Raw genomic sequence first — 55,137 nt, 5'->3', positions numbered from 1 at the left:
GGCTCTACGCGGTCGGCGACGTCAACCACCGCGCCCTGCTCACCCACCAGGGCAAGTACCAGGCCCGTATCGCGGGCGCCGCCATCGCCGCCCGCGCCTCCAGAGTGCCGATCCTGGAGACGGACCCCTGGGGCGCCCACGCCGCCACCGCCGACCACCACGCCGTACCGCAGGTCGTCTTCACCGACCCCGAGGCCGCCGCCGTAGGCCTCTCCCTGGCGGAGGCGGAACAGGCCGGACACCGCGTCCGCGCCGTCGACGTGGAGTTCTCCTCGGTGGCCGGAGCGGGCCTGTACGCCGACGGCTACCGCGGCCGCGCCCGCATGATCGTCGACCTGGACGAAGAGATCCTGCGCGGCGTCACCTTCGTCGGCCCGGGCGTCGGCGAGCTGATCCACTCGGCGACGATCGCGGTCGCCGGCCGGGTGCCGGTCAACCGCCTGTGGCATGCGGTGCCGTCGTATCCGACGATCAGCGAGGTGTGGCTGCGGCTGCTGGAGGCGTACCGCGGTTAGCCCTGCCGGATCACGGCAGTAGGAAGCCCAGCTCCTCGGCCGCCCTTTGCGGTGTCGGCTGCGTCCAGCGCTCCGCCATCGCCTCGTTCGAGGACAGCGAGCGGAGTTCCGCGCGGTCGAGGTAGAGCATGCCGTCGAGGTGGTCCGTCTCGTGCTGGACGATCCGGGCGGGCCAGCCGGTGAAGAGCTCGTCGAGTGTGCGGCCGTGCTCGTCCTGGGCGCGGAGCCGCACCTCGGCGTGCCGGGCCACCACAGCCTGCCAGCCCGGGACGCTCAGGCAGCCCTCGAAGAACGCCGCCGTGGCGGTGCCGACCGGCTGATACGACGGGTTGACCAGGACGCGGTACGGCTGCGGCACCCGGCCCCGGGCCAGCCGTACCTCTTCCGGTACCGGCGCCGGATCCTCGATGACCGCGATCCGCAGTTCCACCCCGACCTGCGGCGCGGCGAGGCCGACGCCCGGGGCCGCGCGCATGGTGGCGCGCAGGGCTTCGACGAAGCGCGTCAGCAGGGCGGGCTCCAGCTGCCCGTCGAACGGCTCGGTGCCGCGCCGCAGCACCGGGTCGCCGGCCGCGACGATGGGCAACGGGCCGTCGGCGGCGAGGAGTTGCTCGACCCGCTCGGCGAGGGGCGCACGAGGGGCACGGTCATGGGGAGTCGGCATCGCGTCAGCATGACACGACACTGCGCCCTCTCCGGTGACTCAGGCCACTTCATCGGCCGAGATCGCCCACCGCCGGGCCGCCGCACGACAACGGGCGGGGGCCCGGTTCCTGGTCGGTGAACCGGGCCCCCGTGTGCCGGGTGCCGTTCTCAGCCGCGGTCGAAGTCGCCCGCGAGCGCCGAGGCGATCCGCAGGTGCTGCTCCGCCTCCTCGTGCCGCGCCTGCCGCTGGAGCGTGCGGCCCAGCATCAGCCGGGCGTAGTGCTCCACCGGGTCGCGCTCGACGATGACGCGCAACTCGGCCTCGGCGCGCCGCAGTTGGGCCGAGTGGTAGTAGGCGCGGGCCAGCAGCAGCCGGGGTCCGGTCTGCTCCGGCGCCTCCTCGACCAGCCCGGTCAGGACGCGTGCCGCTCCCGCGTAGTCCTTGGCGTCGAAGAACTGCCGCGCGCGCTCCCAGCGCTCCGCCGCGGTTCCGTGGTCGTAGTACGTCGTGTCCACCTGGGTCTCCACTCGTGACCTCCTTCGAGGACGACAACGGAACCAAGTGGTTCAATATTCCACTACTTATGCGGGGTGGCCAGCTCCGCGTTGGCCCGCTCCGTGACCAGCGTCAGCACCCGGCCGGCGACGGACAGGTCCTCCTCCGGGATGCCGTCGTAGATCCGGGCGGCGGCCGCCGCGGTCTCGGCGGAGCCCTTGGCGTACAACTCCCGCCCGGCGTCCGTGATCCGCATACGGGACGGCTCCTCCTCGGTCAGCAACCCCGCGGTGATCAGCTCGTCGAGCGTGACGTGCACATCGGACGCCTCGACCTTCACGGCGCCGGTGACGCCGTCGATGAGTGCGTCGCGCTCGACCGGGCCGTCCGCCACGGCAGCCAGGCGCAGGGTGATGAACTGCTGGAACGTGACGTCGTAGGCGGAAAGGATGCGTTCCAGGACGGCGCGCGATGCGTAGTGGGCCAGGGCGACGACGCGGCCGCCGACGACGGGTGTGCTGATGGTCATGACTGCTCCGTCTCGTTGTCGGACGTGCTGAACGGGTCGAGTGGTGCGTCGAGCAGGGTTGCCAGGTCCCGGGTGAACTCGCGGGTCCGCGGGCTGTCGAGCCCGCCGAGCGGTTCCAGCAGTTGCTTCAGGAGTCCGTGGACGACATCGATCGCCCGCCGGGTGGTCTCGCGGCCCTCCTCGGTGAGCGCCAGCTGTACGGCACGGGGGTCGTGCGGATCCCTGGTGCGTTCCACGAGGCCGGCCGACTCCAGGCTGCGGGCCAGCTTGGACACGTACAGGGCCTCCAGGCCGGTGTGGTCGGCGAGGCGGCGCTGGCTGGGCCGCAGTCCGGAGCGCTGCATGCCGTACAGGGACGCGACGAGCGAGTACTGCGCGTGGGTGAGTCCGAGCGGAGCCACCGCGCGGTCGACCGCGACCCGCCACTTCATCGACAGTCGCCACACCAGGAAGCCGGGCGTGGCTCCTGCGGAACCGTTGCTCATGGCAGATACGATACATGGCTACTATGTCCATGGCTACTATTTGCGACGTCTGAACGGTTCAGGGCGACCGCACCACGGTCCCGGAGGCTTGCTAGCGCGTGCGGCCTCGCGGCTTCAAGGGCGTCGGCGGCAGGCTGGGCGCCGCCAGCGGAGCGCCGTCGTACCCCTTGACCTCACCGAAGCGAGAGCCCGTCGTCCAATCCGCGCGGGCCTGCTCGATCTCCGCCTGGGTACGCCCGACGAAGTTCCACCACATGACCAGCTCTTCCTCGAACGGCTCGCCGCCGAGCAGCATCAGTCCCGCGTCCGACTCGGCACGCAGGGGCAGTTCGGTGCGTCCGCAGCCGAGGTAGAGCATCGAGCCCGGCAGTACGGGCACCCCGTCGACGCGTACCTCGCCGGACATCGCCAGGACGCCGTACTCGAAGTCGGGGTCGAGGGGCAGCCGGACGTCGGCGCCGTGGCCGAGCGCGAGGTCGGCGCCGACGATCGGTGTGTACGCCGTACCGGGCGAGGCCGCGCCGTCGAGGGCGCCCAGGACGACCGTTGCCGTGAGGCCGGGGGCGGTGACCGTGGGCAGGTCGGGGTGGTGCTCGAAGCGGGGGTCGGTGTCGCGGTGCGCGTCGGGCAGCGCGACCCACAGCTGTGCGCCGTGCAGGAAGCGGGCGTGCGGCCGCGGGCTCTCCTCGGAGTGGCTGATGGCCCGGCCCGAGGTCATCAGCCCGAGCTCCTTCGGCCTGATCGTCTGCAGGCTGCCGGTCGAGTCGCGGTGCAGCACCTCGCCCTCGTGCAGCCAGCTCACCGTCTGCAGCCCCATGTGCGGATGCGGCGGGACCTGCATGCCCGGCTCGTCGGCGATGTCGTCCGGGCCGTAGTGGTCGACGAAGCACCAGGCGCCGATCATGCGGCGTCCCAGATTGGGCAGCAGCCGCCGTACCTCGGTCGACTCGCCCAGCCGGACCTGACGAGGGCTCAGCAGCTCCCGGACGGGTTCCGCGACGACGAACCCCCGGCCGCCGCACACAGTGGGCACCGCATGACGGTCAAGATTGCTCATGCCGCACAACCTAGCCCCGGCGTGGCCTCACCGGCAGACCAACGCCTCGGTACGGCCGCCCGTTCGGCCGGTCGCGGAGCCGCCGAGGCCGCCCCGGCGGCCCGTGGCCATGCCGTCGTGGTCCTCGCCCGGCACGCGTGTCTCACTTGGGCGGCAGGCCCGCCGCGAAGCCGTGTCCCTCGTCGATCCACTCGCCCAGTACCGCGTCGTCGGTCAGGGCCGGGCCGGCGACCAGGATCCAGCCGCGCATCGGGCGGCCGGACCGGTCGAAGAGGCGGGCACCCGGGCGGGCCAGGGCCGCATCCGTGGCGTCGGGGTCGATGCGCACGATCAGGTCGTCACCGCTCACGCCCACGGCCATGTTGCCGCGGCACAGGAAGCCGGTCCCGCCGAACATCCGCTTCTCCACGATGTCCGGATCCCCGCCCAGCCGCTCCCGGATGCACTGGGCCAGTCCTTCGTCGTACGCCATGAGGAGCCTCGCTTCCGGCCGGGCCCCCGTGGATGCCGTCACACCGGCCTGTCGTGACTCCAGGATCCGCGATCGGCGGCGCCGAGGCGGCGAGCCATAGGCAATCGCCGAGGCAGTCGCTGTCCGGCATTGGAAGATCTATGGGGCGCGGACCATACTCGGACGGGTGGACAGCTCCTCCCTCGACCTGAACCTGCTGCGCACCTTCCTGGCCGTGTACCGGTCGGGGTCCTTCACCGGTGCCGGGCAGTTGCTGGGGCTGTCGCAGCCCACGGTGACCACCCAGATGCGCACCCTGGAGCGGCAGGCCGGGCGGGAGCTGTTCGAACGGCTGCCCAGGGGCGTCGCGCCCACGGCCATCGCCGACGAACTGGCGGCGCGGATCGCCGCACCGCTCGACGAACTCGCCGCCGTGGCCGGCCCGCACCCCGTGCCGGGCGGCCGCACCGACCCCGTCCATCTGGCCGGGCCCGCGGAGTTCCTGTGCATCAGTGTGCTGCCCGCCCTGGCACCGCTGGTGGCGGAGGGCGTACGGCTGCGCGTGGCGACGGGGCTCACGGATCCGCTGCTGGACGAACTGCGCGCGGGCCGCCACGACCTGGTGATCTCCACGACCCGTCCGCGCGGCCGCACCCTGAGCGCGGTCCCGCTCGCGGACGAGGAGTTCGTGCTGGTCGCCGCCCCCGTGTGGGCCGAGCGGCTGAAGCGGCAACTGGCCGTCGAGGGCCCCGCCGTGCTGCACCCGGTGCCCCTGATCACCTACGCCGAGGACCTTCCGATCGCCCGCCGCTACTGGCGCCATGTCTTCGGCCGGCGGCTCTCCTGCCCCGCCGCCGTGACCGTGCCCGATCTGCGCGGTGTCCTGGCCGCGGTGACCGCGGGCGCGGGCTTCACCGTGCTGCCCCGCTACCTCTGCCTCGACCAGCTGGCCTCCGGCGCCCTCGTACCGCTCCACGAGCCCGACGATCCGCCGATCAACACGGCCTTCCTGGTCCAGCGCCCCGGCCGGTCCGAGAACGCCGACGTGGCCCGCGTCCGAGACCACCTGCTGCACATCGCGCGGTCCTGGTAGCGGCGGCCGTCAGCGGAGCCACTCCGACGCCAGGACCGACCAGATCTCCTCGTCGTGCCGCTTCCCCCGATAGAGGTAACTCTCCCGCAGGACACCGTCCTTGCTCATCCCGAGCCGACGGGCCACGGCGATGCTCGGCTCGTTCTCCGGGGACACCCACCACTCGATACGGTGGATTCCGCGTTCCCTGACCGCCCAGTCGATGAGCACGCGCGCGGCACGGGTCACCAGCCCCCTGCCCACCGCCGACGGCTCCAGCCAGCAGCCCGCCTCGGCGATTCCCTGCCCGACGTCCAGCCTGCGCAGCACGACCGCGCCGACCAGTCCGCCGTCCACCCGGATCCCGGCGATCCGCCCGGTGTCCGACGCGGCCTTGTCCGCGTACGCGCGCAGGAACGCCCGGCTCGACTCCAGGTCCGTGACGACGTCCGGCAGCCCGTTGAACCGGCCGATGAACTCGCGCCCCCGGTCCACATGGGCCAGGAACTCCCCGGCCCGACCCGGTTCGAGGGGGCAGAGTTCGGCGCCGTCGTCGCCCAGGGATGTCGCGTACATCGTCACCTTCGTGCCACGGGACGGGACATCTGGTACGCCAGCCTACGGTCGGCGTCCTCCCCGATGGCGGTGAGGATCTCGTCCAGCCGCAGGAACTCCTCCCAGTGCGGCCGCCCGCAGGCCCGGGAGAGCCGTGCCACGACCAGGTCCTCCAGGGCGGGGACGCGCTTGTTCTTCCAGACCTTGTCGGCCAGGCTCACCAGCAGGTCCTCCACGCCGACCCCCGGGGCGTCCCAGGACGCGTGCGTACCGGCGAACCGGGCCAGTGCCGCGTCGACGCCGTGCGCCAGCAGGAGTTCACGTCCGGCCTCCTCGTGCCGCGCGCCGGGGCCGGTGAGTTCGCCGGGATGCAGGGTCTTGCCGATGTCATGGGTGGCGGCCCCGAAGAGCACCGCGTCCCGGTCGAACTCCAGGGCCGGGCAGTGTTCTTGGGCCCAGTCGGCCAGCCGGGCCGCGACATCGTGCACCGCCCGGAGGTGGGCGACCAGCCGGGGCGGGGCATCAAGTCGGTGCAGCAGTTCGGCGGCGCTCTGTGGAAGCGGTCTCAGTGGCGGGTCCCAGGTTTCGTCCACGGCGATCGAGAGCACGTTCGTGAGGGTCACCGTGCCAGAGTAGTCACCGGCGCGAGCCGGACCGGGGCGGCTTACGGAGGGCATCCATGCATACAGTGCACACGGCGTTTCTCCTGGGGACGGGAGTCTTCTGGACCATCGCCTACGTGCTGCTGATCCGGACCGGAGTGCGGGAGCGGACGTTCGGCATGCCGGTCGTGGCGTTCGCCACCAACATCAGCTGGGAGTTCATGTTCGCCTTAGTGCGGCCGCCGTCCGGTCTCGGGCATGTCATCAACATCGTGTGGTTCTGCTTCGACGTGGCCGTCGGCTACACCGTCGTCCGCTTCGGCCGGGCCGAATTCCCCTATCTGCCCGACCGGTTGTTCCTGCCCGCGCTGGGCGCGCTGCTGCTCCTCGCCTATCCGGGCATGAACTACGTCTCGGAGGAGTTCGACGCGGGCGACGGCGTTCTCACCGCGTTCGGCAGCAACCTGGCGATGTCCGGGATGTTCCTGGCGATGCTGGCCGCGCGCCGTGGGACGCGCGGCCAGTCCATGGGCATCGCGCTGGCCAAACTCCTGGGAACCGCCTGTGCCTCCCTGACGATGCTCACCGACCCCGACGGGGACCCGCGCTACGACAACGCCCTGATGTACTACCTCTACCTCGGCTGCCTCGTCGTCGACCTCGCCTATGTCTACGCCGTGTTCGCCGTACGCCGTGCCGAAGGCGCCGCCGTTGCGGGTGAGTTGGCCGCGCCGGGTGCCGTCCCGCGCTGACGCGCCCTCATGTCCGCTCCAGCCGCCACTGCTGCGAGGCCGCATCACCGGCCGTCCGCTGCACCACCGCCGCGCCGTTGGCGGTGCCGTCGACGTCCAGGGCCTTGCCGCTGTTGCGGTTGACGAGACGCTGGTAGCCGCCGCCCATCGCCTGGAGCGTCCACTGCTGGGCGGCGGTGCCGTTGTGCGCCCGCTGGTTCAGGGCCGTGCCGTCCGCGGTGGAGGAGCGCGGCACCTCCAGCACCTTGCCGCTGTTGAGGCCGGTCAGCTTGGTGAGTCCGCCCGAAGTGGTAGCGATCCAGCGCTGGTTGGCGCCGGAGTGCGGGGTCCACGTGATCACCGCGCCACCGTCCGCCGTCGATGCGCCGCTCACGTCCATCGCCCGCCCGGTCGCCCGGTTGACCAGCCGGAAGGTGCCGGTCGGCGCGGGTGCGGCGACCCGGTTGGCGCCGCGCAGCACATTGCCCTCGGTGGTCAGGTAGTTGGTGGTGTAGTCGAAGCGCGGCGCACCGGACCACAGCAGATAGAAGTACTTCATGTTCTCCGAGAACCAGTACCCCGGTGTCAGATCCCCCTTGGTCGTCGGGGTCGTCGTCATGTCCGACACGATCGTGTAGCCGTTCGCGACCTTGCAGTGGCTCTTCTGCGCGTTCCAGAGCCACTTGGCGCGGTCCCGGTAGACCTCCTTGCCGGTCAACAGCCACAGGAACAGCGCGGAGTCCACGTACTCCGGGCGCAGCTGGTACTGCGGCCTGGTCGCCGAGAGCGTCGAGTAGTCGATCTGCTCCGGCGGCAGCCGGAACGACCCCAGCGCCGCCGCCCACGAGGAGTGGTAGGACTCGCCCTCGCTCAGGTTGCCGCCCTGGGCGAGCAACCCGGCGTAGAACGCGCTGAGTTCGGACTGTCTCCGGTTGGTCAGCGCCCCGCTGTTCATGTTCACGGACCTGAACCAGAGCCGCCCCTCGTAGGGCTCCCCGAGCCGTTGCAGGACGGCCGAGGTCAGGGTCTGGTACCAGCCGCGGATCTCGGTGTCGCCGAGGAACTGGTAGGCGTCCCACAGATACTCGAAGTAGGAGTCCACGGGCGGGTCCACCCGGGCGGTGGCGTCGGTCCAGGCGCCGGTGTCGACGTTGAGCGTCGTCCCGACCAGGTTCAGCGAGGAGCGCCGGTCGTACGGTGCCTTCAGCGCCTTCTTGGCCGCGTCGAAGTACTTCTGGTCGCCGGTCAGCCTGGACAGCCACCCCAGTTCGGTGATGTTGCTGCCGATCTCGGCGAGCGGCACCTGGTTGCCGCTGACCGCGCCCGTGCGCAGATTGACGTACCGGTACGGCGCCCCGGTCGGCGACGACGTGAACGCCGGCAGCAGCCGGTCGGCCAGATCGCGGGCCTTGGTCAGCAGGATTGTGTCGCCGGTGCAGTGGTAGCCGGAGAGGAGGCCGCCGACCAGTCGGATGATCGTCTCGAATACCTGCACGCTGGCGTTGCGGTCGAAGTCCAGGTTCCCGCTGATCCAGGAGACGGCCGTGGCGAGTTCGCCGTCCAGTTCCATCAGATACAGCGTGTCCAGCGACTCCACGACGGTCAGCCCCAGAGGCACCCCGCTGATGAAGAACTCGGAGCCGGTGCCGGACACCGGGCGCAGCTCGTCGCGGCCCCAGGTCAGCCGCCGGTAGGCGGTCCAGGAGGTGAGGAACTCCTGGCGCACGTCCTCGGCGAGAGCGGGGTCGGCCGGTCCGGGCGCGGCCGCCGCGGCGGCTGTTCCGGGTCCGCCGAGCGCGGCAAGGGCGGCCGCGGCCCCGGCTGCCGTGCGCAGCAGGGAGCGGCGCGTGAGCCGGGCGCCCGGCGGTCCGACCGGGAAGCTGCTGGTGGGGGGTGTTGTCATGAGAGGCCTCCGTCCGGGGCGTTGACAACGTTGTCTCGGTAGGGTTCCTGGCTCAGCATGCGGGGATGACACGGGATTTTTGGTGAACGGACCGCGCGTCGCGGGGAGTCGGGCGTACGTGCGCGGGTCGGCCGAGCGGTGGGGCGGCGCGCGGACAGCCGGATCTGGGGTGAATCAGATATGAATTGCATGGCCATGTCAATGCGCGCACGAAATGAAATTCGACGCCCCGGGAGCCCCGTCGCACTCCGCCGTTCCCCGAATGGCGGTGCCGAGTTGACGGGCAGACGATGGAGTGGTGGGGCACGGCCGCCGTCCGAGCGCCCGGTGCCGCCCGGGGCCGCCGGGAGACGGAGACCTGCCCCGGCCGTGGTGAGCGGCCGGAAGGGAGGACACCGTCATGTTGGAAGTGAAGACGGTCGACAAGCCTGACGAGCGGCGCGACTTCCCCCGCGGCCATCTCGAAGCGGTCCATCTGACCGGACTCGACTTCGCCGTGGCCACGTTCGAGCCGGGCTGGCGCTGGTCGGAGTCCGTGGGCCCGATCGTGGCCACCGAGACCTGCCAGATCCACCACAACGGCTATGTGGTCCAAGGGCGGATGCATCTGCGCATGGACGACGGCGGCGAGGGCGAGGTCGGCCCCGGCGACGTCTTCGTGTGCCCGCCCGGCCACGACGCCTGGGTCGTGGGCGACGAACAGTGCGTGGTGTACGACTTCGCGGGCGCCATGGCACAGGACTACGCGAAGGCTCCGGGGACCTGAGCGGATCCCGATGTGCCCCGCGGTGCAAGCCGCGCCGCGGGGCACCGGCATGGACGGGCCGGCCCGTCACACCGTGACGACGACCTTCCCCCGGGCGTGCACGTCCTCCAGGTACCGGATGGCCTCGGGCGCCTCGGCGAGCGCGTACGTCCGGTCGATCACCGGGGCCAGCTTCCCGGAGTCGGCCAGCTCCCGCAGCTCCGCCAGCGCCGCCTTGCTGGGCGCCGGGCCGATGAGCGGGCGCAGCCGCTGGCGTACGAAGGGGGAGAGCACGAGCCCCTTGAGAATGAGGACGGGGGCCCCGAGGAACTGCCCCGGGCCGCCCCCGCTGCCGAGGACCAGCGTCCCGGTGGGCGTCAGGGCGCGCCGGAGGCCAAAGATGCCGTGGCTCGCCGCGAGGTCGAGGACGACGTCGTACCGTCGCCCGCCGCGTGTGAAGTCCTCGCGCGTGTAGTCGACGACGTGGTCCGCGCCCAGCGAGCGGACCAGCTCGGCGTTGCGCGCGCTGCACACGCCGGTCACCTCTGTGCCGAGCGCCTTGGCGAGCTGCACGGCGAACGTGCCGACCCCGCCGGAGGCGCCGTTGACCAGCACATGCTGGCCCGGCCGCACCCCTGCCACGTCACGCAGTCCGCGCAGGGCGGTGTTCCCGGCCAGCGGCAGGGTCGCGGCCTGCTCGAAGGTGAGGGCGGCGGGCTTGCGCTCCACCCAGGCGTCCGGGACGCACACATACTCCGCGAAGGTGCCGTCGACCTCGCCGAACACCTCGTCGCCCGGCCGGAGATCCGCTACGTTCCGGCCGACCGCCGCCACCTCGCCCGCGAAGTCCCGGCCCCGGATCCGGGCACGGGGCGCGCGTGGCCCCAGTGCCAGCCGGGCCACGTACGGGTCACCGCGCATCAGGTGCCAGTCGTACGCGTTCAGCCCGGCGGCCCGCACCCGCACCAGCACCTCGTCGTCGCCGGGCACGGGCCTGTCCACGTCCCTGAGCTCCAGCACGTCCGGTGAGCCGTACCGGTCCTGGACGACCGCCTTCATGTCATCGCCCCCTTGCCGCGTACCAGCAGGTTAGGGGCAGGCCCGCCGGCTGGGCATCGGGGAAGTGCCGTAGTCCCGGGGGAGGAGGAGCGCGGGTGCGTGTAAGGGGCCGGGTGCCCTCAGGCCTCGTGGGCGACGATCCCCTCCTCGGCGTACGCGATTGCCTGCGCGTGTCCGAACAGGCCGGGCAGGCCGCCGGTGTGCACGAACACGGTCCGCTTGCCGGGCCGGATGCCGTCAGGCCTCGTAGGTGACGATTCCTTCCTCGGCGTAGGCGATTGCCTGCGCGTGTCCGAACAGGCCGGGCAGGCCGCCGGTGTGCACGAACACGGTCCGCTTGCCGGGCCGGATGTCGCCGTCCCGGACGGCGGCGGTCAGCCCGGCCAGGGCCCGGCTCGTGTAGACGGGGTCGAGGACGAGTCCCTCGGTGCGGGCGGCGAGCCGGAGTGCCTCGGCCGCGGGGGCGGTGAGCGTTGCGTACCCGTCGCCCACCTGGTCGCGTCGTACCCGCAGCCGGTCCGGGGTGACCGCCTCCGTGGTGAGCGGCGCCGCGAACTCCGTGACGGCGGCGGCCGGGTCGGGCAGCGCGCCCACGTCGACCCCCAGCACCGTCTCCGTCCCGAGTGAGGCGACGAGTCCCGCCATGGTGCCGCCGGATCCGAGCGCGACGACCACGGTCCGCGGGTCCGGGACCTGTCGGCGCAGTTCCTCGCCGCACCGCACATAGCCGCGCGCCCCCAGCGCGCTCGACCCGCCGAACGGGACGAGCGCGGGCCGGGAGCCGTTCTTCCGCAGCCGTTCGCACACCTCCGCGGCCCTCGCGTCCAGGCCCGCCCGGTCGACGTCACCCGCCCAGACCAGCCGCGCCCCGAACAACCCGTCGAGCGCGAGGTTCCCGGAGCGCGACACACCCGGTGTGCCGCGCAGCACCAGGACGACGTCCAGGCCCAGCCGGGCGCCCGCGGCCGCCGTCAGCCGGGCATGGTTGCTCTGCGGCGCGCCGGTGGTCACCAGTGTGTCGGCCCCTTCCGCGAGCGCCGCGCCCAGCGTCCACTCCAGCTTGCGGATCTTGTTGCCGCCACCGCCGAGACCGGTCAGGTCGTCACGCTTGATCCACAGGTCGTCCGGGCCGAGCCCGAGCGCGGCGGCCAGCCGGGGCGCCGGTTCCACGGGAGTGGGGAAGGTGCCGAGTTCCACGGGCGGGTGGGTCATGTCGTACGTCCTCGTGTGCGGGCGGATGTGCCGCAAGTCGACCACACATCGGGCCCGGCCGCCTCACACCGGCAGCAGCCTCGTGACCAGCCCGCCGAGCTGCCGCGCCGTACGGCACTCGTGCATCTCCACCAGCTCCGCGTAGGCGGGCGCGGCGGAGTCGCCGGTGCCCCACTGGGAGCGCTGCTCGGGGTTCAACCAGTAGACGCGGCGGGCCCGTTCGGCGATACGGCGGACCGCGGGCAGATTCGGGTCGCTCATGTTCGTACGGGCGTCACCGAGGACGAACACCGTCGTGCGCGGGCCGACCGCGTCGCCGTAGCGCTCCGCGAACTCGCCCAGGGCCACGCCGTAGTCGCTGCTGCCGTGCCAGCCGGTGAGCGTCGCCTCCGCCCGGATGCGGGCGCTCAGGCCCTCGGGGTCGGCCCTGCCGTGGTCGAGCAGGTCGGTCACCTCGTCGATCCGGTTGACGAACGCGAACACCCGCACCTTGCTGAACTGGTCGTGCAGCGCCTGCACCAGCAGCATCGTGAAGGCGGATCTTGTTGCCGCCACCGCCGAGACCGGTCAGGTCGTCACGCTTGATCCACAGGTCGTCCGGGCCGAGCCCGAGCGCGGCGGCCAGCCGGGGCGCCGGTTCCACGGGAGTGGGGAAGGTGCCGAGTTCCACGGGCGGGTGGGTCATGTCGTACGTCCTCGTGTGCGGGCGGATGTGCCGCAAGTCGACCACACATCGGGCCCGGCCGCCTCACACCGGCAGCAGCCTCGTGACCAGCCCGCCGAGCTGCCGCGCCGTACGGCACTCGTGCATCTCCACCAGCTCCGCGTAGGCGGGCGCGGCGGAGTCGCCGGTGCCCCACTGGGAGCGCTGCTCGGGGTTCAACCAGTAGACGCGGCGGGCCCGTTCGGCGATACGGCGGACCGCGGGCAGATTCGGGTCGCTCATGTTCGTACGGGCGTCACCGAGGACGAACACCGTCGTGCGCGGGCCGACCGCGTCGCCGTAGCGCTCCGCGAACTCGCCCAGGGCCACGCCGTAGTCGCTGCTGCCGTGCCAGCCGGTGAGCGTCGCCTCCGCCCGGATGCGGGCGCTCAGGCCCTCGGGGTCGGCCCTGCCGTGGTCGAGCAGGTCGGTCACCTCGTCGATCCGGTTGACGAACGCGAACACCCGCACCTTGCTGAACTGGTCGTGCAGCGCCTGCACCAGCAGCATCGTGAAGTCGGAGAAGCCCGACACCGAGCCCGACACATCGCACAGCAGGACCAGTTCGGGCCGGACCGGACGGCGCCTGCGCAGCACCGGCCGCATCGGCACGCCGCCCGTCGACAGCGACCCGCGCAGCGTGCGGCGCAGATCGATCGTGCCGCGCGCGGCCCGGCGGCGCCGGGCGGCCAGCCGGGTGGCCAGTTTACGGGCGATCGGCTGAACGGTCCTGCGCAGTTCGGCCAGTTGGTCCCGCCCGGCGAACAGGAAGTCCACCCGGTCGGCGGTCGGGCGCACCGCCCGCCGGGCGATCATGTCCCGGTCCCGCCGCTCGGCGACCCGCCGCCGCGCCTCGGCCGCGACCATCGCGCGGAACGTCTCGATACGGCGCCGGATCTCGTCGTCGAGCAGCCGGTCGGCGAAGCCCGTGCCCCCGTCCCGCCGCCGGACGTCCGTCCGCACCCGGGCCAGCAGCGTCTGCGGGCGGAGCCGGTCGAGGGTCTGGTACGACGACCAGCCGTCCGACTCCGGTGAACTCCCGTATCCGCCCAGCCCGTCGACGGCCTCCGCCGCCAGCCGCGCCATCATGTCCCGGTCGTCGGCCGCCAGCGCCGCCGCGAGCCGGTCGCGCAACTCCTCCCGGTCCGTGGTCCGCGTGCCGGGCGCGCCGACGCGCCGCGGGAAGTAGAGGTCGAAGACCGGGTCGAACACGGCCCGCTGTCCCGTCCCGTGCAACAGCGTCGCCGCCAGGCCCTCCCGCAGCAGCTCCCGGTCGGCGAACCCGAGCGCCTCCACCGCGCGGGCCGCGTCCACGGTCTCACCGGTGCCGACCCGCACGCCGTGCGCGCGCAACGCCCCGACCAGGCCCGTCAGCCGCTCGGTGACACCGACGGGGGTGCTCACAGGTTGTCCAGGTCCAGCTTGGCCGCCGCCTTGAGGACGTCGTCCTGGTGCTTGAGGATCACGCCCAGGCTGTCCCGTACGACGGTCTCGTCGAGCGTGTCGGCGCCCAGCGCCAGCAGGGTGCGCGCCCAGTCGATCGTCTCGGCGACCGACGGCACCTTCCGCAGGTCCATCGCGCGCAGCGCGCCGATCACCCGCACCACGGACTCGGCCAGCGCCTCGCCGAGGCCGGGCACCTTCAGCCGTACGATCCGCCGCTCCAGCTCCTCGTCCGGGAAGCCGATGTGCAGGAACAGACAGCGCCGGCGCAGGGCCTCGGACAGCTCACGGCTGGCGTTGGAGGTGAGCACGACGAAGGGGCGGCGGGTGGCCGCTATGGTGCCCAGCTCGGGGACGGTCACCTGGAAGTCGCTGAGCACCTCCAGGAGCAGCCCCTCCACCTCGACGTCGGCCTTGTCGGTCTCGTCGATCAGCAGCACCTTGGGGTCGTCGCCGCGGATGGCGGTCAGCAGCGGACGCGCGAGCAGGAACTCCTCGCTGAAGATGTCCGTGCGCGTCTCGTCCCAGGTCTCGTCGCGGCCGGCGGTGATCCGCAGCAGCTGCTTGGCGTGGTTCCACTCGTACAGCGCGCGGGACTCGTCGACGCCCTCGTAGCACTGCAGCCGTACCAGCCGGGCGTCCGCGACCTGGGCGACGGCCTTGGCCAGCTCCGTCTTGCCGACCCCGGCGGGGCCCTCCACCAGCAGCGGCTTGCCCAGCCGGTCGGCCAGGAAGACGGTCGTGGCGACCGCGGGCGACGCCAGATAGCCGGTCTCGGCGAGGCGTGCGGAGACGTCGTCTACGGAAGTGAACAACGGGGCCTCCGGCTGGTTCGGGTTCGGTGTCCAGGTCTCTATCTAAGCGCTTGTTCAGCGCGCCTGTCACGTGGGTACCGCGGTGGTGACCGCTCCGTGACGACGGTGACCGTACTGGTGCCGTGGCCGCCTTCCCGCCGGGCGGCGGTGCGGGTACAGGTTGTCCATGACGAGCAACGGGGGCTGCCGCCGAACGTGGTGGCGGAGATTACGCGACGCGGTGCTGGGCGCCCGCACCGACACGAAGGCCGACGGACTGGCCAACCTGGTGGAACCGGGCCGCGAGGCGGCGTACGAGCGGTTCATCGCCGCCTATCCCGGCCAGCACATGAACCTCCAGCTGATCCACGGCGAGGCACAGCGGTCGTTCGAGTACGAGACCCGGCAGTCGCTGCGGATCACGGTCGGCTGTGTCCTGGGCAATGTGCTGCACGACCCGCGACTGGCATCCGGGGAGTGCGACAGGCATCTGAAGGAGTATCTGGGCAAGGAGATCGCGGGCCTGCGGGCCCGGATCGACCAGGACTGCGCGCTCGCCGTGAGCCGTGGCATCAACGTCGGACTCAGCCTCGGCGCGCTGATCAGCGTGGTACTGCTGAGCGCGCCGCTCGTGGTGGGGGCCGTGGGGCTGCTCGACGTCCTGCGCGTGGACATCGGGTGCAGCGACCGGTGGAGCCTGATGGGCGCCTTCGTGTGCGGCGGGGTGGGCGCGTTCGGCGCGGTGCTCAGCGTGCTGGTGCGGCTGCGCAGGAACGGGGAGGCGCTCGTCCGCCGCCGCACCAACGGCGACCGGGGCACCGTGGCCCCGGGACAGCTGGCGCGCGGCATGCGCCACGAGGGCGTGTACCGGGTCTTCGTCGGCTGGATCCTGGCCCTGGCGGTGTACTTCCTGCTCAACGCGGACATCGTGCAGGTGATCGACACGCCCGCGAGCACCGGCGAGATCTGCGCCGCCCACGCGGACGGGGCGGGCACCGCGTTCTGGGGCTTCTGGTGTGCGGTCGGCTTCCTGGCCGGATTCAACGAGCGCTGGGCCTTCGGCCTGCTGGACCGCTCCCGGACCGACCGCAGTGACCAGCCCCCGCGCCAGGCGCCGACCACCGACACCAGCGGCAGCTGACCCCGCGCCGGAACCGGGGCCGACGGCCGGGGCTCCGGCGTCAGTTCACCAGCACGACCTCCAGGGTCCGCGGCCCGTGCACTCCCTCCACCCGGTCCAGCTCGATGTCGCTGGTCGCCGACGGGCCGGAGATCCAGGTCAACGGGCGGGCCGGAGCCAGGCGTTCGAGGGCCTGCGGGACGGCGGAGACGACCTGCCCGGGGACGCGGACCACGCAGATGTGGTGGTCGGGGACCAGGGTGATCCGGCGGCGCCCCTGGTCGGGGCCGCCGTCCAGCACGAGGGTGCCCGTCTCGGCGATCGCCACCGCGCACGCTGTGACCACGCTGTCGACCCGGTCGAGTTCCTGTGGGGTGCTGTCCGGGCGGTCGGCGACCCGCGCGACCTCCGTGGCCGCCAGCCAGCTCTCGTCCAGCCCGGCCGGCACGAGCACCGAGGCCGACTCCCGCGCCGCCAGCAACCCGGCGATCACCGACGGGAGTTCGGCGGCCGTACAGCGGTGCACGATCGCCCGGTAGTCCGCCAGGTTCTCCGCGAGCAGGTCCACCGTCTGAGCGACGGTGCGCTCGCCGTGCTCGCGCAGATAGTCCCGGGGGACGGCCTGCTCGTACGGCGTGTCGTCGCGCGGGACGTCCGCGAGCGCGCGCTCCACCCGGCCCAGGATGCGTTCCCTGCTGCTCACTTGGCGGCCCCCTTGTCGCCGTTCTCGCCGTTCTCGCCGCTCGTGCGCTTCCACCAGTCACGGAAGGGCTCGGGAGGCACGGCCGGCAGGTCGCGGGTGCCGGTCCACGCCCGGCCGGGGCCCGGGAGCGTACGGGGATGGAGGCGCCGGGTGCGGGAGGCGAGCCGCTGGCCGGTGCGCAGGGCGCCCGGGTGGGTGAAGGCCCAGCGCGCCGCGCGCATGGCGGCCCGCTCGGCGGCATGCCCCTTCGCGGGTTGCAGCACCACCTTGTTGCCCTCCCGGATCACCTGCCCGCCCTCCACGACCCGCTCGCGCAGATGCACCAGCACCTCAGGGATGTCGATGGCCACCGGGCACACCTCGTAGCAGGCCCCGCAGAGCGAGGAGGCATAGGGGAGGGAGGCGTCGATCTCGCTTGCCGTGCCCCGGAGCTGGGGGCTGAGGATGGCGCCGATCGGGCCGGGATAGACCGAGCCGTACGCATGCCCGCCCGCCCGCTCGTACACCGGGCACACATTGAGACACGCCGAGCAGCGGATGCAGCGCAGCGCCTGGCGGCCGACCTGGTCGGCGAGCGTGTCGGTGCGGCCGTTGTCGAGCAGGACCAGATGGAAGGTGCTGGGGCCGTCCTCGTCCGTGGTGCCGGTCCACATGCTCGTGTACGGGTTCATGCGCTCGGCCGTGGAGGAGCGGGGGAGGGTCTGCAGGAACACCTCCAGGTCCCGCCAGGACGGCACAATCTTCTCGATGCCCACGACGGAGATCAGGGTCTCGGGCAGGGTCAGGCACATCCGGCCGTTGCCCTCCGACTCGACCACGACCAGTGTGCCGGTCTCGGCGACCATGAAGTTGGCGCCGGAGATGCCGACCTTGGCGCGCAGGAACTTCTCCCGCAGATGGAGGCGGGCGGCCTCGGCCAGTTCGGCGGGCGTGTCGGTCAGGCCCTCGGGGGCCGGGCGGCCCCACTTGCCCATCTCGGCGCGGAAGATGTCCCGGATCTCGCCCCGGTTGCGATGGATCGCCGGGACCAGAATGTGCGAGGGCCGGTCCTTGCCCAACTGCACGATCAGCTCGGCGAGGTCGGTCTCGTAGGCGCGGATGCCCTCCGCCTCCAGCGCCTCGTTGAGCCCGATCTCCTGTGTCGCCATCGACTTGACCTTGACGACCTCCGACTCGCCGGTCTCCTTGACCAGTCGAGCCACGATCCGGTTGGCCTCGTCGGCGTCCACGGCCCAGTGGACGGTGCCGCCGGCCGCCGTCACCGACTCCTCCAACTGCTCCAGGTAGCGGTCGAGGTGACGGAGCGTATGGTCCTTGATCCGCCTGCCGGCCTCCCGCAGCGCCGACCAGTCGGACACCTCCGCCACCGCCTTCGACCGCTTGGCGCGGATGGTGTGGGTGGCGTGCCGCAGATTGCCGCGCAGGGTCTGATTGTGCACGGCCTCTCGCGCGGCCTCGGGAAAGGCCGGATAGTTGGGTGGGGGAAACGCAGGGTGGGTGGGTGGGGGAAGTGCAGGGTGGGTGGGTGGGGGAAACGCAGGCATCCCTACGAACGTTCCGCTCATCCGGCCGGCTCCTCCTCCGTGCTCGCCAGGATCTCCGCGATGTGCACCGGCCGCAGATCGGCCCCGAGCCGGGTCATGGTGCCGCCGATGTGCATCAGACAGGAGTTGTCGGCCGCGCACAGCACCTCCGCGCCCGTCGACACGGCGTTGCGCACCTTGTCGGCGCCCATCGCCGCCGAGACGTCGGAGTTCTTCACCGCGAAGGTCCCGCCGAATCCGCAGCACTCCTCGGCCCCGGGCAACTCGACCAACTCCAGCCCTTTCACGGCCCGCAGCAGTCGCCGCGGCCGGTCACCGAGCCCCAGACTCCGCAGCCCGTGGCAGGTCGGGTGGTATGTCACCCGGTGCGGGTAGTACGCCCCGACCTCCGTCACCCCCAGCACGTCCACCAGGAACTCCGTGAGCTCGTACGTCTTGGGGACCACCGGCGCCAGGGTGGCCGCGAGCGAGTCCCCGCGCCCCTCCGCCCGCGCCCGTACACCCATCCGCGGATACAGCTCCCGCACCATTGCCCCGCACGAGCCGGACGGCGTGACGATCGCCTCGTACTCCCCGAAGACATCGGAGAAATGCCGGGCGAGCGGCTCCGCCTGATGCCGGTAACCGGTGTTGTAGTGCGCCTGCCCGCAACAGGTCTGCGCCATCGGGAAGTCGATGTCGACGCCCAGTCTGGTCAGCAGTTTCACCACCGCGCGGCCGGTGTCCGGATAGAGCGTGTCGTTGACGCAGGTCAGGAACAGGGCGACACGCATCGCGGCTCCTTGGGGTCGATCATCGGATGAGTGCAGGGTAATGGGCGGGGGCGGGCGGGGGGAGACCCCGGCTCACCGCGCGGCGAGTCGGGCCTCGGCCTCCCGCCAGCGCGCCGCCGTGCCCAGCGGCTCGTACCGGGTGAGCGGCTGGGTGCGGGCGACCAGCCGGCGCAGGTCGGTGTGATCGCCGGACAGACCGTGGGCGCGCGCCTGGACCAGGACGTTGCCGAAAGCCGCGGCCTCCGCCGGGCCCGCCACGACCGGCAGCCCGCAGGCGTCGGCGGTGAGTTGGCACAGCAGCGCGTTGCGGGTGCCGCCGCCGACCACGTGCACGACGTCCACCGGATGGCCGGCCAGCCGCTGGGCGTCCTGGACGGCCCGGCGATGGGCCAGGGCGAGGGAGTCGAGGATGCACCGTGTGACCTCGCCGGGGGTGAGCGGCACCGGCTGCCCGGTCGTCCGGCAGGCCTCGGCGATCCGCTCCGGCATCCGACCGGGCGCCAGGAACGCCGGGTCCCCCGCGTCCACGACCGACCGCAGCGCCGGAACCTCGGCCGCCGCGCGCAGCAGCCCGCCGAGATCCGGATCGTCCCAGGCCCGTACGCACTCCTGCAGCAGCCACAGCCCCATGATGTTGCGCAGATACCGGACCGTGCCGTCCAGCCCCAGCTCGTTGGTGAAGTTGGCGACGCGACTCTCCTCGGTGAGCACCGGCGCGTCCAGCTCGAGGCCCGCCAGGGACCAGGTGCCGGTGCAGATGTAGGCGAAGCGCTCACCGACGGCCGGGACCGCGGCCACCGCCGACGCGGTGTCGTGCGAGCCGACCGCCGTCACCGGCACGGGACCGGCGAGCCCCGTCTCCTCCAGCACCTCGGCCCGCAGCACACCCGCCGGGTCGCCCGGCTGCCGCAGCGGCGCGAAGAGGCCGAGGTCGATGCCCAGGCGGGCGGCGACGTCGTACGACCACTGGCGCGTGCGGGGATCGATGAGCTGGGTGGTGGAGGCGTTGGTGAGCTCCGTGCCCTGCTCGCCCGTCAGCCAGTAGGCGACGAGGTCGGGGATGAGCAACAGGCGCTCGGCATGGGCGAGTTGCCGGGTCCGGCGGGCCGCCGTCAGCTGGTACAGAGTGTTGATGGGCGCGTACTGCAGTCCGGTCGCCGCGTACAGCTCGGGGGCGGGCACGGTCGCCCACACCTTCTCCGCGGCGCCCTCGGTGCGGGCGTCCCGGTAGTGCACGGGGTTGCCGAGCAGGGCTCCGTCGGCGTCGAGCAGCCCGTAGTCCACACCCCACCCGTCGATACCGACGGAATCCACCTGCCCGGCCGCCCCCAGCCCCTCCAACACCCCGGCGTACAGCGCGAGGACGTCCCAGCGCAGCCCCTCCGGCACCCGGACGGGCCGGTTGGGGAAGCGATGTGCCTCGGCCAGCTCCAGGCTGTCGGGGCCGACACGGCCGACCATCACACGCCCGCTCGAGGCACCGAGGTCGACCGCCGCGTACGACTTCACGGCGGCGCTCACCGCAGGAACGCGGCCGCCACACCCGCGTCGACCGGGACGTGCAGCCCTGTGGTGTGCGTCAGGTCCCCGCCCGTGAGCGCGAACACGGCGTTCGCGACATGCTCCGGCAGCACCTCCCGCTTGAGGATGGTCCGCTGCGCGTAGAACTCGCCCAGCTTCTCCTCCTCGACCCCGTACACCGCCGCCCGCTGTGCGCCCCAGCCACCGGCGAAGATCCCGGAGCCGCGCACCACACCGTCCGGGTTGACGCCGTTGACCCGGATCCCATGATCACCCAACTCGGCTGCCAGCAAACGGACTTGATGGGCCTGGTCGGCCTTGGTGGCGGAGTAGGCGATGTTGTTCGGCCCGGCGAAGACGGCGTTCTTCGAGGCGATGTAGACGATGTCACCGCCCAGCCCCTGCGCGATCATCACCCGGGCCGCCTCCCGCGACACCAGGAACGAACCGCGGGCCATGATGTCGTGCTGGAGGTCCCAGTCCTCGGCCGAGGTCTCCAGCAGCGGCTTGGAGATGGAGATCCCCGCGTTGTTGACCACGAGGTCGACCCCGCCGAAGGCGAGCAGCGCCGCCTTGAAGGCCGCGGCGATCTGCGCCTCGTCCGTCACGTCCACGGTCACCGCCACGGCCTTGTCCGGCCCGCCCAGCTCCTCGGCGACCTTCCCGGCGTTGTCCGCGTCGAGGTCGGCGACGACGACACAGGCCCCCTCGGCGACCAGCCGGTGCGCGATCGCCCTCCCGATCCCGCTGCCCGCGCCCGTCACCAGCGCCACCCGGGTCGCCAGGGCCTTCGGCCTCGGCATCCGCCGGAGCTTGGCCTCCTCCAGTGCCCAGTACTCGATGCGGAACTTCTCCGACTCCTCGATCGGCGCGTACGTCGACACCGCCTCGGCACCGCGCATCACATGGAGCGCGTTGACGTAGAACTCGCCGGCCACGCGTGCCGTCTGCCTGTCCTTGCCGAAGCTGAACATCCCCACGCCGGGGACCAGCACGATCGCCGGGTCGGCGCCGCGCATGGCGGGGGAGCCGGGAAGGGCGTGCCGCCGGTAGTAGGCCGCGTATTCCTCGCGGTACTCGGCGTGCAGTTCCGTCAGCCGCGCGACGGCTTCCTGCACCGGCACGGTCGGCGGCAGGTCCAGGACGAGGGGCCGTACCTTCGTCCGCAGGAAGTGGTCGGGGCACGACGTACCCAGCGCGGCGAGCCGTGGGTGCTCGCTCCGGGCCAGGAAGTCGAGGACGGCGTCGGAGTCGTCGAAGTGCCCGACCTGCGCCCGGTCCTGGGAGGCGACGGCACGCACATACGGCGCGAGCTCGGCCGCCCGCTCCCGCCGCTCACCCTCGGACAGCGCCTCGTACCCGTCGATCACGGGCCCGAACGGCTCCGCCTTCCCGCGCTCGGCGAGGAAGGCCTCGGCGGTACGGATGATGTGCAGCGAGTTCCGCTCGCACTCCTCGGAGCTGTCGCCCCACGCGGTGATCCCGTGCCCGCCGAGGACGCACCCGACGGCCTGCGGGTTGGCCTCCTTGATCGCGGCGATGTCCAGCCCGAGCTGGAACCCGGGCCGCCGCCACGGCACCCACACCACGGTGTCGCCGAAGCACTCGACGGTCAGCTTCTCCCCGTCCGCGGCACAAGCGAGCGCGATGCCGGAGTCGGGGTGCAGATGGTCCACGTGCGGGGCGTCCACCAGCCCGTGCATGGCGGTGTCGATGGACGGAGCCGCTCCGCCCTTCCCGTGCAGGCAGTAGTCGAACGCGGCGACCATCTCGTCCTCGCGCTCGACGCCCGGGTAGACGTCCGCAAGCGCCCGAAGCCGATCGAGCCGCAACACGGCGAGCCCGCCCTCGGTGAGTGTTCCGAGATCGCCCCCGGACCCCTTCACCCACATCAGCTCGACGTCCCCGCCGGTCACGGGATCGATGTCGGTGCCTTTGGCGGACGCGTTGCCGCCGGCGTAGTTGGTATTGCGCGGATCGGCGCCGAGCCGATGGGAACGGGCGAGAAGAGCGGCGGCTTCGGGGTGGGGTGCCATGAACCTTCAGTCCTTTGCAGAAGAGAGTGGTGAAGTGCCCCTCAGGGGCGCGGGGCTGTATCAATGTGCGGCTCCGCCGCGTGGGCGCGATCAACCACATACGACCCGCAGTCCGCAGACAACGGAACCCGGCAGACGCTCATGCCCCCCAACCGGCCTGCCGACCACCAACCCGCTCAGCAACAATCCGCTCGGCCCACCCGGACAGGGCATACGCACCGACGGGATCGCGATCCAGCCCCATCTCTTCCCGTACGTCACCCAACAACGGCCGCACATCCGTGTTGTACGCGTCCATCAACACCGCGTTGGCCCCCAGCACATCACCGGAGGCCTGCGCCTCGGCCAACGCCAACCGGTCGACCAGCAAAGCCTTGGCGGTAGCCTCTTGCACATTCATCACGGAACGGATGAGCGCCGGAATCTTCGCCTCGACGTTGTGACACTGATCGAGCATGAACGCGACCTCCGGCCCGAACCCACCCCCACGCACCACCTCGTACATGATCCGGAACAGCTGGAACGGATCCGCCGCCCCCACCATCAGGTCGTCGTCCGCGTAGAACCGCGAATTGAAGTCGAACCCCCCGAGCTTCCCCTCCCGCAGCAGCGTGGCGACGATGAACTCGATGTTGGTCCCCGGCGCATGGTGCCCCGTGTCCACCACGACCTGCGCCTTGGGCCCGAGCTTCAGACAGTGGGCGTACGCCGTACCCCAGTCCGGGACGTCCGTCGTATAGAACGCGGGCTCGAAGAGCTTGTACTCCAGCAGCATCCGCTGCCCCTCGCCGAGCCGCTCGTACACCTCGGCCAGCCCCTCGGCCAGCCGATCCTGCCGTGCCCGTACGTCGTCCTGCCCCGGATAGTTCGTACCGTCCGCGAACCACAGCTTCAGGTCCTTCGACCCGGTCGCGTCCATGATGTCGACGCATTCCAGCAGATGATCGACGGCTTTGCGCCGCACGGCGGCATCCGGATGGCAGATGCTGCCGAGCCGGTAGTCGTCGTCCTGGAAGGTGTTGGAGTTGATCGCGCCGAGCTTCAGGCCGCGCTCCTCCGCGAACTTCGCCAGCGCGGCGTAGTCCTCCACTGTGTCCCACGGAATGTGCAGGGCGACGGTCGGCGCAATGCCGGTGAGCGCATGCACCCGCGCCGCGTCCTCCAGCTTCTCCCATGGATTGCGTGGCACGCCCTGCTGGGCGAACACCTTGAAGCGGGTCCCCGAGTTCCCGTACGCCCACGAGGGCGTCTCGATGGCCTGGGTCTTCAGCGCGGCCTTCACGGCGGCGAGGTCGGTCACTTCAGGGCTCCTGTGGTGTCGGTCGGAACGACTGAGCGTGTGAAACGATTCAGAACCGCAAGCTATGAGCCCTCCCGAGGGGTGTCAAGCCATCCGGCCGTCCGTGTTTTCCGTGGCTCGTCCGCGACCTTCGGCTATCGAAATATTTTCGACAGGACCCATTGACGCGACCTGGCTGCCGTGCCTAACGTCCCGGCCATCCAGTTGAAACCTTTCACGGCGTGGTGGGGGCCGTCCCGCCGCCCGCATCGTCGAGGAGCTCCCATGACCCACGCGTCCGACACGGGACTGCCCCCGGTGCTGGCGCTGAAGGACGTCTCCAAGTCCTTCGGTGCCGTACGCGCCCTGCGGGACGTTTCCCTGGAGCTGTTTCCCGGTGAGGTGCACGCCCTCGCCGGTGAGAACGGTGCGGGCAAGTCGACCCTGATCAAGACCCTCGCGGGGGTGCACCGACCGGACGCCGGTCACGTGCTGCTCGACGGCCGGCCCGTTGTCCTGCACGGCCCCGGCGACGCCCGCGACGCCGGAATCGCCGTCATCTACCAGGAGCCCACGCTCTTCCCCGACCTGTCGATCGCCGAGAACATCTTCATGGGCCGTCAGCCCCGGCGAGCCCTCGGCCGCATCGACCACAAGGCCACCCACGCGGCGACCGCCGCCCTGATGAAGCGGCTCGGCGTCGAACTCGACCCCGAACGGCCCGCCCGTGGTCTGTCCATCGCCGACCAGCAGATCGTCGAGATCGCCAAGGCGCTCTCCTTCGACGCCCGGGTCCTGATCATGGACGAGCCCACGGCCGCCCTGACCGGCAGCGAGGTCTCCCGGCTCTTCGGCGTCGTACGCACCCTGCGCGAACAGGGTGCCGCGGTGCTGTTCATCTCGCACCGGCTGGAGGAGATCTTCCGGATCTGCCGGCGTGTCACCACGCTCCGGGACGGCGCCCTGATCGCCAGCGAGCTCCTCGCCGGCATGACCGAGGAGGACCTGGTCCGCCGTATGGTCGGCCGCGACCTCGACGAGCTCTACCCGAAGCAGCACGTCGTGCCGGGTGAAGTCGCGCTGAGCGTACGGCGGCTGACTCGCGAGGGTGTCTTCACCGACGTCTCCTTCGAGGTGCGGCACGGCGAGATCGTAGGCCTCGCCGGGCTGGTCGGCGCGGGGCGCACCGAGGTGGCCCGGGCCGTGTTCGGCGTCGACCGGTGGGACGCGGGGGAGGTCGAGGTCCGGGGCAGGAAGCTGACCAACGGCGCCCCCTCCACCGCGATGGCCGCCGGGCTCGCCCTCGTCCCCGAGGACCGGCGCGCCCAGGGCCTGGTGATGGACATGTCCATCGAGCGGAACATCGGTCTGACCGGACTCCGTACCACCGTGAAGGCCGGGCTGATGGACCGGGGCGCCGAGCGCAGCCGTTCCCTCGACTGGGCGGTCAGGCTCCGGGTGAAGTACGCCCGGATCGCCGACGCCGTCTCCACGCTCTCCGGCGGCAACCAGCAGAAGGTCGTCCTCGCCAAGTGGCTTGCCACCGGCCCGAAGGTGCTGATCGTCGACGAGCCGACCCGCGGTATCGACGTCGGCACGAAGGCCGAGGTGCACCGGCTGCTCAGCGAGCTGGCCGCCGACGGGGTGGCCGTCCTGATGATCTCCTCCGACCTGCCCGAGATCCTCGGCATGGCCGACCGCGTGCTCGTGATGCACGAGGGCCGGATCACCGCCGAGATCCCGCGCGCCGAAGCCACCGAGGAAACAGTGATGGCCGCAGCCACCGGGAGGGCCGCCGCATGACGGTGACCGCCCCGAACGAGACACCGCTCGCCGAGGTGCCCGAATCCAGCGGCACCCGGCTGGTCGACCGGGTCTTCAAGATGCGCGAACTCGCCATCCTGGTCGTCTTCCTGGTGATGATCGCCGTCACCCAGGCGGGCAACAGCGAGTTCCTGTCCGAACAGGGCATCAAGGACCTGCTGCTCAACGCGACCATCCTGGTGCTGGTCGCCACCGGCCAGTCCCTGGTGGTGATCTCGCGGAACGTCGACCTGTCCGTCGGCTCCACCCTCGGCATCGGCGCCTTCGCCGCCGGCACCTGTCTGCAAGGCGGCGGGAACGCGGTCGTCGCCGTCGCCCTGGCCGTCCTGCTCGGCATCGGCTTCGGGCTCCTCAACGGCCTGCTGGTCAGCCTCGGCCAGGTGCCCGCGCTGGTCGTCACGCTCGGCACTCTGTACATCGTCCGCGGCATCGACTCCATCTGGGTCGGCTCCCGGCAGATCACCGCGGCCGATCTCCCGTCCGGATTCGTCGACTTCGGCTCCGGCGGCATCTCGGCGGTGCCCTGGCTCGCGCTCATCGCCCTGGTGGTGCTGGTCGCCACCGCCTACTACCTCAAGCACCTCGGCAGCGGACGCGAGCTGTACGCGCTCGGCTCCAACCCCGAGGCCGCCCGGCTCGCCGGCATCCCCGTGCGCAAGCGGATCCTGACCGCGTACACCTTCTGCGGCGGCCTGGCCGGGCTCGCGGGAGCCATGTACCTCGCCCGCTTCGGCAACGTCGACTCCGGCACCGGCAACGGCTACGAACTCACCGTGGTCAGCGCGGTCGTGGTCGGCGGCATCGCCTTCACCGGCGGCTCCGGCAGCGTGTACGGGGCGGCTCTCGGCGCGCTGCTGCTCACCTCGGTCAACAGTGTGCTGCCCGCCCTCGGTGTCAGCTCCGTCTGGGTGCTCGCCATCAACGGCAGCCTGCTCCTCCTCGCCATCGCGGTCGACCGTGTCGTCGCGCTGCGGGTGGCCCGGGCCCTGAAGAAGAGGAACGCCCGCCATGCCTGACTCCCTGACGCGCGCGATCCGCTGGGACACCGTCGTCGGCGCGCTCCTCCTCGCCCTCCTGCTGCTGTCGTTCTCCTTCGTGGACGGCTTCGGCAACGCCCTCAACCTGTCCTTCCTGATCGGCAACACGCTCCCGATCGCACTGATCGCCCTGCCGATGACCCTGCTCGTGGTCGCGGGCGAGATCGACCTCTCCGTCGCGTCCACGGCCGGTCTGTCCGGGGCCGTGCTGGGCAAGCTCTGGAACGAGGGCATGGCCATCGAGACGATCATCCCGCTGTGCCTGCTCCTCGGCGTGGCCTGCGGCCTGGTCAACGGTCTGCTCGTGACCCGCCTCGGGCTGCCGTCCCTCGCCGTCACCATCGGCACCCTCGCCGCCTACCGGGGCATCGCACAGATCGTGCTCGGCTCGGACGCGGTGACCGACTTCCCCACGCAGTACCTGGACTTCGCGGCCGGACGCATCGGGAACAGCTTCGTGCCCCAGGCCTTCCCGCCCTTCCTCATGCTGCTCGCGATCGCCGTGGTCGTGCTGCACGCCACCCCCTTCGGCCGGTCGCTGTTCGCGGTCGGCGCGAGCGAGGAGGCGGCCCGGTTCGCGGGCATCCGCGTCAAGCGCCACAAGCTGATCCTGTTCACCGCCACCGGTTTCATGGCCTCCCTGACCGGCGTCTTCTGGGCGCTGCACTACGCCAGCGCCCGCTACGACAACGCCACCGGACTCGAACTCTCCGTCGTCGCGGCGGTGTTGCTCGGCGGCATCGACTTCGACGGCGGCAAGGGCACGATCGGTGGCGCGATCGCGGGAGTCTTCCTGCTCGGCGCGCTGCAGAACGTGATGAGCCTGCTCAATGTCTCCGCCCAGTCGCAGATCGTCGTCACCGGCGTGCTGCTGGTCGTCTCCGTGCTCGGTCCTCGGGTCGTTCGCCGGATCTCCCTCGCGAGAGCGGCACGTTCCGCTGGTCAGGCCGTATGACAGGCGCGCGCCGTCTGTGGCTGGTCGCGCCCACGCGGCGGAGCCGCATATCGACACAGCCCCGCGCCCCTTTGGGGCGCGTCCACTCACCTTCGTAAAAAGGATCCGATGATGCGCAAGTCGTCTTTCCGCCGCGCCTGTGCGGCCCTCGCCGCCGTCTCCTCCCTCGCCCTCGCCGCCACCGCCTGCGGCGGCACCACCAAGAACGACGTCAAGAACGAGAGCACCGGCTCGGCTGCCTCGGCCGGCAAGGCGGACCCGGGCGCCGCCCTCAAGAAGGGCCTCACCGTCGGCTTCCTGCCCAAGCAGGTCAACAACCCGTACTTCACCTCCGCCGACAAGGGCGGCGAGCAGGCCCTGACCGAACTGGGCTCGAAGTACAAGGAGGTCGGCCCGTCCAGCGCCACCGACACCGCCGGCCAGGTGAGTTACGTCAACACGCTCACCCAGCAGCAGGTGAACGCGATGGCCGTCTCCGCGCAGGACCCGGGCGCCCTGTGCACCGCGCTCAAGCAGGCCATGAAGAACGGCATCAAGGTCGTCACCTACGACTCCGACACCAACCCCGAGTGCCGCAACGCCTTCGTCTCACAGGCCGGCGCGGAGGACCTGGGCCGTACCGAGGTGCAGTTGCTCGCCGAACAGATCGGCTACAAGGGTGAGATCGCGATCCTGTCGGCCGCGCAGACCGCGACGAACCAGAACACCTGGATCGGCTATATGCAGGACGAGCTGAAGGACCCCAAGTACAAGAACGTCAAGCTGGTCAAGATCGCCTACGGCAACGACGACGCCCAGCAGTCCTTCCAGCAGACCCAGGGTCTCCTCCAGGAACACCCGAACCTGAAGGGGATCATCTCCCCGACCACGGTCGGCATCAAGGCCGCCGCCCAGTACCTGTCCGGCTCCAAGTACAAGGGCAAGGTCAAGCTCACCGGCCTCGGCACCCCCAACGACATGCGCAAGTACATCAAGAACGGCACCGTCGACGCCTTCGAGCTGTGGGACCCGGCCAAGCTCGGCGACCTGGCCGCCCGTACCGCCGTCGCCCTGGTGTCCGGACAGATCACCGGCAAGGAGGGCGAGACCTTCAGGGCCGGCTCCACGTCGTACACCATCGGCAAGGACGGCGTGATCATCCTCGGCAAGCCGACGGTCTTCGACAGCAAGAACATCGACCGGTTCAACTTCTGACGGTCCGATTCCGACCATCCGATTCCGACCGTCCGATGCCGATGATCCGATTCCGGTGATCCAAGGGGTGTTGATGCAGCGCGTGTGCTTCCTGCTGAAGGTCCGGGCGGAGCGTCTCGACGAGTACCGCGAGCGCCACGCCGCCGTCTGGCCGGAGATGCTCGACGCGCTCTCCGCCACCGGCTGGCACAACTACTCGCTCTTCCTGCGCGAGGACGGCCTGCTCGTCGGCTATCTGGAGACCGAGGACTTCGCGGCCGCGCGGGCCGGCATGGCGGCCACCGAGGTCAACGCCCGCTGGCAGACGGAGATGGCGCCGTTCTTCGAGTCGCTGGACGGCGCCGGACCCGACGAAGCCATGAAGCCCCTCACCGAAGTCTTCCACCTCGCCTGAACCGGAGGGTTCCGCTCATGACCGGACGCCCCTCGGTCGTCATGCAGGGCCTCAGTCAACTGGACGCCCAGGCCGTCTACTTCGTGTCCTACGACGGCCTGGTCAACAACAACTCCTTCCAGAAGAACGGCCTGCTGACCCACGGGAGTCATCAGTACGCCGCCTGGTACACCGCCACCCGCCACGCCGTGGTGGCCCGCCGGGCCCTCGGCGGCTCCGGCTGGCAGACCGTCACGCTCCCCCACACCCTCAAGAGCGACGACTCCCACAATGTGATCTCCATGGGCGTCTCGCACACCGACGGCCGGCTCCACCTCGTCATGGACGCGCACAGCGACGGCTTCTTCTACGTCAAGTCGGTCGCCGGACTCCTCGACGACCCGGCGTCCACCTCCTGGACCCCGTCCGTCTTCGGCGTCGTACGGACGACCCTGGACGGGCTCGCCCTCACGTCGCGGTTCACCTACCCCCAGTTCGTCGCCACGCCCGAGGGCAGGTTGCAGCTCAGCTACCGCGTCGGCATCTCCGGCAACGGCCGCAACGCGCTCGCCGAGTACGACGGCTCGGTCTGGACCGCGCTGGGGGAGTGGAGCAGCTCCACCGGCACCTACACCAGCGCGCACGGCTCCAGCGGCGCCCGGAACATGTATCTGCACGGCCTCGACTACGATTCGGCCGGCCGGCTGCACGCCTTCTTCACGTGGCGTGAGCAGAACGCCGCCGTGACGGGCTCCGGCGGGGGGCTCACCAATCACGACACCGGATATGTCCACTCCATCGACCGCGGCCGTACCTGGCGCACCGACGCGGGCACCCCGGTGGGCACCACGGGTACCCCGGACACCGTCGCGGTCACCGACTCCGGCCTGGTCGTCGACTCCCTCGGCCCCGACCACGCCCTGATGAACCAGGAGAGCCAGGCCGTCGACTCCACCGGCCTGCCGCACGCGATCATCAGCCATGTCCCCGGCCGCTTCGGCCCGTGCACCACGGACTACGTCGCCGACCGCACGGCGAACGGCCGGGCCTTCCACGTCCGCAAGGACTCCTCCGGCACCTGGCGGAAGACCGAGATCCCCGTCGTGCCGGACTCCAGCCAGCGCACCAAACTGGTCCTGGACCGGTACGACAACGCCTATGCGATCTTCCCCCACGGCCGGATCGCGGGTGCCTCGAAGTCCTCCGGGTACACGGACTGGGCGCCGCTGTACGACGGCAGTGACCTGAACGCGTTCGGGGAGGTCGTGATCGACGAGACACGGGTCGCGGCGGACAACGTGCTGTCGTTCATGTACCAGGAGAAGTCGGTCGGCACGACCCCCTCGGCACTTCATGTCGTGGACTTCGCACTCCCTGCCTGACCGGTCCGTTCCGGGCAGCGGTGACGGTAATGTGAAGGCCTCCCCGCCGCCCCTCGTTCACCAGGAGGTCCCTGCCCGATGGCCCAGTCGGTGGGTATCAAGGACGTCGCCCGCGCCGCCGGAGTGTCGGTGGGCACGGTCTCGAACGTCATCAACCGTCCGGACTCCGTCGCCAGCGAGACCCGGGCGCGCGTGCAGTCGGCGATCGACCGGCTCGGCTACGTCCGCAGTGAGTCCGCGCGCCAGCTGCGCGCGGGCCGCAGCCGGATCATGGGCCTGCTCGTCCTCGACATGGGCAACCCGTTCTTCGTCGACGTGGCGCGCGGCGCCGAGCGGGCGGCGCGGGAGGCCGGGCTCGGCGTGATGGTCTGCAACAGCGCGCAGAACGCGGGCGAGGAGGCCGAGTATCTGTCGCTCTTCGCCGAGCAGCGGGTGCGCGGGGTGCTGCTCACGCCGGCCGACGCGACCGGGCGCAACATCGAGTCGTTCCGCCGGCACGGCATCCCGTTCGTGCTGGTCGACCGCGTCTCCGAGGGCACCACCGAGTGCTCCGTCTCCGTCGACGACGTGGCGGGCGGCGCCCTGGCCGTGCGCCACCTGGTGGATGCCGGGCACCGCTCCATCGCGTACGTCAGCGGCCCGCCCGGACTGAACCAGGTCCGCGACCGCCGCACCGGCGCCCTGAACGCGCTTGCGGAGGCCGGGCTCGGTCCGGAAGCCCTGCGCGAGCTGCCCACCGAGCGCCTCGATGTCGCGGCCGGCCGGGACGCCGGCGCCCGGCTCCTCGGTCTCGCCGAGCGTCCGACCGCCGTCTTCTGCGCCAACGACCTGCTCGCCCTCGGCGTCCTGCAGGCCATGTACGCCGCCGGGGTCACCGTGCCCGACGACCTCGCCATCGTCGGCTACGACGACATCGAGTTCGCGGCCGCGGCCGCCGTCCCGCTCACCTCGGTACGGCAGCCCGCGGTCACCATGGGCGCCCTCGCCGCCGAGCTCCTGCTGGAGGAGACCGAGATGCAGAACGGGCCGGGCGCGCACGAGCACCGGCGGGTGGTGCTCCAGCCGGAGCTCGTGGTGCGCCGCTCCAGTCTCGCCGCCCGCTGATCTCCGGTTCAGTAAGAATCCATGATCCCGGGGGTCGGACGCCGGACGGACATGTGTTGAACTGGGACGCGACCATCCGTCCGTCCCGGGAGACCTGTTGAGCCTCAGCTACCGCCAGCCCGGCGTCGTCCTCACCGACCGCCACTTCACCGTGCCCCTGGACCACGCCGACCCGCGGGGCGAGACGATCGAGCTCTACGCCCGTGAGGTCGTCGCCAGTGACAAGGCGCGGCAGGACCTGCCGTGGCTGGTCTATCTCCAGGGCGGTCCCGGCTATGGGGCGAACCGTTTCATCGGGCGGCAGGCCTGGCTCGACCGTGCCCTGGAGGAGTACCGCGTCCTGCTCCTCGACCAGCGCGGCACCGGCCACTCCACACCCGCCAACCGGCAGACCCTCCCGCTGCGCGGCGGCCCCGCCGAGCAGGCCGACTACCTCGCCCACTTCCGCGCCGACTCGATCGTCCGCGACTGCGAGCTGATCCGCGCCCGGCTCACCGGCGGCGCCCCCTGGACCGTCCTCGGCCAGAGCTTCGGCGGCTTCTGCACGGTCAGCTATCTGTCCCTGGCCCCGAAGGGCCTGGCCACCGCCGTGATCACCGGCGGCCTGCCCTCCCTCGACGCCCACGCCGACGACGTCTACCGGGCCGCCTACCCCCGCATCGAGCGCAAGGTCACCGCGCACTACGCCCGTTACCCGCAGGACGTCGAGCGGGCCCGCCGGATCGCCGACCACCTGCTGACCCACGACGTCGTGCTGCCGAACGGCTACCCCCTCACGGTCGAGGCCTTCCAGTCCCTCGGCCTCATGCTCGGCGCGAGCGACGGCAGCCACCGCCTCCACTACCTCCTGGAGAACGCCTTCGTCCGCACCCCGCACGGCACCGAGTTGTCCGACGCCTTCCAGGAAGAGGCCCAGGGTCTCCTCTCCTACGCGGACCATCCGCTCTTCGCCCTCCTCCACGAGCCGATCTACGGCCAGGACACCCGCCCCACCGCCTGGGCCGCCGAACGGATCCGCGCCGAGTTCCCGCAGTTCGACGCTCCCAAGGCCCTTGCCGGCGACGCACCGGTGCTGTTCACCGGCGAGAACATCTACCCCTGGATGTTCGACAGCGACCCGGCCCTGCGCCCGCTGCGCGACACGGCCGACGCGCTGGCCGCCCGCACCGACTGGCAGCCCCTGTACGACCCGGCCCGCCTCGCCGCCAACGAGGTCCCGGTCGCCGCGGCCGTCTACCACGACGACATGTACGTCGACACCGCCCACTCCCTGCGGACCGCCCGCGCGATCCGTGGGCTGCGCACCTGGGTGACCGACGAGTTCGAGCACGACGGCCTGCGGGCCGGCGCGCCGCGCGTCCTGGACCGGCTGCTCGCGCTGACCCGTGACGAGGCCTGAGCCCGGACTCAAAAGCGGTTGCGGGCACGGGAGATCGGCATAGTCTGCGCCCATGACCGAGCCGAAGATCAGTCGGCTCCGGCCCATGTCTGCAGCGGGCGAGCGCGGCCAACCGAACGGGGACGGAATGAACGACGAGGAACTCCTGGCGGACCGCTTCGAGGAACACCGCGGTCATCTGCGCGCGGTGGCCTACCGGATGCTGGGCTCGCTCGCGGAGGCCGAGGACGCGGTCCAGGAGGCCTGGTTCAGACTCGGCCGCACCGACCCGGACGAGATCAGGAATCTCGGCGGCTGGCTGACCACCGTGGTCGGGCGGGTCTGCCTCGACATGCTGCGCTCGCGCGGCGCCCGCCGCGAGGAGCCGATGGACGACACGTTCGTCCCGGACCCGGTGATCCGGCCGCTGTCGCAGATCGACCCCGAGCAGGAGGTGCTCCAGGCCGACTCGGTCGGCGTGGCCCTCCTGGTCGTCCTGGAGACGCTGGAACCCGCCGAGCGCCTGGCGTTCGTCCTGCACGACATGTTCGCGGTGCCGTTCGACGACATCGCGCCCGTCGTGGAACGCACCTCGGCCGCGACCCGGCAGCTGGCCAGCCGGGCCCGTCGCCGGGTCCAGGGCGCCACCCCGCCGGCCGATCCGGACCTCGGGCGGCAGCGCGAAGTGGTCGAGGCCTTCCTCGCCGCCTCCCGCGGCGGCGACTTCGAGGCGCTCGTCGCCGTGCTCCACCCGGACGTGGTCCTGCGCGCCGACGCGGGTGCCCTGGTGCGCGGAGCGGCCGCGTCCAAGGTCGTGCACGGGGCCAGGGCGGTGGCCGAACAGGCGGCCATGTTCTCGCAGTTCGCCGGATTCGCCCGGCTCGCACTGGTCAACGGCTCCCTGGGACTCGTCACCGCGCCGGAGGGCAAGCCCATGGCGGTCGCGTCCCTCACCGTCGCCGACGGGAAGATCACCGGGATGTACATCCTGGCCGACCCCGACCGACTCGCCCGGCTCGAGCTGCCCGTACCGCAGGAGTGAGGCTCAGGCGGCCACGACCAGTGGGCCGAGGGCACGGTGCGGGTCCACGGCCCGTCCGTCGGGGAGGAGTTCGCCGGTGTCGTCGAAGACGATGGTGCCGTTGCACAGCAGGCTCCATCCCTGCTCGGGGTGGGCCGACACGATGACGGCCGCGTGGTGGTCGGGCAGGTCGGCGGTGGGGCACGGGGGCTGGTGGCTGCACATGGTCCGTCTCCTCGGTTCGGTCGGCTCCTGCCTGTGCGGGGTGCTCCCTCTGTAGTAGCCGAGCTTGTTTTCCGATGTATGAGAAGACCCCCACAGGGCCGGAAACTCATCGGTGAGTTTCCGTTCCCTGCGGGGCAGTCGGGCCTGCGCGGGCAGGGGTGGTTCCGCAGGTCAGTAGGCTGGGCGTATGCCAGACGAGATAGCCGGCCGGCCCGAACTGCGTGGCGACTGCGCGCGTTGCTTCGGGCTGTGCTGTGTCGCCCTGCCCTTCGCCGCCTCGGCGGACTTCGCGGTCGACAAGCCCGCCGGGAAACCCTGCCGGAACCTCCAGGACGACCACCGGTGCGGCATCCATGCCGACCTGAGAAAGAAGGGCTTCGCCGGCTGCACGGTCTACGACTGCTTCGGCGCCGGTCAGCAGGTCTCGCAGGTCGTCTTCGGCCGACAGGACTGGCGTGGCGGTTCCAAGGAGTATGCCCGGCAGATGTTCGAGGTGTTCCCCGTCGTACGGCAGCTCCATGAACTGCTCTGGTATCTCACCGAGGCGCTGGGCCTGCCCGCGGCCCGCCCCGTCCACGCCGAGCTGCGCGCGGCCCTGGAGAAGACCGAGCGGCTCACCGGGCAGAGCCCCGGGGAACTGGCCGTGTTCGACGTGGCCGCCCACCGGCAGGAGGTCAACGTCCTGCTGCTGCGCACCAGCGAACTGGTGCGGGCGGGCGTCCGCGGCAAGAAGAAGGACCGCCGGGGCGCCGACCTCATGGGCGCCCGCCTCAAGGGGGCCGACCTGCGCGGCGCCGCCCTGCGTGGTGCCTACCTCATCGCGGCCGACCTCACCGGCGCCGATCTGCGCTGCGCGGACCTGATCGGCGCCGACCTGCGTGACGCCGATCTCACGGACGCCGATCTCACCGGCGCGTTCTTCCTGACCCAGCCGCAGCTCAACGCGGCCCGGGGAAGCGCCGGGACCCGACTGCCGACGTCAGTCGCCCATCCCGTGCACTGGGCAGCGCGGCTCTGACGCCGGGGTCTCGGGGACGGTCACCGGCGCGGCCGGCGCGGGCGCGGGGCGGCGCTCCAGATGCAGTCGCAGCCCCTCCGGCATCAGCGTCAGCCGCTCGATGACCCTCAGCCGGTAGTCCGGGTCGGACACGAGGTCGTAGCGGCGCAGCAGCAGACCGAGGACCAGGGTCGCCTCGTGCAGCGCGAACTGCCGGCCGATGCAGGCCCGCGCCCCGGTGCCGAACGGTTTGAAGGTGTGCGGGGCCCGCCCGCGCACGGCCTTCGCGTCGAACCGGTCCGGATCGAACTCCTCGGCATCCGCGCCCCACACCTCGGGATCGCGGTGCAGCATCGGTGTCAGCACCAGCGCCCACGCGCCCCGCCGCATCGGATGCTCCCCGGCCAGCACCGTGTCCTGCCGTGCCTCACGGGCGTAGGCGGGCGCGGTCGGCCACAGCCGCAGCGACTCGTCGAGCACCCGGCGCACATACCGCAACTTGGCGACCTGGTCGTATCCGGGCGCCGGGGTGTCGCCCCAGACCCGGTCCACCTCGGCGCGGGCCCGGGCGGCGACGTCCGGGTGCCGGGAGAGGTAGTGCAGGGCGAAGGACAGCGCGCCGGAGGTGGTCTCGTGCCCGGCCACCAGGAAGGTGATCACCTGGCGCCGGACGTTCTCCGGCGACAGCCGCTCCCCGCTCTCCGGATGCGCGGTGTCGAGCATCCGGTCGAGCAGGTCCCCGTCCCCGCTGCCGGATCGGCGCCGGGCCCGTACGAGGTCGTCGACGGTGCGGTTGAGGTACGCGATGTCGGCGGCGTTGTGCCGGCCGGCCCGCCGCAGCAGCAGCCGGACCAGCGGCGCGGGCACGGTGTTCAGCCGCTGGGCGTAGGTGAGCGTGCCCACCATCGCGGTCACGAAGGGATGCAGCCGGTCACGCTCGAACGACCCGAAGTCGTGCCCGAAGCCGGTGCGGGCGATCGTCTCCAGGGTCAGCTTGGTCATGTCGCCGGGCACGTCCACGGCGCGGCCCGCGGCCAGCTCCCGGTCCCAGTGCTCGGTCAGCCGCCCGGCCACGGCCAGCATCATGGGGTGGTAGCCCTCCATGGCCTCGCGGCTGAAGGCGGGGGCCAGGACGTCGTGCGCCAACTGCCAGCTGGGCTCGTGGTTGTACGCCGTGAACAGCCCGTCCCCGGCGACCGGGCGGAGATTGGCGACCCCCAGGCCCACATGCTTGGCGAACCGGGATTCGTCCGAGATGTCGGCCGTGAGGCGGGCACCCCACACGAACACGAACTCCTTGCCGAACGCCTTGCGCCGGAAGACCGGGCCCAGCTCACGGGCGTAGCGCAGGGAATCCTGCACGGGAGTGCGCCGGTCGACACCGAGCACATCGCCCAGCAGCGGGACCCGGCGCGGCGGATGCGGAATGCGGTGCAGCTCGGGCCAGCCCTGCTCGGCGCCGCGGAAGCCCCTGGGCAGTGCTTTCCCGGCCGTCGTCGACATGTCCGTCTCCGCCATGACGCGATCTCCCTTGAGCCAGTGGCAGGTTGAGCTGCGGTGCCCGTGTTGTACGTGGGTTCAATAACGGGTTTCAGTCTGATCCCGTTGTTGAACCTGCGTCAAGTAAAGTGCGGACATGGCCGCGAACCAGGGCGAGCGCACCCGCCGCAGACTCAGCACCGGGGAGCGCCGGGAGCAGCTCCTGTCGGTCGGGGCCAGACTGTTCTCCGAGAGTCCCTACGACGACGTGTGGATCGAGCAGGTCGCCGAGATCGCCGGGGTCTCCCGGGGGCTGCTGTACCACTACTTCCCGACGAAACGGGACTTCTTCGCGGCGGTCGTCGAGCGCGAGAGCGAGCGAATGCTGCGCATGACGGCGGCGGTGCCCGGGGTGCCGGTGCGTGAGCAGCTCACCGCCGGTCTCGACACCTATCTGCAGTACGTCGAGGCGCACGCCCACGGCTACCGGGCCTTCCATCGCGCCGACGCGGCCGGCGACCAGACGGTACGGCGGGTCTATCAGCGGGCTCTGGCCGCCCAGGAGCAACAGATCCTGGCGGCCCTGTCCGCGGACCCGGAGTTCGGGCCGCTGTTCGAGGCGCGCCCCGAGGTGCGGCTCGCGGTCCGCGGCTGGCTGGCCTTCACCACGGCCGTGTGCCTGGAGTGGCTGCGCGGCTCGGATCTGACCCGGGACCAGGTCCGGGATCTGTGCGCGCGGGCGCTGCTGGGAGTCATCGCCTGACGGTGCGTGCCCGAGCGGCCTGGTTGGCGTGCGCCTCGATCTCCGATAAGTTAGGCAAGGCTTACCTAAGGAGGTTTCGGGATGGGTGACAGCCAGGCCTGGACGGCCGTGCCCGGGGCGGCACAGCAGGCGCGTTCGGTGCTCGCCGCCGCGTGGTCCTGCGCGGTGACCGCGGAGGGCGGCCGGGAGGAGTTCGTCGGCGCGCACACCATGACCGTGGACGGCCGGGTGATCCTGCACGTCCCCGGGGACAGCGCCCTGCTCGCGGCCGCGATCTGCGCACCACGCGGGGAGCCCTCGGCCGTGCTGGAGTTCGCCGACGTCGCGCCCGTCCCGGTGCGCAGCCGGATCCGCGCACGGCTCTGGCTCGCAGGCTGGTTCGCCGTCGAGGACGGCCGACTCGCCTTCCGGCCCACCCGGGTCGTCCTGCGCAGGCCCTCCGGCTCCGTGGTCGTCGGCCTCGACGAGTTCACCGCCGCCGCGCCCGACCCGCTGGCCACCGCCGAGGCCCAGCTGCTGACCCACCTCGCCGACGCCCATCCGGACGCCGTCGAGCGCCTCACCCGCCTGGTCGAGCCCGACAGTCTGCACGCGGCGGTCCGCGTCCAGCCCTTTGCCGTGGACCGGCACGGGCTGACGCTGCGCATCGAGCGCGTCCGCACACACGGCGACGTACGCCTGCCGTTTCACGCGCCCGCCGATGACGTGGGGCAGCTGAGCGAACGCATGCACGTCCTGCTGGCGCAGGCGAGCGCGGCCTCCTGCCCCCGCTCGCTACAGCGGCAGCGCGCAGACGGCGACCGGTGAGGGGAACGGCCCGCCCGCGATCCGCAGTTCACCGCTGTCCGTGTCCACATGGAAGACGCTGACCGTGCCGGAGCGCTGGTTCGCCGCGAACAGCAGCCGTCCGTCCGGCGAGAAGGCGATCTGCCGTGGGAAGTCGCCGGACACCGGCACGGTGTCGAGCAGCCGGAGCCGGGCCCCGTCCGCCTCGACGGCGTAGCGCGTGAGGCTGTTGTGACCGCGGTTGGCGAGGTAGGCGTACGAGCCGTTCGCGGTCACCAGGATCTGCGCCGGGTAGCTGGTGCCCCCGCCGGTGCCCGTGGGCTGCGCCTCGCCGATCGTCAGGCGGCCGGTGCGCGGGTCGTAGCCACACACCGCGACGGTGTTGTCCACCTCGTTGGCCAGATAGGCGTACCGGCCGCCCGGGTGGAAGGTGAGGTGGCGCGGGCCCGCGCCCGGCCGGGTCCCGGCCCGGGCGACCTCGGTGAGCGTGCCCTTCGCCGGATCGAGACGGTAGCTGTAGACGGTGTCGGTGCCCAGGTCGACGGCGAGGACATGACCTCCGTCGGGGCTGGTGACGAACTGGTGCGCGTGGGGCCCCTGTTGCCCGGGACCGGGCGCCGGGCTGGAGTGCGTGACCACGTCGGTGTGCTCCCCGAGGGCGCCCGAGGCGTCGATCGGGTGCACGGCCACGCTGCCCGACTGGTAGTTGGCGCTCAGCAGCCACCGCCCGGAAGGGTGGACGGACAGATGACAGGGCGCCGCGCCGCCGGTGCTCCGGCTGCCGAGGATCCGCCGGTCGGCCAGGCGGACCGCGGTCACACCCCCTTCCGTGCGCTCGTTCACCGCGTACAGGGTGCGGTCGTTCGGATGCACGGCGAGATACGACGGGTCGGCGACGCCGGTGAGCGTGCCGGCGCCGGTGATCGCGCCCGTCGCCGGGTCGTACGTGGCCAGCCCGATGCCGGTGCCGCCGCCCTCCGCCGAGGTGTAGGTGCCCAGGTAGAGGGGGTGCGGGCGGGACGGTGTCCGGGAGGCCTCGGCGGGCGCCGGTTGCCGTGCCTCCGGCGCGCCCGTCCGAGAAGCGTCGGACGCGCCGGTCCCTGGAGCCTCGGGTGCGCTCGCCCGCGGAGCCGCCGGTGCCGGGACGGCGACCACCACCGCGGTTCCCGCCAGGGCCCCGACGAACCGGCGCCGGCTCCAGCCGCCGCCCGCCGCTTGCGCACCACTGTCCATGCCCGCACCCTCAGGTCGTCGGCTGCCTCGGTCGTGACAGCCACCTTGGCGTGGACCCGCGGTCAAACGCAAGAACGGCAATGAGCGTTGCGCAGGGTGCAATGAGGGGCGGTGGCTACCACTCGCCGTCCTCCACCGGCTCGCCCGGCGCGTCCTTCAGCGGCTTCACCTGGCCGGGGGTGGGCTCCTGCCAGGGCTCCAGATCGTCCCCGAGCCAGTCGCCGACGGGCTTGACCGCGCCGAGCGTGTCGGTGGGGGCGAGGTCCTCGCCGTCCTGGTCGTAGTAGTCGTACCAGGGGAGTCCCGCGCGGGTGTACGCCGCCCGGTCCACCGGCGACGGCGGCGGAGCCTCGCCCGTGATGCGGCGCCACTCGGGGGGCGTCACCAGATGCACGAACACCCGCCCGGCCGGCTTCTCGGCCCACTCCTTGAGCTTCCGGTCGTCCTGGTAGACCTCCTGGCGCATCGAACCCCCGACGCCGAGCCCCATGACGGCGGCCATGGGGGAACGCGGCGCGCCCGCGGGCGCCGGTACCGCGCCGGGGGCGGGCGGTGCGCCGGGCGCCGGTGCGGACATGGGCATGGCGGCGCCGTATCCGCCGACCGCCGTGGCCCTGCTCAGCCGCTCCCGGCGGATCCGCTCCTGCCTGCGCCACTCGGCGAGCGGCTCGTCCCGCAGCGGGAACGACTGCAGCTGGACGCCGCCCCACACCTCCTCGCCCGTGACCTGCCCCTCCACCGTCGCACCCAGCCCGAGCGGCACGGCCACGAACTGGCGGACCGTGCCCTTCCCGGAGTTGATGCCGTCCAGCCAGGGCTGCCGGGGCAGTACGACATAGTTCTGCGGCCTGCGGGACAGCCGGTCGCTCCACCGCTTGCCGGACACGGCGCACACCTTGCCGACCCCGACCTGCAGCGCGGCCGGTTCCGTCGTGCCCGCGAAGCTCAGCCACATCGCCTCGCGCAGATACACCGGCAGCATCACGCCACCGCGGGCCCGCCACTGCGCCGGCACCGTGTCCGGGAAGTCGGCCACCCGCCGGACGGGAAACTCACCCAAACCCGGCGGCAGCGGATGTGTACCCGTCTCGGGCAGCCGCAGCGTGCGCACGAACCGCACCGCCACACCGCCCGGCAGCCGCAGCGTGTTCCCGTCGATCCGTACGGCCGTGTCACTCATCCGCGTGTCCCCCTTCGATGCCCCGGGTGTCCCGTCAGTGAGAACGCCCGTCGGCACCCGGCCGGTTCCGGCGCAGCTTCTCGGGTACGCCCACCCGCTCCCGCAGCCAGGTCAGACGGGGCAGCTTCGCGCGCTGCTCACCGGAGACACGGTCCAGTTCCTCCAGCAGACGGCGTGAGCGGTGCTCGGTGTCGAGTTCGTCGATCATCCGGTTCACCTCGGTCAGCACGGCGCCGTGCAGCTGCCAGTGCCGGCTGTCGCGCTCGACCTCGTCCCGCAGCAGCAGGGCCAGCTTGTCGCGGGTGGCCGCCGCCGCGTGCAGCTCCGCGCTCAGCCGCGCCTCCGCCGCGTCCGCGTTGCGGCTGAGGTCGGTGGTGACCAGCACCGCGAAGCTGACCACGGCGTCGCCGATCTCGGACAGCAGCTCCTCGACGGTCGCGCCCGCCTCCGACGCGAACAGCGGCTCTGGGTCGCGGGCCTTGGTCAGATCGGTGAAGGTGCGGGCCAGCACCCGCATCACGACCGTGCAGATCTCCAGCGTGTCCAGGCCGGTCCGCAGCACCACCCGGCGCAGCAGCCCCTCCTTGACGCGCGGATTGAGCCGCAGGCTGTCCTCGGCCTGCCGCAGGGCCGCGTCCACCTCGACGATGTCGTGGTCGAGCCGGCGCGCCTCGTGCAGCCGGGCCGCCGCCACCTCCACCGGAGTGCGGCCGGCGGCCTCCTCGCCCATCCGCAGCATCAGCTGCCGCACCCGCCGCGCCAGGCCCTCGATCGACTCCCCGGCCTCGTCCACCCACACCGGGGGTGGCAGCAGCAGATTGCAGGCCATGCCCACGGCCGCCCCGATCAGTGTCTCCACCACCCGGGCCCACGCCGTGTTCCCGACGGTCGTGACCCCGAGCACCAGCATGGCGCTGATGGCCACCTCGGGCACGTACTCGTCGACGCGCACCAGATGGCCCACGGCCAGCGAGGCAATGATCAGCAGCGCGAGACTCCACCAGGTCAGCCCCACCAGCAGGCTGAAGGCGATGGCGACGAGGACGCCTGCCACCACCGAGTTCACCCGGCGGATGCCGTTCTTCAGCGTGGCGTACAGGGTGACCTGGACGACCAGCAGGGCGGTCAGGGGCGCGGTGAGCGGCGCGGGCTCGGGGCTCAGCCGCAGCGCGAGGACATACGCGATCGTCGCCGCGGCGGCCGAGCGCAACGTCTGTACGACCACGGGGTCCCGGTGACGCCTCAGGAGCCGCGCCGCCCCCGCCGTCCACTTCCGTTCCTCTTGCATCCCTTGGCCTGTTCCCGTTCGGTGGAGGCGTCGAACGTACCCGACGCTGAAGAAAAAACGCCTGCTCCGAGGGCCGTATCCGCCGTCGGCGAGCGTCGGTGAGCGGCGGCCGCCCGGCGGCGGGTGGGGCCTTCCGTACCCTGTACCGATACGTCGAGCGACGGGAGGGGCGGGCGCACGATGGCGGACTCCTGGGAACGGGCCGGGCGGATCCTGGACGAGGCACGCATCCCTCCCGAGCGGCTCGCCGGAGTGCGCCCGCTGGGCGGTGGCACGTACAACTCCGTGACGGAACTGCGGCTCACCGACGGCAGCCGTTACGTGCTGAAGATCGCGCCGACCGCACCCGGTCTGCGGTACGAGTCCCGACTCCTCGTCTCCGAGGCGGAGTTCTGCCGCGCCGCCGCCGAGGCCGGCGTACCGGCACCGCGTACGGTGTCCTTCGGCGCCGACGGCGACGCACCCCATCTGCTGATGACCGCCTGCCCCGGCGAGCCCTGGGACGGCACGGTGGCGGAGGCCGAACGGGTCGTACTGCGAAGGGAGTTGGGCCGCTGGACGGCCCGGCTGCACCGGGTTGCCGGGCCTGGCGGCTTCGGTTATCCGTCCGGCGCGCTGGGCCCGCTCGCCCCGGACTGGCGGACCGCGTTCACCGGGATGCTCGACGCCGTGCTCGACGACGCCCGCCGCTACGGGGCCTGGCTGCCCCGCCCCGCCGACGCGGTGGCCCGTACCACCCGGGCCGCGTACGAAGCACTCGACGAGGTCGCCGTCCCGCGCGCCGTCCACTTCGACCTGTGGGACGGCAACATCCTGGTCGACCGCACGGCGGGGGAGGCCCGCATCGGCGGCCTGATCGACGGCGAGCGCATGTTCTGGGGCGACCCGCTCGCCGACTTCGTCTCCCTCGCGCTGCTCGGGGACATCAGGAAGGACGAGGCGTTCCTGGCCGGCTACCGGGAGGCCGGGGGCCGCGCCGAGTTCGACACCGCGGCCCGCCTCCGCCTCGCCCTCTACCGCGGCTACCTCTACCTGATCATGCTCGTCGAGACGGTTCCGCGGGCCCTGGGGGAGGAGCACGACCGCCGGCTGCGCAAGGCGGTGGCCCCGGAGCTGGTCGCCGCGCTGGACGAGATCGGCGAGTTCACCCGCCCCGCTTAGCTCATAGCGTGAACTAAGGGTTGGACGAATGTCGCGCCGAGCCCACAAGCAGAGGTATGTTGCAGGTCGGACAGGGTTCGAAGGGAGCCACATGGCGGGGCGGAACGGGCGCACGGTACGCGACCTCAGGCGGGGCAACCGCACGGCCGTGCTGCAACGACTGTACTTCGACGGGCCGCTCAGCCGCTTCGAACTCGGCCCGGCGACCGGCCTGAGCTCCGGCTCGGTCAGCAACGTCGTCGCGGATCTGATCGCCGACGGACTGGTCGAGGAGGCCGGCAGCGTCGACTCCGACGGCGGCCGCCCCCGCACCCTGCTGCGGGTCGCTCCGCACAGCGGGCACATGATCGGCGTGGACGTCGGCGAGACCCGGGTCCGCGTCGAGCTGTTCGACCTCACTCTCACCGAACTCGCCCGCGTCGAACGGCCGTTGGAGCCGCAGCGGTACGACGTCGAGGTCATCGTCGGCCACATCCGCGACGGCGTCACCGAGGTCCTCGCCGAGGCCGGAACCGATCCCGAACGACTGCTCGGCGTCGGCGTCGGCGTCCCCGGCATCGTCGAGCACACCGCGGACCGGGGTGCCGTCGTGCACGGGCAGACGATCGGCTGGGACGCCGTACCGCTGGAGGAGCTGCTCCGCTCCGGCTCCCAACTCCCCGGCACCGTCCCGTACTTCATCGACAACGGCGCCAAGACCCTCGGCCAGGCGGAGATGTGGTTCGGCGCGGGCCGCGGCGCCCGCAACGCGGTCGTGGTGCTCTTCGGCTCCGGCGTCGGCGCCTGCCTCGTCACCCCCGAGGTGGAGCACGGGCGGGCTGTCGAGTGGGGGCATCTGACGGTACGGGTCCGGGGCCGGCGCTGCCGCTGCGGCGCGCTCGGCTGTCTGGAGGCCTACGCGGGCGCCGAGTCCCTGCTCGAACGGTGGGAGGAGGAGGGCGGGCGCCCGCCGGAGGGCACCGACGAGGAGACCGCGCTCACCGCGATGCTGGCCGCCGCGTATCCGCCCGAGGGCACGGCCGAGGATCCGGTGGCGCTCGCCGTTCTCGAAGAGACCGCCGAGTATCTCGGGGCGGGCCTCTCCGACCTGATCAACCTGTTCCAGCCCGAGCGGATCCTGATCGGCGGCTGGGCCGGACTCCAGCTCGGCGCCCGCTTCCTGCCCGCCGTACGCCGCCACGCGACCACGTACGCGCTGCGTCACCCGGCCGAGAAGGTGACCATCGACCTGGGCCGCCTCGGCCCCGACGCGGTCACCGTCGGCGCGGCGATCCTGCCCCTGGCCGACTTCTTCGCCCGCGGCGGCCACCGCGCACAGCCGGCGACCGAGGACCGCCTCCCGGCCTGGCGAGCGGCACTCCAGGAACGGGCGCCGCACTGACCCTCCGGGGGAGGAGCCGATTCGGGCCGGCCATCGCGCCAGGTCGGCCGGCGGCCGAGGTCCCGCGGACCGGGACGGGTGCCGCACCGGGGCCGTGACCGGGCCGTCCGGCTGGACCGCGCGTACGGATGCCCCGCAGTCGGGCACACCTGCCGCCCCGACCGCACCCGTCCGGCCGCCGAGGTGGTGGCCCGGGCTGTCGGGCTCGCCGACGCGTGCCGGGCCGCCGGCGCACGGGTCGTGCCGGTGCGGACGGAGACCTCGCCCGACGGCGCCGAAGAGGTTCTTGGCCGCGCCGAGGCCTCGCCGCGCCGGGGATCGGGCCCGCCCGTACGACCCGGGGCCCAACGCCGAGCGGCCGGACGCACGCGACGGCGTGATCCTGATCCTGGCTCCCCGCACGTTTGGCAGCCCGCCCACGCGGTACTCGCGTACCGCTCGAACCGACGCGAGGGGAGTACGTCGTGGCCGACCGTCGCCACCGCGGGGCCGTTCCGCGTGACATGCAGGACCAGCAGACCCGCACCGGGGAGGACCCGTGGGAGGCCGCCCCGAAGGAGCCGACCGGCGACCGCGCCGGGGAGGACGTCCCCGACACCGACGAGGCGGGTACGGGGCGGCGGGGTGCACGGCGCTCGGGGGCGGCGCACCCCGAGCAGCCCGTACCGGACGAGCCCACCGACTGAACTCCGCGTCGGGGTCCGCCCCTTGACCTCCGAGGTAATCGACGCCCGCCGCCCCTCCCGCAAGCATGGACGACGTACCCAGTCAGCCGCTCGACCAGCGGATTCCAGGAGGACGTCCCATGCCGTACTTCGACAGCCCCGCCGACGGCACGCGCCTGCACTACGTCGACTACGGACCGGCCGACGGCCCGGTCGCCGTCTTCGTCAACAGCGCCTACCTCGGGACCGAGATGTGGGAGCGGCAGATGCTGCCGCTGGCGCAAGAGGGCCACCGCTGCGTCGGTCTGGACCGGCGCGGGCACGGGCGGTCCGACGACGTGTGGGACGGCTACGACCTCGACACCCTCGCCGACGACCTGCATGCGCTCCTGGACCGGCTGGATCTGCGCGAGGTGACCCTGATCGGCCACTCGCTGGGCTCCGCGGAGATCGTGCGCTGTCTGACCCGGCACGGCGCCGGGCGGGTGGCCCGCGTCGCCCTCGTCTCCGGCATCGCACCCGGCGTGGTGCGCTCGGCCGGCAACCCGGACGGCTGGGACCCGGAGGCCATGCGCGCCGGGACCGAGACCTTCCTGCGGGACCGGGCGGCATTCTTCAACGACCCCGACGCGGTACGGGACTTCTTCGCCCTCGGCCGGCCCGGCGTCGACCTGTCGCCCGCCCACGTCCGCCATCTCAAGGACCGCTGCATGGTCGCCACGGCCCGGGCGTCGAGCGCCGTCCAGGAGACGATCGCCACCGTGGACGTCGCCCCCGAACTGGCCGAGCTCGACCTGCCGGTGCTGGTCCTGCACGGTTCGCTCGACGTCTCCGCGCCCCTGGAAACGACCGGCCGTCGCAGCGCGGCGCTCGCGCCCGACGCCACGCTCAAGGTCTACGAGAACGCGGGCCACGGACTGTTCGCCACGCACGCCGGCCGACTCACCGCGGATCTCCGGGAGTTCATGGCCGTGGCGCAGGCGGCCCGACCGGTGAAGACGGTCTAACCGGCGAAGGCGTTCACCCCCGTCAGCTCCGCCGACAGCGCCCACAGGCGGGCCGCCTGCTCCGGATCCGTCGCCCAGTCCTTCACACCGGTCCGCTCCCCGTCCGCGGGGGCGGGCTCGGCGATGTCGCAGTCCTCCAGGTACACCCCGCCCATGCCGTCCAGCTGGGGCGAGGTGGCCGCCCACACCTGGGTGGCAGCGCCCTGCTGCGGGGTCTTGAAGCCCTCGGGGTTCAGTGGGTTGCCCTGCTCGTCGATCCAGCCGCGCTCGACCATCTCCTCACGGGGCAGATGCCGCTGCAGCGGGGTGATGATGCCGCCCGGGTGCAGCGAGAAGGCCCGCACGCCGAAGTCCCGGCCCAGCTTGTCGAGGTGCACGGCGAAAAGGACGTTCGCCGTCTTCGCCTGCCCGTACGCCTCCCACTTGTCGTAGCCGCGGCGCCAGTGGATGTCGTCCCAGCGGATGCCGGAGAAGTGGTGGCCGCGGGAGGAGACGGAGACGACCCGGGCGCCGCCGGGGGCGATCGCCGGCCACAGCCGGTTGACCAGGGCGAAGTGCCCGAGGTGGTTGGTGGCGAACTGCGCCTCCCAGCCGGGCCCGACCCGGGTCTCCGGACAGGCCATGATCCCGGCGTTGTCGATCATGAAGTCGACCCGGCGGCCGGAGGCCAGAAAGCGCTCGGCGAAGTCGCGCACGCTGTCCAGGTCACCGAGGTCGAGCTCGTCCAGCTCGACCCCGTCGATCCCGGCGAGCGCCTCCCGTGCCGTGTCCGGGCGCCGCGCCGGTACGACGACATGGGCGCCCGCACCGGTGAGCGTGCGGGTGGTCTCCAGACCGAGGCCCGAGTAGCCGCCGGTGACGATCGCGATGCGTCCGGACAGGTCGATGCCCCGCAGGACGTCCTCGGCGGTGCTGTCGGCGCCGAAACCCGAACCGATCTTGTGCTGTGCAGTAGTGCTCATGTCCGGAACGCTACGAATTGGAGTGCACTCCAAGTCAACTCGAAGTCGACTCGATGTCACACGGGACGAGCGGGCGTGAGCCGCGCGGGCCGCAGACAGCGGAAAGCCCCGACCGCGACGGGGGAATCACGGTCGGGGCGGCTGAACGGCGGGCACGGACAGCGGTCGCCTCTCGGCGATGAAGGGATCCACAGGACTTCAGCGAGGCCCGGGGGCACTGTCCCATCCGCACCCACGGCTGGTTCAACGGGCAACCACCCTTGGGTGTTCCAGCGGCCGGCCGGTACGGCGGTGATCTGCGTCACTGCGCCCGCGCCGGCACCCGGCCCTCCCGGGTCCAGGCCAGCAGCTCCGGGGCGGACCACGTGGTCACCACCCGCTCGGCGGGCACCCCGCACTCCTCGGCCCGGGCACAGCCGTGGATCTGCCAGTCCAGCTGGCCGGGTGCGTGCGCGTCGGTGTCGATCGAGAACAGGACACCCGCGTCGACGGCCCTCCGCAGCAGCCGCAGCGGAGGGTCGAGCCGCTCCGGACGACTGTTGATCTCCACGGCCGTGCCCGACTCGGCGCACGCGGCGAACACCGCGTCCGCGTCGAACTCCGACTCCGGCCGCCCCCGCCCCGTGATCAGCCGCCCCGTGCAGTGCCCCAGGATGTCCGAGAGCGGGTTGCGCACGGCGGCCAGCATGCGGCGGGTCATCGAGCGGGCGTCCATCCGCAGCTTCGAGTGCACGGACACCACGACCACATCGAGCCGCTGAAGCAGGTCCGGCTCCTGGTCCAGCGAGCCGTCCTCCAGGATGTCGCACTCGATGCCGGTGAGCAGCCGGAACGGCGCCCAGGTGGCGTTCAGCCCCGCCACCACCTCCAGCTGCTCGCGCAGCCGCTCGGGCGACAGCCCACGGGCGACCGTCAGCCGCGGGGAGTGGTCGGTCAGCGCCGCCCACTCATGTCCCAGGCGCGCCGCGGTGCGCCCCATCTCCTCGATCGGGCTGCCCCCGTCCGACCAGTCGGAGTGCAGATGGCAGTCCCCGCGCAGCCGCTCCCGCAGCCGCTCCCCGCCCTGGACGAGCGGGCCCCCGGCCTCCTCCTCCAGCGCACGCAGATACTCGGGCACCTGCCCGGCCAGGGCCTCACGCACCACCTGCGCGGTCTTCGGGCCGACGCCCTTGAGCGACTCCAGCGTCCCGGCGGCCGCGCGCCCGGCCACCTCCCCCTCGGGCAGTGCCGCGAGCACCCCGGCGGCGGTGCGGAAGGCACGTACCCGGTACGTCGGCGCCAGGGACCGCTCCAGCAGGAAGGCGATCCGGTCCAGAGCCTCGACGGGGTCCATGGCCACCTCCGCCTCCAGGGTTGCGCAGCGCGAACGGGGCCGCACGACGGGTGGCGGAGGCCGGCCCACCGTCCGAAGAGTGACTCACGTCACACGTTTTCGCCGGTGGCGTTCTACGCTCTATGCATGACCGAAATAGCAAGCCCCCACATCTCCTACCCGCGCATCCTGGTGCACGGAGTGATGACGGGTAAGCCGGGCACCCTGCCCTTCCGCATCGTGGAGATCGACGGTCAAGTGGTCTGTGAGGCGCGTGCCATCACCGATGTCCTGGAAACTGCCGCGGCTTACGGCATCACCGTCCACGACCTGGACGACCCCGAGGTGGTCCGCTGGGTCGGCGGCGACAAGTTCACCTGGGTGCCGCGCCGCTAGGCGCGCTCCCGGCAGCCTCAGCCGACCGTCCACTTCTGGTTGGCGCCGCCCGTGCAGGTCCAGATCTGCAGCCGGGTGCCGTTGGCCGGATTGTTGCCGGTGACGTCCAGGCACTTGTTCGCCTGGGGGTTCACGATGTCGTGCGCCGCGGAGACGGCCCACTTCTGGTTCGGTCCACCGGTGCAGTCCCACAGCTGGACGGTCGAGCCGTCCGCGGTCCCGTTGCCGGTGACGTCCAGGCACTTGCCGAGCGCCCGAATGGTGCCGTCCGAGCCGACCGTCCACTGCTGCGCGCCGGTTCCGTTGCAGTCGTAGAGCTGTACGGGGGTGCCGTTGGCGGAGTTCGCCCCGGCCACGTCCACGCACTTGCCGGCCAGCCCCTTGATCGCGACCGCGGCCGCGGAGTCGCCGGTCGTCACCGAGACCGAGTCCACCACCAGCTGCTGCGGGAAGACGGTGGAGCCGTCCGGGTCGCCGGGCCAGTAGCCGCCCACGGCCAGGTTCAGGATCAGGAAGAACGGTTTGTTGAACACCCAGGTCCGGCCGCCCAGGTCGGCCGGTGTGCGCCGCTGGTAGACGGTCCCGTCCACCGACCAGGTGATCGAGTCGGGCGCCCAGTCGACGGCGAAGGTGTGGAAGGCGTCCGCGAAGGCCTGGCCGCCGGGCAGCGAGTAGCCGGCACCGATGCCGCCCGAGCCGGAGTAGCCGGGGCCGTGGATGGTGCCGTGGATGGTCGAGGGCTCGTAACCGACGTTCTCCATGACGTCGATCTCGCCCGAGTCGGGCCAGTTGACCGGTGTGCCGAGCATCCAGAACGCGGGCCACATGCCCTGTCCGCGCGGGATCTTCATCCGGGCCTCGACATGCCCGTACTGGGCGGTGAACTTCCCGGCGGTGTTCAGCCGGGCCGAGGTGTACTGGCAGGTGCCGTACCAGCACTGGTAGCCGGCCGGGTTCTCGCGCCGGGCGGTGATCACCAGATGGCCCTGGCCGTCCAGGGCCGCGTTCCTGTTGCCCGCCGTGTAGTACTGGCGCTCGTGGTTGTTGACGTTGTCGCCGGTCTCGGTCTGCCACTTCGAGGAGTCGGGCGCCGCGCCGGCCGGCCCGTCGAAGCTGTCCGAGAAGGTCACGGCGGCGGCGGAGGAGGCGCTGGAGGCATCCGCCCGCGCGGGGCCGATCGCGGCGGACGCGACCAGGGCGGCGGACAGGGCGGCGAACAGACATCTGCGGAGCAGGCGTGGGGAGGCCATGGCACTCCATTCCGGTGGGGGACGGACGGGTCGCCACTTGATTTAAGAAGTGAGATAAGAAGGCGTCAAGAGTCTGGTCCGGACCAATTTAAATGATCATTGTTTCCGCATTGCGTGATCACTGTTTCCGCGCCCGCGCATGCACCGACCGCCCCAGTCGCCGTCCCAGAAGCAGGTAACCCCCCAGTGCGCCCACGGTGTTGAGGATGACGTCGTCGATGTCGAAGGCGCGACCGGTGACGAGCGCCCCCTGTGCCAGCTCCACCAGCAGCATCACGATCGCGGTGAGCAGCAGGATCTGCAGGATGCCGCGCGCCCGCGGCGCCAGCACCGGCACCAGCACCCCGAACGGGATGCCCAGCAGCAGATTCCCGCCGATCTGCTTGACGGCGTCGCGCAGTCCCGGCTGATCCAGATACGCCTTCAGTGAGCGGCCCGGATGCAGATTGCTGTGCGTGAGCGGGACCGATGCCGGTGACGGCTGCAGGGTGAGCCGGGCCAGAACGACGGCGAACACCACCATGAAGGCGAACGCACACACCGTCGTGAGCACCCGTAACGGGGTGGGCAGCGGGTCGCGAGCGCCTTTGGTCGTCCGCTTCGCCTTGCGCGGGCTCGGGGCGGTGCGGGCCATTCGATCCTCCAGTCCTCGACTTCCCAGTGTGGTGAGGCGTGCCCTGTTCGCTGTACCGGGCGCCTGATCAGGATCCGTACGACACATGCACCTCCTTGAAGCCCAGGGAACCCAGCAGGCCCTGAAGCATGCCGGTGGTGTTCGTCTCGGCCCGTGCGGTCAGCCCGCTGCCCGCGGCCGCCTCGCCGATGTGGCGTACGGCGAGGCGCTGCACGGCGTGCTCGCTGTCGGGGTTGTCCGAGAAGAGGTCGCCGAGCCGGTCGATCAGGCCGCGCTGCTTGGACACGGTGTAGGAATGGTCGGCGTCGAGAGCCGGCTTGCCGAGCCGCGCGTGCGGCAGCCGGAGGGTGGCGGAGGTGCGGTTGCCGTTGACCGTCACGTCCTTCTCGCCGACCTTGCCGAGGTCGACGTACGCGTCCACGGTGCCCGCCCCGACGTACAGGGTGCGGGTGCCGCGGATCGCGGACGGCAGATACCTGGCGTTCTTCTCCAGGTCCACGACGACCTGGAAGTTGCCGGAGGCGGCGTCGTAACGGCTCATGTCCTGGATGGACTTGAGGAGCGCGGGGCCGGACCGGTCGTGCGTCTCGGTGCCGAAGAGGTCCTTGAGGCCGGGGAGCACGGCCAGCCTGATCCCCGCGAACAGCACCGCGAGCACCACGACGAGCGCGGTCACCAGCTTCGCCCACAGGGGCATGCGTGCCGGCAGGGCCTTGATGGACGTCGTCATGTCGACGGCCCTCCTTCCTACCGTCCGCATGCCCGCCAAAACCGTTGCCAGGCCGGTGCGTTGGCCAATTGGGCCGCCTGACGTAGGCGCGCCGGGCGCACGGGCGGCGTCAGTAGCATGAGCCCGCAGCCCGTAATGATCATGCGAGGAGCGGATCGTGCGTGACATCGCCGTCTTCAGTGGCAGTGCCCATCCCGAGCTGGCACAGGAGGTCTGTGCGCACCTCGGGGTGCCGCTCAGCCCCACCCGGGTCAGCCGGTTCGCCAACGACTGTCTGGAGGTGCAGCTTCAGGCCAACTGCCGCGAGCGGGACGTCTTCCTCGTCCAGCCGCTGGTCAAGCCGGTGCAGGAGCACCTGGTCGAGCTGCTGATGATGTGCGACGCGGCCCGGGGTGCCTCCGCGGGCCGCATCACGGTCGTCATGCCGCACTACTCCTACGCCCGCTCCGACAAGAAGGAGGCGCCCCGCATCTCCCTCGGCGGCCGTCTGGTCGCCGACCTCATGGTGGCGGCGGGCGCGAGCCGCGTCCTGGCCATGACCCTGCACTCGCCGCAGGTGCACGGATTCTTCTCGGTGCCCGTGGACCATCTGCATGCGCTGCGTGAACTCGCCGCGCACTTCAGGCAGTACGACCTCTCGCGCACCACCGTGGTCTCGCCGGACCTGGGCAACGCCAAGGAGGCCGCCGCGTTCGCCCGGCTGATCGGCGCCCAGGTCGCGGCCGGTGCCAAACAGCGGTTCGCGGACGACCGGGTGAGCATCAGCTCCGTGATCGGCGAGGTCACCGGGCGGGATGTCATCGTGCTGGACGACGAGATCGCCAAGGGCAGCACGGTGATCGAACTCCTGGGACGGCTGCGGGAGTCGGGGCCGCGCTCGATCCGGGTGGCCTGCACCCACGGGCTGTTCGCGGCAGGCGCCCTGAAGCGGCTGACCGAACAGCCGGACGTGCTGGAGATCGTGTGCACCAACACCGTGCCGGTGCCGGTGGAGGACATCGAGGAGCACAAGGCCAAACTGCGCGTCCTGTCCATCGCCCCGGCGCTTGCCGAGGCCGTGCGCCGGATTCACAACGGTGAGTCCGTCAGCGCCCTGTTCGACGCGCCCCGGAGCGAATAGACATGAAGGACGGGAGGCAGCGGAGCCGCACTTGACATCACCCACGTGACCAGGAGGGCCGGCAGTGGCGAAGGCGAAGTTCGAGCGGACCAAACCGCACGTCAACATCGGCACCATCGGTCATATCGACCATGGCAAGACGACCCTCACGACAGCCATCACGAAGGTGCTGCACGACAGGTTCCCCGACCTCAACCCCTTCACGCCGTTCGACCAGATCGACAAGGCGCCCGAGGAGCGCCGGCGCGGCATCACCATCTCGATCGCGCACGTGGAGTACCAGACCGAGCGCCGGCACTACGCACACGTCGACTGCCCGGGGCACGCGGACTACATCAAGAACATGATCACCGGTGCGGCCCAGATGGACGGTGCGATCCTCGTCGTCGCGGCCACCGACGGGCCGATGCCGCAGACCAAGGAGCATGTGCTGCTGGCCCGGCAGGTGGGCGTGCCCTACATCGTGGTCGCGCTCAACAAGACCGACATGGTGGACGACGAGGAGATCCTGGAGCTCGTCGAGCTGGAGGTGCGCGAGCTGCTGACCGAGTACGAGTTCCCCGGCGACGACGTGCCGGTGGTGAAGGTCTCCGCGCTCAGGGCGCTGGAGGGCGACCCGCAGTGGACCGCGTCGGTGCTCGAACTCCTGGACGCCGTCGACGAGTTCGTGCCCGAGCCGGAGCGCGACGTGGACAGGCCGTTCCTGATGCCGGTCGAGGACGTCTTCACCATCACCGGCCGCGGCACGGTCGTCACCGGCCGGATCGAGCGCGGCACGCTGAGGGTCAACAGTGAGGTGGAGATCATCGGCATTCATCCGCAGAAGACGAAGACGACGGTCACCGGCGTCGAGATGTTCCGCAAACTGCTCGACGAGGGCCGGGCCGGGGAGAACGTCGGTCTGCTGCTGCGGGGCGTCAAGCGGGAGGATGTCGAGCGCGGCCAGGTCGTCATCAAGCCGGGGTCGGTCACGCCGCACACGGTGTTCGAGGCGCGGGCGTACATCCTGTCCAAGGACGAGGGAGGCCGGCACACGCCCTTCTTCGAGAACTACCGGCCCCAGTTCTACTTCCGCACCACCGACGTGACCGGTGTGGTGACCCTGCCCAAGGGCACGGAGATGGTCATGCCGGGCGACAACACGACCATGCACGTCGAGCTGATCCAGCCGATCGCCATGGAGGAGGGCCTGAAGTTCGCCATCCGTGAGGGCGGGCGGACGGTGGGTGCCGGTCAGGTAACCAGGATCATCACGTAGGCGGGCGGGGTCACAAAGAGCCGGACGTGGCCTCGGGCTGGCCCAGGGCCGCGTCCAGGGTCGGCTGCGGGGGCAGCAGCCGCGACAGTCCGGTGACCCGGAAGACGCGCAGGGTCAGCGGGTGGGTGCAGACCAGCTGCAACTGCCCGTCGCGGTCGAGCACCCGGCGCCGGGCCCGGTACAGCAGGCGCAGCCCCGAGCAGTCGAAGAACTCGATGTGCCGCAGGTCGAGCACGATCCGGGCACCGGTCCGGTCCGTCACCCGGTCCAGATACGGAGCGATCTCCGTGGCCGCCGCGATGTCGATCTCGCCGCGGAACTCCAGCACCGTGTGACCGCGGTCCTGGTGGACGCGCAGATGCCGGGACAGCGGTGCCGGGTCCTGTCGCACGGCCGAACCACCTCCCACCCGCGCCCGGAAAACTGTTCCCCGCCCAGCAAGTTACCCTCGATAGAGGGAATTTGAGCATGTTCGATTGACATATGTCTTCGAGTTTGGCGCATGTCTTCCCGTGTCGCGGGGTGACAGGGCTACGACAACACGTACCGGACGTCGACAACGAGCCGACGGCTCCCGGGCAACCGTACGAGACCGGCCATGGCCTGGGCGGTGCCGAGGCCGTCGGCGCGGCTGTCACCGGTGTGGCCCCGGCGACCGGCCGTACCGCTGGAGTCGATCGCCCCGCTCGGCTGCGGCGTGCAGCCCGAAGTCGGCGCCATCTGGGGCGTGCCGCGGCCGGCCGCCGGCAGCATGCTCGGCCTCGTCGCTGCCGGGGCGGTCGGCCTCCCGGCCGTGATGGCGGCCGAGCTCCCTTCGGCCACCACTGCCGCCGTCGCCGTCGACCGGCTCGCCGAACGCGTGGGCACGGCCGTGAGTTGGGGCGACCCACACCGTCGACGCGAGCAAGACCGACCCGACCCGGGCGCCGGGCCGCGTCACCGACGGTCAGGGCGCCGACGCCATCGTCGAGATGAGCGGCAGCGTCGACGTGCTTGCCGCCCGCGGCCCCATGGTCGCCGTCGGCGCCCCGCCGTACGGCAGCGAGGTCTGCCTGGAGGCCGACGGGTT

The 55,137-nt window shown here is 71.6% G+C and carries 55 protein-coding genes and 2 pseudogenes (1 of these 57 cut by a window edge); 24 read left to right on the top strand and 33 right to left on the bottom strand.

From position 1 onward, the window contains the following. Positions 1-515, top strand: partial view of a dihydrolipoyl dehydrogenase family protein gene (locus ACZ4EG_RS10585; protein WP_467790340.1) — the final stretch only. The gene continues 916 nt to the left of window position 1, outside the view; only the last 515 of its 1,431 coding nucleotides appear in the window; its start codon lies beyond the left edge, outside the window; its stop codon occupies positions 513-515. Between the two features lie 10 nt (positions 516-525). Here the strand turns inward: ACZ4EG_RS10585 and ACZ4EG_RS10580 are convergent, their stop codons facing one another. The 6 genes from ACZ4EG_RS10580 to ACZ4EG_RS10555 form a co-directional block, all read right to left on the bottom strand. Beyond that, positions 526-1,179 (bottom strand): peptide deformylase, encoded by a 654-nt coding sequence (locus ACZ4EG_RS10580; protein WP_467790339.1) that lies wholly within the window; start codon positions 1,177-1,179, stop codon positions 526-528. Positions 1,180-1,328: 149 nt separating this feature from the next. Next, the gene (locus tag ACZ4EG_RS10575) at positions 1,329-1,676 is read right to left on the bottom strand and encodes a tetratricopeptide repeat protein (RefSeq protein ID WP_467790424.1); all 348 of its coding nucleotides are present in this window, start codon (positions 1,674-1,676) and stop codon (positions 1,329-1,331) included. Between the two features lie 62 nt (positions 1,677-1,738). Beyond that, complete coding sequence (locus ACZ4EG_RS10570) at positions 1,739-2,185, bottom strand: MarR family transcriptional regulator (protein ID WP_467790338.1); 447 nt, start codon at positions 2,183-2,185, stop codon at positions 1,739-1,741. Next, on the bottom strand, positions 2,182-2,670 hold the full coding sequence (locus ACZ4EG_RS10565) for a MarR family winged helix-turn-helix transcriptional regulator (protein ID WP_453545865.1): 489 nt from the start codon (positions 2,668-2,670) through the stop codon (positions 2,182-2,184). The genes ACZ4EG_RS10570 and ACZ4EG_RS10565 overlap by 4 nt, the downstream gene beginning before the upstream one ends. A gap of 91 nt (positions 2,671-2,761) precedes the next feature. Then, positions 2,762-3,727: a pirin family protein gene (locus ACZ4EG_RS10560; RefSeq protein ID WP_453545867.1), complete on the bottom strand. Its 966-nt coding sequence runs from the start codon at positions 3,725-3,727 to the stop codon at positions 2,762-2,764. Between the two features lie 142 nt (positions 3,728-3,869). Then, on the bottom strand, positions 3,870-4,199 hold the full coding sequence (locus tag ACZ4EG_RS10555; RefSeq protein WP_467790337.1) for a TfoX/Sxy family protein: 330 nt from the start codon (positions 4,197-4,199) through the stop codon (positions 3,870-3,872). A 166-nt stretch (positions 4,200-4,365) separates the two neighbouring features. On the opposite strand from ACZ4EG_RS10555, the gene ACZ4EG_RS10550 reads away from it, so the two are divergent. Further along, positions 4,366-5,271, top strand: a complete 906-nt coding sequence (locus tag ACZ4EG_RS10550) for a LysR family transcriptional regulator (protein ID WP_467790336.1) — start codon at positions 4,366-4,368, stop codon at positions 5,269-5,271. A gap of 9 nt (positions 5,272-5,280) precedes the next feature. On the opposite strand, the gene ACZ4EG_RS10545 is transcribed toward ACZ4EG_RS10550, so the two are convergent. Both ACZ4EG_RS10545 and ACZ4EG_RS10540 read right to left on the bottom strand, forming a co-directional pair. Next, a complete protein-coding gene (locus tag ACZ4EG_RS10545; RefSeq protein ID WP_467790335.1) occupies positions 5,281-5,826 on the bottom strand; it encodes a GNAT family N-acetyltransferase in 546 nt (181 codons plus the stop codon). Between the two features lie 2 nt (positions 5,827-5,828). Next, positions 5,829-6,428 (bottom strand): HD domain-containing protein, encoded by a 600-nt coding sequence (locus ACZ4EG_RS10540; RefSeq protein ID WP_467790334.1) that lies wholly within the window; start codon positions 6,426-6,428, stop codon positions 5,829-5,831. A 56-nt stretch (positions 6,429-6,484) separates the two neighbouring features. On the opposite strand from ACZ4EG_RS10540, the gene ACZ4EG_RS10535 reads away from it, so the two are divergent. Next, a complete protein-coding gene (locus ACZ4EG_RS10535) occupies positions 6,485-7,159 on the top strand; it encodes a transmembrane-type terpene cyclase (protein WP_467790333.1) in 675 nt (224 codons plus the stop codon). Positions 7,160-7,166: 7 nt separating this feature from the next. Here the strand turns inward: ACZ4EG_RS10535 and ACZ4EG_RS10530 are convergent, their stop codons facing one another. Further along, positions 7,167-9,041, bottom strand: a complete 1,875-nt coding sequence (locus ACZ4EG_RS10530) for a glycoside hydrolase family 47 protein (RefSeq protein WP_467790332.1) — start codon at positions 9,039-9,041, stop codon at positions 7,167-7,169. Positions 9,042-9,441: 400 nt separating this feature from the next. On the opposite strand from ACZ4EG_RS10530, the gene ACZ4EG_RS10525 reads away from it, so the two are divergent. After that, positions 9,442-9,807: a cupin domain-containing protein gene (locus tag ACZ4EG_RS10525; RefSeq protein WP_453545883.1), complete on the top strand. Its 366-nt coding sequence runs from the start codon at positions 9,442-9,444 to the stop codon at positions 9,805-9,807. A gap of 66 nt (positions 9,808-9,873) precedes the next feature. On the opposite strand, the gene ACZ4EG_RS10520 is transcribed toward ACZ4EG_RS10525, so the two are convergent. The 6 genes and pseudogenes from ACZ4EG_RS10520 to ACZ4EG_RS10495 all read right to left on the bottom strand — a co-directional run bounded on the left by ACZ4EG_RS10520 (position 9,874) and on the right by ACZ4EG_RS10495 (position 15,018). Continuing rightward, positions 9,874-10,845 carry an NAD(P)-dependent alcohol dehydrogenase gene (locus tag ACZ4EG_RS10520; protein ID WP_467790331.1) on the bottom strand — a complete coding sequence of 324 codons (972 nt, stop codon included), beginning with the start codon at positions 10,843-10,845 and terminating at the stop codon, positions 9,874-9,876. A 237-nt stretch (positions 10,846-11,082) separates the two neighbouring features. Continuing rightward, a complete protein-coding gene (locus ACZ4EG_RS10515; protein ID WP_453545888.1) occupies positions 11,083-12,057 on the bottom strand; it encodes a D-cysteine desulfhydrase family protein in 975 nt (324 codons plus the stop codon). Between the two features lie 63 nt (positions 12,058-12,120). After that, positions 12,121-12,597 (bottom strand): annotated as a pseudogene (locus ACZ4EG_RS10510) (VWA domain-containing protein); the annotation flags it as partial. After that, a pseudogene (locus ACZ4EG_RS10505) lies at positions 12,563-12,742 on the bottom strand (D-cysteine desulfhydrase family protein); the annotation flags it as partial. The pseudogenes ACZ4EG_RS10505 and ACZ4EG_RS10510, both read right to left, overlap by 35 nt. A gap of 63 nt (positions 12,743-12,805) precedes the next feature. Then, positions 12,806-14,164, bottom strand: coding sequence for a vWA domain-containing protein (locus tag ACZ4EG_RS10500; protein ID WP_467790330.1), 1,359 nt, complete (start codon positions 14,162-14,164; stop codon positions 12,806-12,808). Then, on the bottom strand, positions 14,161-15,018 hold the full coding sequence (locus ACZ4EG_RS10495; protein WP_263215019.1) for an AAA family ATPase: 858 nt from the start codon (positions 15,016-15,018) through the stop codon (positions 14,161-14,163). The genes ACZ4EG_RS10500 and ACZ4EG_RS10495 overlap by 4 nt, the downstream gene beginning before the upstream one ends. 166 nt (positions 15,019-15,184) lie before the next feature. Between ACZ4EG_RS10495 and ACZ4EG_RS10490 the strand changes: the two genes are divergently transcribed. Beyond that, positions 15,185-16,138, top strand: a complete 954-nt coding sequence (locus ACZ4EG_RS10490; protein ID WP_467790329.1) for a hypothetical protein — start codon at positions 15,185-15,187, stop codon at positions 16,136-16,138. 40 nt (positions 16,139-16,178) lie between these two features. Here the strand turns inward: ACZ4EG_RS10490 and ACZ4EG_RS10485 are convergent, their stop codons facing one another. From ACZ4EG_RS10485 to rhaI, 6 genes are all read right to left on the bottom strand, one after another. Continuing rightward, a complete protein-coding gene (locus tag ACZ4EG_RS10485; RefSeq protein WP_467790328.1) occupies positions 16,179-16,820 on the bottom strand; it encodes a LutC/YkgG family protein in 642 nt (213 codons plus the stop codon). Next, positions 16,817-18,385, bottom strand: a complete 1,569-nt coding sequence (locus tag ACZ4EG_RS10480; protein ID WP_467790327.1) for a LutB/LldF family L-lactate oxidation iron-sulfur protein — start codon at positions 18,383-18,385, stop codon at positions 16,817-16,819. The genes ACZ4EG_RS10485 and ACZ4EG_RS10480 overlap by 4 nt, the downstream gene beginning before the upstream one ends. Then, entirely contained in the window at positions 18,382-19,137 is a 756-nt protein-coding gene (locus tag ACZ4EG_RS10475) for a (Fe-S)-binding protein (protein ID WP_467790326.1), read from the bottom strand. The genes ACZ4EG_RS10480 and ACZ4EG_RS10475 overlap by 4 nt, the downstream gene beginning before the upstream one ends. Before the next feature lie 72 nt (positions 19,138-19,209). Beyond that, positions 19,210-20,658 (bottom strand): rhamnulokinase, encoded by a 1,449-nt coding sequence (locus tag ACZ4EG_RS10470; RefSeq protein ID WP_467790325.1) that lies wholly within the window; start codon positions 20,656-20,658, stop codon positions 19,210-19,212. After that, the gene (locus tag ACZ4EG_RS10465; protein ID WP_467790324.1) at positions 20,655-22,694 is read right to left on the bottom strand and encodes a bifunctional aldolase/short-chain dehydrogenase; all 2,040 of its coding nucleotides are present in this window, start codon (positions 22,692-22,694) and stop codon (positions 20,655-20,657) included. Before ACZ4EG_RS10465 ends, ACZ4EG_RS10470 begins: the two co-directional genes overlap by 4 nt. 139 nt (positions 22,695-22,833) lie before the next feature. Further along, entirely contained in the window at positions 22,834-23,994 is a 1,161-nt protein-coding gene (gene rhaI, locus ACZ4EG_RS10460; protein ID WP_467790323.1) for an L-rhamnose isomerase, read from the bottom strand. A 264-nt stretch (positions 23,995-24,258) separates the two neighbouring features. On the opposite strand from rhaI, the gene ACZ4EG_RS10455 reads away from it, so the two are divergent. The 9 genes from ACZ4EG_RS10455 (at position 24,259) to sigJ (ending at position 34,262) form a co-directional block, all read left to right on the top strand. Next, a complete protein-coding gene (locus ACZ4EG_RS10455; RefSeq protein ID WP_467790322.1) occupies positions 24,259-25,776 on the top strand; it encodes a sugar ABC transporter ATP-binding protein in 1,518 nt (505 codons plus the stop codon). Then, positions 25,773-26,813 (top strand): ABC transporter permease, encoded by a 1,041-nt coding sequence (locus ACZ4EG_RS10450; protein WP_467790321.1) that lies wholly within the window; start codon positions 25,773-25,775, stop codon positions 26,811-26,813. The genes ACZ4EG_RS10455 and ACZ4EG_RS10450 overlap by 4 nt, the downstream gene beginning before the upstream one ends. After that, positions 26,806-27,789 carry an ABC transporter permease gene (locus tag ACZ4EG_RS10445; protein WP_467790320.1) on the top strand — a complete coding sequence of 328 codons (984 nt, stop codon included), beginning with the start codon at positions 26,806-26,808 and terminating at the stop codon, positions 27,787-27,789. Before ACZ4EG_RS10450 ends, ACZ4EG_RS10445 begins: the two co-directional genes overlap by 8 nt. Before the next feature lie 111 nt (positions 27,790-27,900). Next, a complete protein-coding gene (rhaS, locus tag ACZ4EG_RS10440; RefSeq protein WP_467790319.1) occupies positions 27,901-28,983 on the top strand; it encodes a rhamnose ABC transporter substrate-binding protein in 1,083 nt (360 codons plus the stop codon). Positions 28,984-29,056: 73 nt separating this feature from the next. Continuing rightward, on the top strand, positions 29,057-29,377 hold the full coding sequence (locus ACZ4EG_RS10435; protein ID WP_467790318.1) for an L-rhamnose mutarotase: 321 nt from the start codon (positions 29,057-29,059) through the stop codon (positions 29,375-29,377). A 17-nt stretch (positions 29,378-29,394) separates the two neighbouring features. Then, the gene (locus ACZ4EG_RS10430) at positions 29,395-30,738 is read left to right on the top strand and encodes a BNR repeat-containing protein (RefSeq protein ID WP_467790317.1); all 1,344 of its coding nucleotides are present in this window, start codon (positions 29,395-29,397) and stop codon (positions 30,736-30,738) included. A gap of 78 nt (positions 30,739-30,816) precedes the next feature. After that, positions 30,817-31,842 (top strand): LacI family DNA-binding transcriptional regulator, encoded by a 1,026-nt coding sequence (locus ACZ4EG_RS10425; RefSeq protein ID WP_467790316.1) that lies wholly within the window; start codon positions 30,817-30,819, stop codon positions 31,840-31,842. Positions 31,843-31,939: 97 nt separating this feature from the next. Further along, entirely contained in the window at positions 31,940-33,241 is a 1,302-nt protein-coding gene (locus tag ACZ4EG_RS10420) for an alpha/beta fold hydrolase (protein WP_467790315.1), read from the top strand. A gap of 127 nt (positions 33,242-33,368) precedes the next feature. Then, positions 33,369-34,262, top strand: a complete 894-nt coding sequence (sigJ, locus tag ACZ4EG_RS10415) for an RNA polymerase sigma factor SigJ (protein ID WP_453546818.1) — start codon at positions 33,369-33,371, stop codon at positions 34,260-34,262. Between the two features lie 3 nt (positions 34,263-34,265). On the opposite strand, the gene ACZ4EG_RS10410 is transcribed toward sigJ, so the two are convergent. After that, positions 34,266-34,466 carry a DUF5999 family protein gene (locus ACZ4EG_RS10410; protein WP_390705810.1) on the bottom strand — a complete coding sequence of 67 codons (201 nt, stop codon included), beginning with the start codon at positions 34,464-34,466 and terminating at the stop codon, positions 34,266-34,268. Between the two features lie 187 nt (positions 34,467-34,653). On the opposite strand from ACZ4EG_RS10410, the gene ACZ4EG_RS10405 reads away from it, so the two are divergent. Continuing rightward, on the top strand, positions 34,654-35,484 hold the full coding sequence (locus ACZ4EG_RS10405) for a pentapeptide repeat-containing protein (RefSeq protein WP_453545923.1): 831 nt from the start codon (positions 34,654-34,656) through the stop codon (positions 35,482-35,484). Here ACZ4EG_RS10405 and ACZ4EG_RS10400 read toward each other — a convergent pair. Continuing rightward, a complete protein-coding gene (locus ACZ4EG_RS10400; protein ID WP_467790314.1) occupies positions 35,446-36,981 on the bottom strand; it encodes a cytochrome P450 in 1,536 nt (511 codons plus the stop codon). The two genes, ACZ4EG_RS10405 and ACZ4EG_RS10400, sit on opposite strands and share 39 nt — an antisense overlap. A 118-nt stretch (positions 36,982-37,099) precedes the next feature. On the opposite strand from ACZ4EG_RS10400, the gene ACZ4EG_RS10395 reads away from it, so the two are divergent. Together ACZ4EG_RS10395 and ACZ4EG_RS10390 are read left to right on the top strand one after the other, a co-directional pair. Then, positions 37,100-37,705: a TetR/AcrR family transcriptional regulator gene (locus tag ACZ4EG_RS10395; protein WP_467790313.1), complete on the top strand. Its 606-nt coding sequence runs from the start codon at positions 37,100-37,102 to the stop codon at positions 37,703-37,705. Positions 37,706-37,786: 81 nt separating this feature from the next. Next, the gene (locus tag ACZ4EG_RS10390) at positions 37,787-38,512 is read left to right on the top strand and encodes a DUF2470 domain-containing protein (RefSeq protein WP_467790312.1); all 726 of its coding nucleotides are present in this window, start codon (positions 37,787-37,789) and stop codon (positions 38,510-38,512) included. Here the strand turns inward: ACZ4EG_RS10390 and ACZ4EG_RS10385 are convergent. From ACZ4EG_RS10385 to ACZ4EG_RS10375, 3 genes are all read right to left on the bottom strand, one after another. Then, positions 38,480-39,724: a lactonase family protein gene (locus ACZ4EG_RS10385; RefSeq protein WP_467790311.1), complete on the bottom strand. Its 1,245-nt coding sequence runs from the start codon at positions 39,722-39,724 to the stop codon at positions 38,480-38,482. The genes ACZ4EG_RS10390 and ACZ4EG_RS10385 overlap by 33 nt on opposite strands. 115 nt (positions 39,725-39,839) lie before the next feature. Further along, a complete protein-coding gene (locus ACZ4EG_RS10380) occupies positions 39,840-40,904 on the bottom strand; it encodes a hypothetical protein (protein WP_453545933.1) in 1,065 nt (354 codons plus the stop codon). Positions 40,905-40,938: 34 nt separating this feature from the next. After that, positions 40,939-42,192, bottom strand: a complete 1,254-nt coding sequence (locus ACZ4EG_RS10375; RefSeq protein ID WP_467790310.1) for an FUSC family protein — start codon at positions 42,190-42,192, stop codon at positions 40,939-40,941. A 180-nt stretch (positions 42,193-42,372) separates the two neighbouring features. Here ACZ4EG_RS10375 and ACZ4EG_RS10370 point away from each other — a divergent pair, with 180 nt between their 5' ends. From ACZ4EG_RS10370 to ACZ4EG_RS10355, 4 genes are all read left to right on the top strand, one after another. Continuing rightward, on the top strand, positions 42,373-43,353 hold the full coding sequence (locus ACZ4EG_RS10370; protein ID WP_467790309.1) for a phosphotransferase family protein: 981 nt from the start codon (positions 42,373-42,375) through the stop codon (positions 43,351-43,353). A 91-nt stretch (positions 43,354-43,444) separates the two neighbouring features. After that, positions 43,445-44,734 carry an ROK family protein gene (locus ACZ4EG_RS10365; protein ID WP_467790308.1) on the top strand — a complete coding sequence of 430 codons (1,290 nt, stop codon included), beginning with the start codon at positions 43,445-43,447 and terminating at the stop codon, positions 44,732-44,734. 503 nt (positions 44,735-45,237) lie between these two features. After that, entirely contained in the window at positions 45,238-45,420 is a 183-nt protein-coding gene (locus ACZ4EG_RS10360; protein ID WP_467790423.1) for a hypothetical protein, read from the top strand. Positions 45,421-45,539: 119 nt separating this feature from the next. Then, entirely contained in the window at positions 45,540-46,406 is an 867-nt protein-coding gene (locus tag ACZ4EG_RS10355) for an alpha/beta fold hydrolase (RefSeq protein ID WP_467790307.1), read from the top strand. Here ACZ4EG_RS10355 and ACZ4EG_RS10350 read toward each other — a convergent pair. After that, complete coding sequence (locus ACZ4EG_RS10350) at positions 46,403-47,368, bottom strand: SDR family NAD(P)-dependent oxidoreductase (RefSeq protein WP_467790306.1); 966 nt, start codon at positions 47,366-47,368, stop codon at positions 46,403-46,405. The two genes, ACZ4EG_RS10355 and ACZ4EG_RS10350, sit on opposite strands and share 4 nt — an antisense overlap. A gap of 301 nt (positions 47,369-47,669) precedes the next feature. Then, positions 47,670-48,701 (bottom strand): PHP domain-containing protein, encoded by a 1,032-nt coding sequence (locus ACZ4EG_RS10345; RefSeq protein ID WP_453545948.1) that lies wholly within the window; start codon positions 48,699-48,701, stop codon positions 47,670-47,672. Positions 48,702-48,827: 126 nt separating this feature from the next. On the opposite strand from ACZ4EG_RS10345, the gene ACZ4EG_RS10340 reads away from it, so the two are divergent. Further along, positions 48,828-49,076 carry a hypothetical protein gene (locus tag ACZ4EG_RS10340; RefSeq protein WP_453545950.1) on the top strand — a complete coding sequence of 83 codons (249 nt, stop codon included), beginning with the start codon at positions 48,828-48,830 and terminating at the stop codon, positions 49,074-49,076. A gap of 17 nt (positions 49,077-49,093) precedes the next feature. Here ACZ4EG_RS10340 and ACZ4EG_RS10335 read toward each other — a convergent pair whose 3' ends face one another. The 3 genes from ACZ4EG_RS10335 to ACZ4EG_RS10325 form a co-directional block, all read right to left on the bottom strand. Then, entirely contained in the window at positions 49,094-50,326 is a 1,233-nt protein-coding gene (locus ACZ4EG_RS10335) for a ricin-type beta-trefoil lectin domain protein (RefSeq protein WP_467790305.1), read from the bottom strand. A gap of 118 nt (positions 50,327-50,444) precedes the next feature. Further along, positions 50,445-50,960 carry a VanZ family protein gene (locus ACZ4EG_RS10330; RefSeq protein WP_467790304.1) on the bottom strand — a complete coding sequence of 172 codons (516 nt, stop codon included), beginning with the start codon at positions 50,958-50,960 and terminating at the stop codon, positions 50,445-50,447. A 67-nt stretch (positions 50,961-51,027) separates the two neighbouring features. Beyond that, positions 51,028-51,690: a DUF4230 domain-containing protein gene (locus ACZ4EG_RS10325; RefSeq protein ID WP_453545956.1), complete on the bottom strand. Its 663-nt coding sequence runs from the start codon at positions 51,688-51,690 to the stop codon at positions 51,028-51,030. Between the two features lie 157 nt (positions 51,691-51,847). On the opposite strand from ACZ4EG_RS10325, the gene ACZ4EG_RS10320 reads away from it, so the two are divergent. Together ACZ4EG_RS10320 and tuf are read left to right on the top strand one after the other, a co-directional pair. Continuing rightward, positions 51,848-52,810 (top strand): ribose-phosphate diphosphokinase, encoded by a 963-nt coding sequence (locus ACZ4EG_RS10320; protein WP_467790303.1) that lies wholly within the window; start codon positions 51,848-51,850, stop codon positions 52,808-52,810. A gap of 64 nt (positions 52,811-52,874) precedes the next feature. After that, complete coding sequence (tuf, locus tag ACZ4EG_RS10315; RefSeq protein ID WP_467790302.1) at positions 52,875-54,068, top strand: elongation factor Tu; 1,194 nt, start codon at positions 52,875-52,877, stop codon at positions 54,066-54,068. A 10-nt stretch (positions 54,069-54,078) separates the two neighbouring features. On the opposite strand, the gene ACZ4EG_RS10310 is transcribed toward tuf, so the two are convergent. Together ACZ4EG_RS10310 and ACZ4EG_RS10305 are read right to left on the bottom strand one after the other, a co-directional pair. Further along, positions 54,079-54,459: an anti-sigma factor antagonist gene (locus ACZ4EG_RS10310; protein WP_390705830.1), complete on the bottom strand. Its 381-nt coding sequence runs from the start codon at positions 54,457-54,459 to the stop codon at positions 54,079-54,081. Positions 54,460-54,599: 140 nt separating this feature from the next. After that, positions 54,600-54,821 (bottom strand): hypothetical protein, encoded by a 222-nt coding sequence (locus tag ACZ4EG_RS10305; RefSeq protein WP_467790301.1) that lies wholly within the window; start codon positions 54,819-54,821, stop codon positions 54,600-54,602. Positions 54,822-55,137: the final 316 nt, after the last annotated feature.

It is taken from the genome of Streptomyces sp. NPDC025638, assembly GCF_055558775.1.
The sequence above is the reverse complement of the archived record's forward strand: the minus strand, read 5'-3'. Positions and strand labels throughout refer to the sequence as shown.

Coding starts and splice junctions, on each gene's coding strand:
- ACZ4EG_RS10430 (WP_467790317.1), top strand. CDS start 29,395: ATGACCGGACGCCCCTCGGTCGTCATGCAGGGCCTCAGTCAACTGGAC.
- ACZ4EG_RS10330 (WP_467790304.1), bottom strand. CDS start 50,960: ATGGCCCGCACCGCCCCGAGCCCGCGCAAGGCGAAGCGGACGACCAAA.
- ACZ4EG_RS10410 (WP_390705810.1), bottom strand. CDS start 34,466: ATGTGCAGCCACCAGCCCCCGTGCCCCACCGCCGACCTGCCCGACCAC.
- ACZ4EG_RS10350 (WP_467790306.1), bottom strand. CDS start 47,368: ATGAGCACTACTGCACAGCACAAGATCGGTTCGGGTTTCGGCGCCGAC.
- ACZ4EG_RS10400 (WP_467790314.1), bottom strand. CDS start 36,981: ATGGCGGAGACGGACATGTCGACGACGGCCGGGAAAGCACTGCCCAGG.
- ACZ4EG_RS10385 (WP_467790311.1), bottom strand. CDS start 39,724: ATGGACAGTGGTGCGCAAGCGGCGGGCGGCGGCTGGAGCCGGCGCCGG.
- ACZ4EG_RS10555 (WP_467790337.1), bottom strand. CDS start 4,199: ATGGCGTACGACGAAGGACTGGCCCAGTGCATCCGGGAGCGGCTGGGC.
- ACZ4EG_RS10560 (WP_453545867.1), bottom strand. CDS start 3,727: ATGAGCAATCTTGACCGTCATGCGGTGCCCACTGTGTGCGGCGGCCGG.
- ACZ4EG_RS10435 (WP_467790318.1), top strand. CDS start 29,057: ATGCAGCGCGTGTGCTTCCTGCTGAAGGTCCGGGCGGAGCGTCTCGAC.
- ACZ4EG_RS10490 (WP_467790329.1), top strand. CDS start 15,185: ATGACGAGCAACGGGGGCTGCCGCCGAACGTGGTGGCGGAGATTACGC.
- ACZ4EG_RS10340 (WP_453545950.1), top strand. CDS start 48,828: ATGACCGAAATAGCAAGCCCCCACATCTCCTACCCGCGCATCCTGGTG.
- sigJ (WP_453546818.1), top strand. CDS start 33,369: ATGAACGACGAGGAACTCCTGGCGGACCGCTTCGAGGAACACCGCGGT.
- ACZ4EG_RS10365 (WP_467790308.1), top strand. CDS start 43,445: ATGGCGGGGCGGAACGGGCGCACGGTACGCGACCTCAGGCGGGGCAAC.
- ACZ4EG_RS10580 (WP_467790339.1), bottom strand. CDS start 1,179: ATGCCGACTCCCCATGACCGTGCCCCTCGTGCGCCCCTCGCCGAGCGG.
- ACZ4EG_RS10475 (WP_467790326.1), bottom strand. CDS start 19,137: ATGCGTGTCGCCCTGTTCCTGACCTGCGTCAACGACACGCTCTATCCG.
- ACZ4EG_RS10525 (WP_453545883.1), top strand. CDS start 9,442: ATGTTGGAAGTGAAGACGGTCGACAAGCCTGACGAGCGGCGCGACTTC.
- ACZ4EG_RS10395 (WP_467790313.1), top strand. CDS start 37,100: ATGGCCGCGAACCAGGGCGAGCGCACCCGCCGCAGACTCAGCACCGGG.
- ACZ4EG_RS10370 (WP_467790309.1), top strand. CDS start 42,373: ATGGCGGACTCCTGGGAACGGGCCGGGCGGATCCTGGACGAGGCACGC.
- ACZ4EG_RS10345 (WP_453545948.1), bottom strand. CDS start 48,701: ATGGACCCCGTCGAGGCTCTGGACCGGATCGCCTTCCTGCTGGAGCGG.
- ACZ4EG_RS10545 (WP_467790335.1), bottom strand. CDS start 5,826: ATGTACGCGACATCCCTGGGCGACGACGGCGCCGAACTCTGCCCCCTC.
- ACZ4EG_RS10390 (WP_467790312.1), top strand. CDS start 37,787: ATGGGTGACAGCCAGGCCTGGACGGCCGTGCCCGGGGCGGCACAGCAG.
- ACZ4EG_RS10465 (WP_467790324.1), bottom strand. CDS start 22,694: ATGGCACCCCACCCCGAAGCCGCCGCTCTTCTCGCCCGTTCCCATCGG.
- ACZ4EG_RS10305 (WP_467790301.1), bottom strand. CDS start 54,821: ATGCTGCCGGCGGCCGGCCGCGGCACGCCCCAGATGGCGCCGACTTCG.
- ACZ4EG_RS10565 (WP_453545865.1), bottom strand. CDS start 2,670: ATGAGCAACGGTTCCGCAGGAGCCACGCCCGGCTTCCTGGTGTGGCGA.
- ACZ4EG_RS10360 (WP_467790423.1), top strand. CDS start 45,238: ATGCAGGACCAGCAGACCCGCACCGGGGAGGACCCGTGGGAGGCCGCC.
- ACZ4EG_RS10335 (WP_467790305.1), bottom strand. CDS start 50,326: ATGGCCTCCCCACGCCTGCTCCGCAGATGTCTGTTCGCCGCCCTGTCC.
- ACZ4EG_RS10355 (WP_467790307.1), top strand. CDS start 45,540: ATGCCGTACTTCGACAGCCCCGCCGACGGCACGCGCCTGCACTACGTC.
- ACZ4EG_RS10425 (WP_467790316.1), top strand. CDS start 30,817: ATGGCCCAGTCGGTGGGTATCAAGGACGTCGCCCGCGCCGCCGGAGTG.
- ACZ4EG_RS10380 (WP_453545933.1), bottom strand. CDS start 40,904: ATGAGTGACACGGCCGTACGGATCGACGGGAACACGCTGCGGCTGCCG.
- ACZ4EG_RS10325 (WP_453545956.1), bottom strand. CDS start 51,690: ATGACGACGTCCATCAAGGCCCTGCCGGCACGCATGCCCCTGTGGGCG.
- ACZ4EG_RS10445 (WP_467790320.1), top strand. CDS start 26,806: ATGCCTGACTCCCTGACGCGCGCGATCCGCTGGGACACCGTCGTCGGC.
- ACZ4EG_RS10405 (WP_453545923.1), top strand. CDS start 34,654: ATGCCAGACGAGATAGCCGGCCGGCCCGAACTGCGTGGCGACTGCGCG.
- ACZ4EG_RS10520 (WP_467790331.1), bottom strand. CDS start 10,845: ATGAAGGCGGTCGTCCAGGACCGGTACGGCTCACCGGACGTGCTGGAG.
- ACZ4EG_RS10515 (WP_453545888.1), bottom strand. CDS start 12,057: ATGACCCACCCGCCCGTGGAACTCGGCACCTTCCCCACTCCCGTGGAA.
- ACZ4EG_RS10375 (WP_467790310.1), bottom strand. CDS start 42,192: ATGCAAGAGGAACGGAAGTGGACGGCGGGGGCGGCGCGGCTCCTGAGG.
- ACZ4EG_RS10480 (WP_467790327.1), bottom strand. CDS start 18,385: ATGAGCGGAACGTTCGTAGGGATGCCTGCGTTTCCCCCACCCACCCAC.
- rhaS (WP_467790319.1), top strand. CDS start 27,901: ATGCGCAAGTCGTCTTTCCGCCGCGCCTGTGCGGCCCTCGCCGCCGTC.
- ACZ4EG_RS10450 (WP_467790321.1), top strand. CDS start 25,773: ATGACGGTGACCGCCCCGAACGAGACACCGCTCGCCGAGGTGCCCGAA.
- ACZ4EG_RS10570 (WP_467790338.1), bottom strand. CDS start 2,185: ATGACCATCAGCACACCCGTCGTCGGCGGCCGCGTCGTCGCCCTGGCC.
- ACZ4EG_RS10455 (WP_467790322.1), top strand. CDS start 24,259: ATGACCCACGCGTCCGACACGGGACTGCCCCCGGTGCTGGCGCTGAAG.
- ACZ4EG_RS10535 (WP_467790333.1), top strand. CDS start 6,485: ATGCATACAGTGCACACGGCGTTTCTCCTGGGGACGGGAGTCTTCTGG.
- ACZ4EG_RS10530 (WP_467790332.1), bottom strand. CDS start 9,041: ATGACAACACCCCCCACCAGCAGCTTCCCGGTCGGACCGCCGGGCGCC.